This is a genomic window from Luteibacter sp. 1214 (genome assembly GCF_031455395.1).
GTDB lineage: Bacteria > Pseudomonadota > Gammaproteobacteria > Xanthomonadales > Rhodanobacteraceae > Luteibacter > Luteibacter mycovicinus.
Map to the genome: position 1 here is coordinate 56297 of NZ_JAVDSQ010000010.1, position 57671 is coordinate 113967.

A 57671-nucleotide genomic window follows, 5' to 3' on the forward strand; every position below is an offset into this window, starting at 1 on the left:
TGGCGCGGGGTGGCAACGACTTTTGGGCGACGCGGCTGGCAGGCGCCGCGCTGATGCTCTGCAGCCTCGCCACGCTGGTCTATACGGCGCGAGGTGCCTCACGCCATCTGCCGCTCTCCGTGGCGTCGGTCGCCAATGCCTTGCCCCTCGGCCGCACCGTATCGGCGTTGTTCGCCGGCGGCCTGTGGTTCTGGCTCTGCGTCGCGCTGCAGAGCGAGGTCCCGATCAATCCGCTCAATCCGTGGCGACTCGCGCTTCTCGCGGTGGCGCTCGCGCTGGGCGTCGTCGAGGGCATGCGCTGGCGTGCCTTGCGCCAGCTTGCCGAAGAGAGCGGTGCCACCGGGTACTTCACGACGGGGCGGACGGCGGTCTCGTTGCTGGCCTGGCGCTTCACCGTCGCGGTGCTCTCGGTCGGTTTGCCCTGCGTTTTGCTGGTTTCGCACCCCGCGGGACCGCTGCTGCCGGTGGCCGCCGGTCTGGCCGCGTTAAGCTGCATTATCGGTCAATGTCTCGAGCAGCGGCTTTATGGCCGGGCTTACGCACAGTGGGTTCACGGCTGACGCCACCTTCCATTCCATCTACGGGTAGACGATGAAAAAACTCCTTCTCGCCACGCTCGTCCTTGCCGCGCTGCCGTTCACCGCGTCGGCCCAGGACGCGACCGCCAATCCGGCTGCCACTCCCGACCAGAACGCCGACGCCGCGAAAAACGGCGGGTGGACCGGCAACGGCGAATTCGGCTTCGCATCCTCGCGGGGCAACTCCCGCTCGGAAAATGCCAACGCCAAGATCGGATTCAATCAGGAAAACGAGCTGTGGAAGAACAACTTCTACCTCAACGGCCTGCGCTCCAAGGGCGAAGTGGATGACGGGGACGGCAACAGTCAGTTCAGCACCACGGCGAACCGTTACGACACCGGTGCGTCGGTGGGCTACAAATTCGATCCGCGCAGCTACGTGGTCACGGCGGCGCGTTACGAGCACGACGACTTCGGCGCCAATCTCTGGCAGGGCATCGTGTCGGTCGGCTACGGTTATATCGCTCTGAAGAACGAGAAAGCCGAGCTGTCCTTCGAAATCGGTCCCGGTTTCAAGCGCTATCAGCCGGCGAAGTCGACCCGCGACCTGGTCAACGCCGACGGCACACCGGTACTGAATGCCGATGGCACCACGGCGACCGAGGAATACAAGCCCGACGCCGAAAGCGAAGTGGTCGGCCGTGGCCTGATCAACGCGAAATACCGCCTGACCGACAACACGGCACTGGAAGACACGCTGCTGGTGGAAGCGGGCTCGAAGAACCAGTACTACCAGAACGACATCGGTCTCTCGGTCAGCATGACGAAGAAGCTGGCGCTGAAGATCGGCTACCAGATCCGCTACAACAGCGACACGCAGCCGGGTACCGTCAGCACGGATAAGCTGACGACGACTAACCTGGTTTACAACTTCTAAGCGAAGCGCGCCTCGTTGCAGCAGCGCCCTTTTTTGTAAGAGCGCGTTTGTAGGAGCGCGCCCTGCGCGCGAAAAGCCAACGGAGCGGTGAAGCGGTAGCCTTGCCGCATATTCGCTTCGTTGGCTTTTCGCGCGCAAGGCGCGCTCCTACGACAGCAGCGGCCAGCGTCAGCGGCAGCAAGCGTGAGCCGTTGCCAGCGTCGGCCGCAGCTAGCGCTGCGGTTTCAGAAACTCTTCGGCACCCAGGCCGATCAGCATCGCCGCCACTTCGTGGCCCAGTGTCACCGGATCGCCCGAGGCGTTGTCGGCCTGCGCATGCAGCAACTCGCCAGTAAGCGCATTGCCGACCATGCCGTGAAGCGTGAGTCCGTGCTCCGCGACCACGCACCACGCGCCGATCGCCACGGCGCAGCTGCCACCCAGCCGCTCGTTCATGGCGCGCTCCGCGTTGACGGCCAGCAGCGTCTCTTCGTCCGTCAGTGCGGCGAGCAGTTCGTTGACGCGCACGTCGCTGGCGAGGGATTCGACCGCGATGGCGCCCTGTCCCGGTGCCGGCAGCCAGTCCGGGCTCGCCAGACGCGTCGTGATGCGGTGGCCGAGGCCGAGCCGCTCGACGCCTGCGCAGGCCAGGATGATGGCGTCGTAATGCCCCTCGTCCAGCTTGGCCAGTCGGGTGTTCACGTTACCGCGCAGGTCCAGCAGCTGCAGGTCGCCGCGGACGGCGCGCAGCTGTGCCTGACGCCGCAATGACGAAGTACCGACCCGGGCGCCGTTCGGCAGGTCGACCAGCGTGGCGTAGTCATTGCTGATGAAGGCGTCGGCGGCATCGGCACGCGGCAGGATCGCCGACAGCGCGAAGCCGGGTTCGAGCTCGGCGGGCACGTCCTTCAGCGAATGCACGGCGATGTCGGCGCGACCGTCCTGCATCGCGACTTCGAGCTCCTTGAGGAACAGGCCCTTGCCGCCGATGGTCGCCAGTGAGCGGTCGAGGATCTCGTCACCCCGCGTGGAAAGCGGAACCAGTTCCACCACCAGGCCGGGATGCGCCTGGCGCAGAAGGCTGGCCACGTGTTCGGCCTGCCAGAGGGCCAACGCGCTCTTGCGCGTGGCGATGCGAAGCGGTGCGGTCATGGGATCCTGGCGCTGGCTCGGTCGAAAGCGTGATTGTCCCGCAATCCAACCCGGCGTGCAGCGCGGCGACGTGTCACGCGGCCTCAGCCGGCCTCCGCGCGAAGCAGCTGGCGCACCGCGGGCAGGTTGCGCCGGCTGACTTCGGGTGTGACCTCGGTACCGGCCAGGCGCGCCATCACGCGACCGTCGGTCAACGTTTTCAGACCTACCAGGCGTGTACGCGGCACCAGGCAGTTGCGGTGCAGGCGGATCAGGCGCTCGCCATGCGCGATCTCGAGCTGGCGCAGCGACTCATCGATCAGCCACATCCCGCCACTATGATGCACGGCGACATACTTCTCGTCGGCGAGGAGATAGAGCACGTCGTCGAGCGCCACACGAACTTCGTCGTTGCCACTGCGCGCACGGAGCCACGCGTTACGCGACGGCTGAGGGGCGCGTACCGTGCGCGTCGCGGCACGATCCAGCGCCTCGGCCAGACGCTCCGCGCGTATGGGTTTGAGCACGTAGTCGGTGGCACCGAGGTCGAAAGCGCTCAGCGCGTGTTGCTCGTAGGCCGTGCAGAAGATGACCTGCGGACGCTCGATGAGCGTGGCAAGTTGCACGGCGACGGCGGTGCCCGACAAGCCCGGCATTTCCACGTCGAGCAGCACGAGGTCCGGTCGCAACGACGCGCAGGCGGCGATCACCGCATCGCCGTCGGCGGCCTCGCCGACGATTTCCACGTCGCTGCGCGGCGCCAGCAACGCCTTCAGGCGTGCCCGTGCCAGCGGCTCGTCATCGGCGATCAGGACGCGCATGCGCGGACTCCGGCAGAAAAACGGTGACGATGAAATGGCCCTCGCGCTGTTCCGCACGCACGCTGGCGCGCTGGCCGAAATGATAGGCGACGCGTTCGCGCACGTTGCGCAGTCCATGTCCGGTGCCGGGCGTCGGCAGAGCATCGGAGAGCGAGTTCTCGATCACGATCTCCACGCCACCGGGGACACGTCGTCCGGCAAGGCGAATGCTTCCACCGGTGCGGCTGGGCTGCACGCCGTGACGAACCGCGTTCTCGACCAGCGGCTGCAGCAGCAGGTGCGGCAACGGCAGATCGGCGGGTACGTCGATGTCGCGCTCGACGCGCAGCCGGTCGCCCAGGCGCAGGGACTCGATCTCGAGATAACGGTCGACCAGGGTCCACTCGTCACCCAGCGTGCCTACCGCATGATGATCGCTGCCCAGCGCCGCGCGGAACAACTCGCCCAGGTTCTCGACGGTGCGTTCGGCCGCGTCGGGATCGACGCGGATCAGCGCGGCCACCGCATTCATGCTGTTGAAGAGGAAATGCGGGCGGATGCGTGCCTGCAGCGCGGCGACCTGTGCCTGTGCGGCAGCGGCGACCCGTGCCTGCCATTGTGCGACGACGTAGAAGTAGCGGAGCAAGCCGGCACCGAGCAGCCCCGTGGCGATGCTGGCGTCGCGCACGAAGCCGGTGCGCGACGCCGGCGTCATGCCTGTCCTGATGCTGTGGTCGACCCAGCCAAGCAAAGCGGCGCTCGCCGCCACCAGCAGGACGAGTACGAGCCACACCGCGGCATACGGTGCCATGCCGGGGAGACGCTGCATCCATGGCCGCAGTTTGCACAGCGCGACCGTCAGCAGGACCGACAGCCAGCTGGTAAAAAGCACCGCCGTGCCGTAGTCGCGCCAGTCGGCGTGGCTGCCGGGTGCCAGGCACATGAGGGTGACCGTGAGCGAGCCGACCACCAGCAACGCGAACAGCAGCGGCAGGCTGCAGAAGTCGGGCAGAGGCGCCGACGGAGGGCGCAAGCCCTGGGTCGAGTCGGTAGGGGCGGCGGACATGCGGCGAGTATGCCGGATGCCCGCACGCGCCGACGCGCGCGGGATCACGCGTTCGCGAAGAGCCCGGAGAACCAGGCGCGGATGTCGACGATCTCCGGCAGGCTCACCTGATGAGCCATCGGATAGCTGTGCCAGTCCACGCGATGGCCGAGCATCTCGAGCACCTGCCGCGAGTGCTCGCCGAGCGCCATCGGCACGACCGGGTCGGCGCTGCCGTGGCCCCAGAAGATCGGCGTGGCGTGGTTGGCGCCGCTGCGCTCGGCTTCGATGGTGTCGTGCAGGGGCAGGTAGGCCGAAAGAATCAGCAGGCCGGCGAGACCTTCGCGATGACGCAGGCCTGCCGACAACGCCATCGCGCCGCCCTGCGAAAAGCCGGCCAGCACGATCCGCGATGCGGGCACGCCACGCTCGACCTCACGGGCGATCAGCGCCTCGACTTCGTCGATGGAAGCGCGGATGCCTTCGGCGTCCTGCTTGTCCGCGATGGACAAGCCTTTGATGTCGTACCAGGCGCGCATGGGCACGCCGTTGTTTACCGTCACCGGCCTGACCGGCGCATGCGGAAACACGAAGCGGATCGCCGGCCACGACGGATCGGCCAGCTCAGGCACGATCGGCGCGAAGTCATTGCCGTCCGCGCCGAGCCCATGCAGCCAGATCACCGACCAGACGGGCGATGGACGGGTTTCCTGTTCGACGGTAGGCAGCATGAGGTGTTCCGGTATTCGAGGACTCCGAATCCTACCAGCCCCGATATTCCCCCGGAGATCGATCGGCGCCGACGCTAGATACGCGCGGACGCCTGGATCTGACGAGATATGTGTATCTTGCACTTTCTTTGGTGCACGCTTAGCCTCGCCTCCAATATGTGCATATTACACACGATTCGGAGGTTCCCCATGCGTGATTCCGTTGACGTCCTGATCTGCGGTGCCGGAGCGGCCGGCCTGACCCTGGCTATCGATCTGGCCCGCCGTGGCATCGCTTTTCGCCTGATCGAAAAGCTCCCCTCGCCCTTCCAGGGCTCCCGTGGCAAGGGTATTCAGCCGCGCAGCCTGGAGGTCTTCGAAGACTTAGGCCTTCTGGACCGGGCCATGGCGACGGGCGGTGCCTATCCTCCCGTGCGCAAATATGCCGCCGACGGCTCCTTCGTCGACCAGGAAATGGTCGGGGCCGATCACCCCCCGACGCCAGCGGAGCCATACCGGCTGCCGCTGATGGTTCCGCAGTTCCTCACCGAGACGCTGATGCGCGAGCGTCTTCTCGAGCTCGGGGCGGTGGTCGAATTCGGTGTGGAGCTGACCGGCTTCGCTACGACTGACACGGGCGTTGAAGCCACCGTGCGGAACGAACGAGGCGACGAGGTCATCCGCGCCCGCTATCTGATCGGATGCGACGGCGGACGAAGCTTGGTCCGCGGTGCGTTGGGCATCGACTTTCCCGGTAAGACACTGGGCGTGAGAGCGATCGTGGCCGACGTGATTCTGGAAGGTCTGTCGCGCGACGTCTGGCATCGGTTCGACGGCGGTGATGGTAAGCACCTCAGCATCTGTCCGCTTGCGGGCAGCGAACTGTTCCAGATTCAGGGCCCCATTCCGCTCGAAGGCGACATCGATCTTTCCGCCGAAGGGCTGACTCGCCGTGTCGTCGAGGCGACGGGTCGTGAGGACATCGTGCTGCGTTCGGTGTCCTGGGCCTCGGCATACACCATGAACGCGCGGCTGGCGGATCGCTATCGCGACGGCCGCGTCTTTCTCGCAGGCGATGCGGCGCATATCCATCCGCCGACCGGCGGCCAGGGCCTCAATACCAGTCTCCAGGATGCCTACAACCTCGGCTGGAAACTGGCGGCCGTGCTTCGCGGCGCACCCGGGTCGCTGCTCGATACGTACGAGGCCGAACGCCGTCCGATCGCGGCCGGGATGCTGGGCCTTTCCACGCGTCTGCTCGAGGGATTCAAAAAAGGCGATAACCGCCGGGGCCGCGAGGTACAGCAGCTGGATCTGAATTACGCCGAATCGCCGCTGTCCTTCGTGTCAGACGCCGCCAGTCATCTTGCACCGGGGAGTCGCGCACCGGACGCCAACGTGCGCGGCGCGGGTGGCGGCGCCACGCGGCTCTTTCATCTCTTCAGGGGAACGCACTGGACGTTGCTGGTGAGCGGGTCGGCGCCGTTCACTCCACGCGCCGGTATGCACATCCACCGGATCGGACCGGGACTGGAGTTCGACGACCATCTCGGTCAGTTCACCGCCTTCTACGGTGTGCCGGATCGTGCGGCCATGCTGATCCGGCCGGATGGTTATGTGGCCGGCGTCTTCGCTGCCGCGCAGGCCGAGGCATTGCAGGCGTATCTCGACCGGGTGTTGCCCGCCGGTACGTAGCGCCTGCGCCGGCTGGCTCCCATCAGAGCGGCGCGTCCCCGAGTAACCGCCGTCAACGAAACAGATGCGGCACGAAGCAGCTGGTGTTGCGCGTGATCCGGTCGTCATCCTCGCGGATGCCGATGCCGGCCGGCTCATCGCCGATCACCCAGGAACCGACCAACGCGTGCCGACCCTGGAATACCGGCAGCGGTGCGAGCGCCTGATACACGGTAAGCGGCGTCTGCGCACCACGCTCATGGGCATCGAGCACCGCGATGCCCTCGCCTTCGCGACCCCAGTAAGGCTTGGCCACCGCCGCGCCGACGATGTCTTCGCGCCGCCTGCTCGCTGCGAGAAGATTCGGGTGCCCCGGAAAGAACTCCCACAGCAACGGGAGAATCGCCTTGTTCGACAGCAGCATTTTCCACGGCGGCTCGAGCCAGCGCGTGCCGCTTGCCGGAATGTGTTGCGCGAACGCTTCGCTCATCAGCCATTCCCACGGATACAGCTTGAACAACCGGTCGATGGGACGGTCGGCCAGGTCGATGAATGCCTTGCCCGACCAGCCGATGTCCTCGATGTCCAGCGCCTGCACGTCGTGCCCGGCCTGCCGGCAGGTGTCCACGAGATAGTCCGTCGTGGTCGCGTCTTCAGGGTTGTCGTAACACGCCGCGAAGTGCACACGCGGTCCACCCCCGACGGTGCGCCAGCGGTCGATCAGCTTCTCGTGGATCGAATTGAACTGATCCGCGTCGGAGGCGACTTCTTCCAGCCAGTACCACTGCACGACCGAGGCTTCGAACAGCGACGTCGGTGTATCCGCGTTGTACTCGAGCAGCTTCGGCGCCGAACGGCCGTCGTACGACAGGTCCATGCGCCCGTAGAGCGCAGGGTCGCGATCGAACCAGCTGCGCTCGATCAGGCGCGCGGCGCGGTCATCGAGCCCGAGCTCGGTGTAGCGGCCGTCGCGTACGATCCGGTCGACGGCTTCGAGACACAGGGCATGCAATTCGGCCGTGGCGGCCTCGAGCACGTCGACCTGCGCTTCGTCGAGCACGTAGCAGGCATCCTCGCGCCAGTACGTTTTGCCGTCGATGGTGTGAAAACCAAAGCCGATGGCTTCGACGTGCGTCTGCCAGTCCTTGCGAGGGACGATGGTCTCGCGACGCATCAGCCGCCCCGCGCCGAGACGCGTCCGCTCGAGCCGAACCCTCCGCGGCTGCCGAAATCGAAGCCGGTCGGGCCGTGGCCGGCGAAGCCGCCGCCACCCGCGACGGTGCGCCCCGGACCCGGGTCACCCTTGAACGCCTTGCCGCGCCAGTCGCTGCGATACCAGGGGCCGTAGTAGTGATAGCCGGCCGAATGGCCACCGCCGCTTCCCGACACGGGCTGGTCCTGAGTGCACTGCCCGGTGGCGTAGTCGTGCTCGCAGTCCTCGAGCGAGGCGTAGCTGTTGCGTTGGACATCCTTGCCGCCGAAGGCGGCATAGCCGGCCACCGTCGCACCCAGGACGCCGAGCGCGATCGCAACCGACCGGCGCCGGGTCAACGGCTCCTCCGTGAGGCGTGTCGGAGCGTTATAACCGCGCGGCAGATCGATGGACCAGGAGGCCGGTTTGACGGGATGATCGGACTCAGGACGTTCGGACATGATGAGCGGTCCTCAGTACGTCATCGCCGCGGCGTTGAGCGTGCCGACACAGGCCGCCACGATCGCCACGAACAGTGCCACGGAGCGGACGTCCGCTTCGATCCGGCCACGCAGGTCGCGCACGACGAGGCGCAGGACGAGGTGGGTCAACAACTGGACGACCCAGGCGACCAGACCCCAGAGGGCGAGATCGACGAGGCTCACGCTGTGCGCGATCGCACTCGCCAGTGGCTGTACGAAGCCGATGGCCGCACCGCCGAGGCTGATCGCCGCCGAGAGATTGCCCTCGCGGATCAGCGCCATCTCACGCTGCGGGGTGATCCAGATGTAGGTCACCACGAAGGCGACGAAATAAAACACGCCCAGGGCCAGGTAGGCCACGAAAGCGGGCAGGGTGAACAGGTCCGACACGATCACGCAGGCATCCTTGTTTGAGGCGGCCTCCCCTGGCCGCCTCGCAAGGATAGGCTGGCTACCCGGTGGGAGCCAGCCCCGTTGGCGAACGCTTACTCGCCGAGCCCCAGTTCCGTCGCAAAGAACGTCAGCTGCAGCGCCGCATTACCCACCCGCTGGCTGAAAGGCGCACCGATGCCGTGCCCCGCGTTCATCCGCGTGAGCAACAGCACCGGCTGACCGGAAGTCGAGGCATCCTGCAACGCGGCGGCGAACTTACGCGACTGCCACGGCGCGACGCGTGGATCGTTGGCGCCCGTGGTGAGCAGCACCGCCGGATACTTCGTCCCCGCCCTGACGTTGTGCAGCGGCGAATACGCCAGCATCGCCTTCGCGATCACCGGATCCGTCGTGCTGCCGTACTCGCTCACGTTGTATGGGCCATTCGCAAAAGCCGTCTCGTGACGCGGCACGTCATAAATACCGACGGCACCGACCACGGCGCGATACTGCTCCGGATGCTGCGTCAGCGCGGCACCCATCAACAGGCCGCCGTTGCTGCCGCCGAGGATGCCCAGGTGGCCGCGGTCGGTCCATTTCGTGTCGATCAGCGCCTGCGATGCGGCGTAGAAGTCGTCGAACACGTTTTGCTTGCGCTGCTTCTGGCCCTGCTCGTGCCACGCTTCACCGAACTCGTTGCCGCCGCGAATGTTGGCGTAGGCGAGCACGCCGCCACGCTCAAGCCAGGCCAGGTTGGCGCCGACAAACCCCGGCGTGACCGGAAGGCCGAAACCGCCATAGCTGTAGAGGATGGTCGGCCGCTTGCCGTTCGGGGTGATCCCATCCATCGAAATCACGGTGACGGGAATCTTCGTGCCGTCCTTCGATACGCCGTCGATGCGCGACACCTTCACCTTCGAGTAGTCCGCGGCGGGCTTTACCTCGAACACGGTTTTCAACGTGCCGCTGGCGCCGTCGTACTCCGCCCAGCGGGTCGGGGTGGTCCAGCCGCCGTAGCTCAGCAAGGCTTTGTTCTGTCCGGCTTCGGAAGCGACGCCGCCGATCGTGATGCCGGTCGCCGGCAACGGCACGCGGCGGATCAGGGTGGCCTTCGCGTCGTACTGATCGGCCCACCAGTCGGGGCCGGCGCTGCGCACGACGAGAAACCCGTCGCCCATGGCGGAGACACGCTGAATCGCACCGTCACCCTGGGCGAGCACATCGCTGCGCTTGCCATCGGCGCCGACGGCGACGAGTCTGCCACGCGGCGCATCGTCGAAAGCGACGACGATCAGGCGGTCGCCGACCCACGCGGCGGAGCGCACGTCCGCCTCGCGGCCCAGCACGCGCTTGAACTCACCCTTGCCCTGCCGCAGATACACCTCCGCCGGGCCGCCGTCGCCTTCATTGGCGAGCAGCGCGGTCGACGTACCTCCCTTGCCCTCGAGCAGGATGTACTCGGCGACATGCGAGTAGCCCTTGCCGAAAACCGTGCGGTCCTTCGTAGCGGCCTCGCCGATCGTGTGATGCGCGAGCACCGCGTCGAACTCGCGCAGCGCCTGGCCCGCGGCGGGCGTCTCGAAACGCGCGTAGGTCACGCCCTTCTCATCGGCATCCCAGGCGAGCGCCTGCGGTGTGGTGCCGCCGCCGGCCAGGGGCAGCAGGTCGGGCAACGCCTTGCCGGTCGTGGTGTCGAGGATGTGGATGGTGGTCAGTTCGCTGCCGCCTTCCGCCGTGCCATAGGCCAGGTACCTGCCGCTGGGCGACGGCCAGTATTCGGTGATCGCGGTGCTGCCGTCACCCTGGTTCGGATCGACCAGCGTGCGCGTCGGACCATCGGGCCACGCCTTCGCCACCAGCAGCGGTTGTGCCTGCGGCGGCGTGTTCTCGAAGTAGAACAGGGTGCCGCCGGCGAGCGTCGGCGAACTGCGCGTGGTCGACGTGATCGCCAGTTCGCGCACGCGAGCGCTCAGCGCCTTGCCCAACGGCATCGCGCCGATGGTGGCTTCGGTGTAGGCGTTCTGGGCATCGATCCACTGTTTGACGTCGGCGGCTTCGGGGTTCTCGAGCCAGCGGTAGGGGTCGTTGACCGGCTGGCCGGCCAGGGTTTCGGAGACCATGCGCTTCGGCGTCGAGGGGGCCTGGCTCGTGGCGGCATGGGCACCGCAGGCGACGAACAGGCTCACGGCGAGCAGGCGGGGGACAAAGGCGCGCATGGGATCGACTCCAGGGTGGGAAGGCGTCGAGCGTAGCAAACCGGGCGGGAGGACTCGCCGTGCCGAAAGGGGTGGCTGGCGGGTTATGCTCGTCCGCTTTGCCATTCCCGGGATCCGCCCGATGCGTGTACTTGCCGCCGCCCTGCTCACCGCCTTTGCCGCCGCGCCGTCGCTGGCCGCGCCGCCGCCTCCGCTGGACATGGAGACGATCATGGCGAATCCGGACTGGATCGGGCCGGCGGTGGAAGACGCGTACTGGGGTGTCGATGGCCGCGAGGTGTATTACTCGCTGAAACACGACGGCACGCCGGTGCGCGACCTCTACCGCGTCGGCGCCAACGGCGGAGTGCCGGAGCGCCTCGATCCGAGGGCAGCGGCGAATGCCGACGGCACGAAGCTGGTGTTCGACCGCGACCATCGCCATGCCGCTTTCATCCGCCACGGTGACGTCTTTCTCCGCGACCTTGGCACGGGCGCCACGGTGCAGGTCACGCGTACCGAGGCGACCGAAAGTCAGCCGCGCTTTTCCCTCGATGGCCGCCTGCTGACTTTCCGCGCGGGCAACGACTGGTTCGCCTATGCCGTTGCCGGTGGCCCCGCTGGCAAAGCGGCGGTGCTCGAGGAAAAGGACGACCCCAGGGCAAAGACCTCCGATGACCTCGAAGACGATCAGCAGAAGCTGTTCTCCACCCTGCGCGGTCTGCGCGCCGACGAGGCGGCAATGAAGGCCGAGAAGGACGCCCTCGCCGCCGCCGACCCCGGCCGTGCGCCCGCGCCCTTCTGGCTGGGCAAGAACGTCAGCGTCGCCGATACCTCGCTCTCGCCCGACGGCCACTGGCTCCTCGTCGTCACCCAGGCCAAGGATGCGGACGCCGGCAAGATCGCCGACCTCACCCACTACGTGACCGACTCGGGCTACGCCGAGCCTGAAGCGACGCGCGCGTACGTCGGCCGCAGCGACCCCGCGCCGCAGTCGTTGCGTCTGCTCGACCTGAGCACGCACACCAGCTACGACCTCGACACGAAGACGTTGCCCGGCATCGGCGACGACCCGTTGGCCGACCTGCGCGCGAAGACCGTGGCCGCGCTGCGCAAGGACGGCAAGAACGACCGCGCCGACGCGCTGGCCGCTCCGAAGACGCGCCCGGTCATCGTCAATGGCGAATACAGCCCGGGCATCGTCTGGAGCGACGATGGCCATAACGTCGCCGTGCAGCTCCGCGCGATCGACAACAAGGACCGCTGGATCGCCACGGTCGACTTCGGCAGGCACACGCTGGTCAGCCAGCACCGCCTGACCGACAAGGCCTGGATCAACTGGGACGGTAACGACTTCGGCTGGTTGAACGATGGCCGTACGCTCTGGTACCTGAGCGAAGAATCCGGCTTTGCGCAGCTCTATACCCGTCCGCTGGGCGGCAAGGCCACGGCGCTGACCTCCGGCCGCTTCGAGGTCGACCACCCGGTGCTCAGCCCTGATGGCGGTACGTTCTACGTGCGCAGCAACAAGGTCGCGCCGTATAGCTACGACATCTACCGTGTGCCGTCGACGGGTGGCGAACTGCGCCGTGTCACGCAGTACGGCAGCCTCGACGATTTCTCGCTGTCGCCGGACGGTCGTTCGCTGGCGGTACTGCACTCGTCGCCGTACGTGCCTTCGCAGTTGTCGACCGTTGGCGTCGACGGCGGCGCACCGCGCGAACTCACCGACACGCGAAAGCCGGGCTACAGGGCGCACGAGTGGATCGCGCCGAAAATCGTCGAAGTGCCGTCGAGCCACGGCGCGGGCACCATCTACGCCAAGTTCTATGGGCCGGCCGACGCTGCGGCAGCCGCATCGCGCCCTGCCGTGATCTTCGTGCACGGGGCGGGCTACCTGCAGAACGTGCACCTGTCGTATCCCGCGTACTTCCGCGAGCAGATGTTCCACAACCTGCTCGTGCAGCGCGGCTACGTCGTGCTCGACATGGATTACCGCGCGTCGAAGGGCTACGGTCGCGACTGGCGCACCGCGATCTACCGCCAGATGGGTCACCCCGAACTGGACGACCTGCTCGACGGCAAGGCATGGCTGGTGAAGAACCAGGGTGTGGACAGCAAGCGCGTGGGCATCTACGGCGGTAGCTACGGCGGCTTCATGACGCTGATCGCCCTGCTGCGCTCGCCGGGCGAGTTCGCTGCCGGTGCCGCGCTGCGTCCGGTCTCCGACTGGACCAGCTATAACCACGAGTACACATCCAACATCCTCAACGATCCGCAGATCGATCCCGAGGCGTATGCGACCAGCTCGCCGATCAACTATGCCGACAAGCTGGCCGACCCGCTGCTGATCGAGCACGGCCTGATTGACGACAACGTGCTGGCGAGCGATTCGATCCGTCTGTACCAGCGCTTCATCGAACTGCACAAGAAAAATTTCTGGATGTCGCTGTATCCGATGGAGCGGCATGGGTTCGTCCATGCTGACTCCTGGTACGACGAGTATCGGCGGATCGATGAGCTGTTTCGGGAGCGGCTGGAGCGACGTCTCTGAAGTCTGACCGGGTTCATCCTCTCCGACGGTAGCTCGGCCCCTGCCTCCCGGCCTATATCCTGAACTCGCCACTAATCCACCCATCCTCCGCGTCGGGAGGCACTCACGAGTTTACCTTCACGGAATTCGAAGATGTCGCGTGACGGGGACGCACGCGGATGGGCTTCTTTCAATGCGACAAAGACCTGGAGGAAAAGCGAATGCATCGTCTCATTCCGGACGACAGTCCTTGCGCTATAGCTGACAATTCTCACTACCGTTGTTTGGCGAAAATAGTATCGGACATGGGTCATGTTGTCCGGAGTGAAAGACTCGATACTCCTGGCCATCGCTGTCTCGTCTGACGCGTCACGCCAGATCCCGTAGAACTCATCGATGATTTTTTTTGCATCGATCTCCTCGGCCGTTTCCCGGACGGGTATGTCGCCTGTGACTCGGTAAATTTCGGCGTCATCGCGCTCGGGCCACGAAAGAGCGGCCGAGGCAGGCTGCTTATCCTCTGGCAGCTGCGGCGTGTCAGGCGTAACGGGTTCCGGTGGCGTGCCAGGCTCAGCGGGCTTCGGTGGCGTGTCAGGCTCAACGGGCTTCGGTGGCGTGTCAGGCTCAGCGGGTTTCTGTGGTGCGTCAGGTGTGTCCGGGCTGCCGGATTCGACAGGCGGCCGTCGTGACGGGTCTACCAGGGTATGCTCGATGACCTCGTAACCGCTGCCTGTCCAAGTCAGCCTGAGCTTCTCCTTGATGCCGCCAAGATCACACGGATGCTCATAGCTCACGCTGGGCGACTCTCCCGGATCGGTGACAACGCAATCCGCGGATTGCAACGCGGTATTCCATAGCCGTTGCTGATCTTTCTCTTTGGTTACGTCGGTGCCCTTGCCATCCTTCAAGGCGTAGAAGGTCTGGAGTAACGTGAGCTTCTCGTCTCGTGAGACCCCGGACGACGCCTTCAACGCCCGCCACGCGATAGCGAGGTTCGCGATGAAACGACGGATACCTGCTTCGCTCCGGGCGTCCGAACCCGGTTCGGCAGGCGCATGGCTTGAAACTACCCTGGTCGTCGGCGGTGCCTTGGTATTTTCCTGCATCAGTTCTTTCACCTGAAAGGTGAAAGCCCCACCGCCCCAGACGGCAGAGTAGTCCAGCCGCAGAACGATATCCTCGATGTCCTCGGCATAAGCCGCCCTCATCGCCTCATCGCCGGGAAGCGTCAGCGTCCATTCGGAAACCGCGCCCGTACCTTCGAAGGGCGTATAGCGGCCATCCATGAATTCATTACGCAGTACGACGGTCGTCATCGGATCGTCGTGCACGCGCGGCTTTGTGGATGAAATCAGGATGTACTGGTTGGCTCGCAGGTTGCGCCGAATCGAGGAAGGGGTCTCGGAACCCGGCGCCCGAAGCCATCTCGCGCCTTCTATGTCGGGGGTGACATGCAGGTTGTTGGCGCGCTGGGTGAGAACCGCGCGGAGGACGCTCGTTTCGGTGAGCGTCTTTGCGTCCGGCTTCAGTTTGAACTCCACCGACACGTGCCGGATCTGCCGCAGGTAGTGGCCGGGGTAATCTTCGTCGAACATCTTCTGGGTTAAACGGATCCACAGGCGGTTCTTCTTCAGTCCTTCGGCGAGCTGTCTGTTGTCGAGCGTCCGCACCGAAATATCCCTGCCCTCGGCATCCTTGCCCGGTGTCGTCCTGGTCCCACCGCCAGCAAGCGTGGCGATGGAGATGTCTTTGTGAATCAGCGGGCGTCGCTCGTGTACACGCAGGTACGAGCTCTGCATCGCCTGCAGATCGTTCTGTAGCGCCTCGCCGGCGAACATGCCCCGCCAGGCACCCTGCCACGCATCCAGCCGTACATGGCGCGTGCCGAAATCCCCGGTCTCGAACATGTAGCTGGCTTCCGCCGAAAGGCACAGGCTCAATACGGACTGGTAGGCGGACGCGTAGAGTTCGCCGAGGCGTCCGAGCATCCAGGTATAGGTGTCCGCGATGGCAAACCCGCTGGTCAGTGTCGCGAACTCGGTGCGCAGGCGACCTTGCTGTGCGACGGCCTGGTCGAGCTCCTTTTTGGCGGTGGCGAGGCGTGACGCCTGCTCCGCCTCCTGAGCGGACAAGATCTCGAGGTCACCTCGCGCCAGTTCGATCTCATGCCTGAATTCGTCATCCCGGCGATTGTAGGCAGCCTCTGTGCGCAGATCCTCGGCAAGCAAGCGGGTCGCTTCGGCAAAGGTCTCCAGCTTTTCTTCGATGGCGTCGGGGGCAGCGTCCCACTTATTACCGCCCGTCGACATTCCAAACACATTCATCAGGGATCTAAGGGGAACCTTTGCCAGAACGGGAGCACTTGTCGCGTAAAGCGTTGCAACAGCGCCGTATCCGGTCGTCGAAGCAAGAATTTCGAGTGGATTGCGACCCACTTGCTCGGTGTAGTGCCTGACTCGCTTTTCCACATTCCGTCGGCTGGCCTTCAAGGTCATACCTTCGCGCTCGACCGTCAGGATAGCCTGCCTGCGCAACGACACATCGAAATCCGCGACCGCCATCAGCGTCGTCTGCTTTTCAACCTCGTACGCGTTATCCGCTTCATGTTCCGCGATGTGGAAAAGGTAGCGCCCCAGATCGGTCAGCCGCTCCACCGCGGCTTGTGCGAAAGCCAGCCCATCGCGGAACCGGTGATGAGGAATCTGGTTCATTCGCAGGAGGTCCTGCATGGCGCCGGTGCCACCCCGGCCACCGCTAAACGTCAGCGATTCATCCACACCGCGGCCGATGTACGGTAGCAACGTCCCATCGATCGCCCGGCCGTGGCGAAGGTTGGACAGGCGACTGAGTATGAGATCCCGTGTCTCCCGAAGACGCAGGTTGACCGGCGCGACAAAGGCGTCACCCAGCGAGCGTAACGTGACTGGCCTCCAGGGCGCGGCGTCACCTGGCTCTTCCAGCGGACCGATAAGCCGCAAGGCACGCTGGTAGCACAACCATGCTTCCTGCAGGCTCTCCGGCGTCAGCTTGCGAAACAGCTCATCGCCCTGCATCAGCCACAGGCCGACCGCGAAGGCATGTAGCGCCTTCTGGAAATGCACGTGGTCCGCGTAACCTGCCAGCTCCGGTGCCTCGCCCGTATCGGAGGCTACCGACATCGGATACACGAGTGGCATGCTGTTCCAGAACGGGCGAGGGGGTGTCGCGCTCGTCGTCTGTCCGCGGTAGGGGTCGAACAGATATTGACTGCACCAGCGCCACGCCGCTGCGTACTCGCGCTTCTCGCGCAGGTTCCACGCGATCAGCCAGGGGACATGGAAGAACAACTCCCAGAAATAAAGTCCGTTGGCTCCACGAAAATCGACGAAACCGCCGCTTTCACCCTTGCGAAGGGCAGGCTCCGGCAGTGTCTGCGTGTCGAACGAGAGAACCGCGTCCATCGAGCGAGCGGCCCGACCTACGAGCGGTTTTCCGAACAAGGTGTTCAGGCGCACTGGCGGCCGACGGGACTCATCCAGGTCCAGATATTGCGCATTCGAAGTGTTGTGCCAGATGTAGACGGTCGGCACGCGATCGTCCGGCGACGATGCTTCCTCGGCCCGGTCGACCAGGGTAAACGTGCGTTTCAGCGTGAGCCACGTGCTCGCTTTGCCATCCGGATCGTTGGCAGGATCGTCTGGAACCTCCAGCGACAGGGTGATCGGATAGGTTCTGGTGTCGGGATCGACGGGGAAATATGCCTCGATCTTCTTTCGGCCCATCTTCTCCATGTACAGCTTTTTCTTGAAGGGCTCGTTGCGCCTCGTGCCTTCACTACCGAAGGCGGCGATCAGACGAGCGTAAAGGTTACCGTAGGACTCGGCATGATTCATGGCGAAGCTGACGATCTCTTCGACCGCTCGCGCGCCCAGTTCAGCCCCTCCGGCGTCCGATACGGTTCGAAAGAGGGATGCGGAGAAGGCGACGCGCAATGCCTCTTTTTGTTCGCGGTTCAGCGACTGAACCGCCCGGAGGAATGGTACTGAACCTTTCAGCGCGACGGCGGCGTTCGTCTCCTGCTCGGCTCCAGGGCGACCCATCGCCTTATCGTAGGAGCGGTTGTCGACACGCCACGTAAAAGGATCGAGTTTCGGCAGCCATGTTCTGGCCGCCTGTATATCTGCTTCTGCACAAATGTGGAGTGCATCCAGATGCACATTCTTCAGGTCACTCAATAGACTCAAGTCGTCGGATATGGGGGTCGCCACCGCGCCGGACTGAAGCTTTGCGGTGATCGGCAGAGGGACGTATGTGATCGTTTCTCCCTGCTCGGGGCGGGGTTTCGAAACGAAGACGGAACCGACGGATTGGTTGGATAGCTGTCTGATGCCTTTAACGGTATATCGGACCCACTCGCGGCCGACGTTCAAGTAGACAACCGTGCCGATCCAATCCGATGTGTCAAGCTTAACCCTGGTTTTTTCATAATCTACATCGAGTCGAACGGGCTCAAAATCGATCAACTCGTCATAGTCTCCGGCACCGAGTTTATTCGTTATCCAAGCCGATCTGTTTATGAGAAAGGCAACATATACCGCTATCGCGTCAACTTCGTCTCTTACATGATCGTCAACGGGTGAATATTGAAAAAAAGGTCTGAGATCGCCAGCGAGAACATGAACTTCTCCCGAATGAATTACCTTAAACTTGTGCTTCCTTGTGGGCGTCGCGTGCTCCGTGAGGATTCGGTAGCTGACAGGAATCCTACTATCGGGTCTAGCGTCTGCGGTAAAACGGACAGCGAAACTACGAGATGAACGAGCCCCGCTCGCGGTGAAATCGCCGTCAGGAAAGATCGCGCCCTTAACCCATTGGTGATTAGGAAATCTTCCAGTCGCCGACTCAATGTCGACGATCATGCTCTCGTCGACGAGGATTTCCGCGACATCCTCACGACCGTGAATATCCCTGTCGTCGACAATGACGCGTTCGCGGTTGCGCCACACGCTGTCGACGGTCCCCGTGACTTTCATGCGCTCGCCATCTTCGGAAAGCACAGCGGTCAGCCTCGATGGTTGCAGGTCAAGCATGACCACCTTCTTTGCAACCGCTTCCCTCACGTACGCGTCCGAGGTTACCGAATCTTTCCCGGAAGTGAGGCGATAGCGTGTTCCAAGATAGGGATGTTGTACGACGCGAGGGTCGCTGAAAAGCTTTTGCCAGTTTAAAACGAGCTTCCGCTCGAGCTTGTCCGAGGCGTCCGCGTCGAGCAGTCGCTTGTCGACGAGCAGAAGATCACGCACGGCGATGAAATACGGGCTGTATGCTGCTGTTGTGGGTATCGTCGATTGCTTGCGGCGCTCAAGTTCGGCTTTGCTCGACTCATCAAGGGACGCTGCGCCTTCGTCGACGGCGCGGACGAGGAACACATCGGAAGCCGCCATCTTGCTGTCGAGCAGCAGTGCCACCAGCAAAGGCTCATGCCTACGCCGCTTACCCTTGCGGTTCTCCATGACGGCCAACGTCGGTTGGTACTCACGGGTGACGAGGTTGAGGCGTTCCTTGCACATGCCGTGAATCTGGTCGTCGCTCGCGGGCTTTCGTCGATTGCCGTCGGCGGTCCGCCCATTCAGTTCGAGAAGCTTGTTTGCCGAGCTCCAGTGTCCGTCCGATTCCTGATAGCAGAAGCAAACTCTCATGACGTAGTAGGCGCTCGCGCGGTCCTGATCGTCGAAGACGATGGGTGAAACGTCCCGCTCCGCCCAGACGACGTAAGGGCGCCCGTCGATGGTCAGCGGACGAATGACCGGCACTTCATCCCGGGGGTCGTTGGCTCTCGCATGCGCAGCCTTCAATGAGAATTCCGCCTGGTGGAAATCCGCGGCTGCCTTATTCGCCTGTTCGATGGCAACAGAGGATGCCGCTTCGTCGGCGGTAGCCTGGTCAATCTCCGCCTGGGTGGGCTGAGGCCTGGCTGCGACGGCTTGCGATGCGACCGCCTTCGCCGTTGCAGTGTCTTTGGCTTTCTGGCTTTCGCCTTTGCGTTCGCGCTTCGCATTCAGGTCGGCAGTCGCTTTATCGAGTGTCGCCTTGTCTGGCCTGGGTGGCAGCTTGCACGTGACCAACTCGCCTACCAGTGGAAGATCGATCGCTCGCCAGTCACTCCATGCAAGCATGGAGAACTGATCACCCGGTGCCTTGACCGACATATCCGCGGTGCGCCAGAAGTATTCCGGCGGTTCGGCGTTGCTCTGCCCGATGATGTGCAGCTTGTTGCTGGCGGGATCGATGCCTTCGTGATAACCGGATATGGCCTGAATGTTGCTGACGCGCTCGAACGTCGTCAGATACGAAAGCAGGTTCGTTTCGATATCGGCAGGACGTGCCTGCCCCTGGGCAAGCTGCGTTTCGAGGTCGCTGAAAGCACGCGTCTTGTGTTGCCGGCGGCCCGGCTCGATGTAGTTCTCGGGGTAGAGCGCTCGCTCTTCACGAGAGCGCCAGTCCTCGTAACGCGCCTGGTACGTCGTCCAGGCTTCCCGAACCGCCTTCATGTCTTTGGCGGTATCGAGGCGCCTCTCCAGCCCGCTCAGCAATCGATGGATATATAGCTGAAGGCTGCTTACCGCCGCATCCACACGTGTCGTCTGGGGTTCGACACCCACGGAGATATCCGTCAACAGCCAGTCGGCCAGTGCATCCCGGTCGGCAAATGGCTGATTATCGGCGTCCTTCGCATGAACCTGGAGCCAGGCAAGCATGGCATCGCGGCGGGATGCGTCGTGCCGACCGATCATCGTCGTCCGGTCGGCTTCACCGAAGTCGGCCATGAGTTGATTGGCGACCGCCGAAAGCCACGCGGCGTTGCTGCCCGCATGCGAGGCCGACAGGGCGACGATTGCACCCGGCGCGATACCCGATCGATCGGCAAGCGCCAGAACGCGGAGAAGCCACGCCAGGTCGTGCACGTCGGCTGGGGCGGCGTTGCCCAGCTTCAATAATTCCTTGGGTACACCGAGGGTGGCCTCCAGTGCGACCGGGTCACCGCGCAGCCATGCGGTCAGCCGCGAGGCCGTCTCGGATGGTGCGTTGCCTGCCCGGCGTGCCGCTTCGCTGATGACGAGGTTCCACTTCGTCAGCCGGTAGACCGTGCGAAGGTCGATGACGCCCGGGGATCCATCTTCCGTACGCTCATCGAGCCCGAACTTCCGTGGAAGCGCGGCGACGGCATCTACATCGTCCGCGGTGAGGCCGAGCAGGGCGACCAGTTCGCCGGGTTGTCGAAACGCGCCCGCCAGGAGGCCGATCTGTGTGCGTCCAGCGTGTTCCAGGTATAGCGCGAGAAGGTCTTCCTGGCTCACGGAGATCCAGCGCCCGACGCACTCCCGAAGCTTCGCATCCTTGATGCCGGGCACGATGGCCGCGAGCACATCGCTTGCGCGATCCATCTGGTTACGTCGCGCTGCCCAGAGGATGTCGCTCGTTTTCCGGACGGCTTCGTCGAACCGCGACTCGGCGTCTGCCTCTTCAAGCAAGTGTTCCGGAAACAGGCTATCCAGCGTGGCCGCGTATGTTCCCGTCGCCACATCCTCCCGGGTGAGCCGGAAGGGCGCCTCGGCCAGCAGGTCGTGGACCGCCGCGCGCATGCTCTCCATGTCGGTCATCAGAAAGGCGGCTTTTTGAAGCCTGCCGTCCGGTCGAATCAGCGACGCAAGCAGCACGAAGGGGTCGGTGTCCTCGTCGTCCGCGTCAACGGCAAAAGCAAGGCGGTCGAAGATGGGCGCCAGGTCGGTCTTGTGGATCAGGCCCGTGGTTCCGCCGGCCCGATGGTATGTGACGACCTGGTCCGCGGCATCGATGGTCGCGGTCCGGGCGGCGCCCGGTGCGAGCACGGCGAAGAGGCGTGCGGGAGGCAGTTCGTGCTCGCGCAACCAGTCCCGCATGTTCATCAGCGTGACGATCGCATCGACGATGTCAGGAGCGTCGGTCCCTTTTTCGGTGTTCAGCCGCGGCTGGGCCAGCTGCGCAAAGAGTGTGCCTTGCGTGCTCCGGAAGAGTTCCAGCAGGGCGGACGCTTCAGTCTCATCGGCTATGCCCAGCCACCGCGGCAGTAACGCGAGACGATGGCAGGCGGAGATGAAATCCAGCGTGCGGGTGGGTGCGCGCTCGCCTCGCGCATCCCGGATCCAGCCAAGGTAGCGAAGCAAGGTCTCTTCACGAAGACCCAGTCCCAGGCATAGCGCGCGCACGGTCGCATCGGCGACCAGTGGCGCGGCAGCAGAACTTTCGGCGGACGGCGCCTCGATCGCGAAGGGCGCACCATCCATGACCGGCGGCGCATGGGCACGTCCGGGCGCGAATAACCGATCGAAATACGATGTGTCGCGCCCGGTGGCATAAGGAGAGATCTCATGTACGACCGCCGCGTAGGCGTCGAGATCCACGGATCGGCTATCGCGCAAGTGCGCGTAGAGACCCAGCACGCGAAGGACGTTGAGGTCGATGCGTCGCCCCTTCTCGACCCGCTGGGCACCGAAGGCCGCCTGGAGTAAGCGGTCGATGTGCGCAAAGGACAGGTCCATGCCTGCCTGGATGCGCAGGATTCGCCAGACCCGGTCGAGATGGGCGGCGGTCAGCCCTTCGATCGTCACCGCCGACCCGCTGTCGCTGCCGGCGCGGACGAGACGCAGCGGCGCTGTGGCGCCGTCGTTGAGGTAGCTTGCACCGAACGCGCTGCTATCCGGCGATGCGCCTGGCTTTCCCGCGTCGCTCACCCGCACGGAGGACACCTGGGCGGTGTCGCCTGCCCCGGCTACACCATTGACCGCAAGGAGCTGCCGAAGCCGCTTGCGGTTCAGGCCGGTCGCCTTCAGGAATGAGGCGCTCGCCGTGAGACTGTCGACGGACACGTCGGCCGGAAGTCCGAGACGCGTCCGCAGTGAGGCGGAAGAGGGCGCGGTGTCCCCGGGAGCGGCATCAAGCGATGTGGACTCCGGAACCACCAGGTTACGTATCTGGGCGGGCGACAGGTGGGTGCACAGCGGCAGCACCTCGCGCATACCGACGGCGGCGGGCGCACCGCAGGCAAAGCCGGGATAGTCGCGATCGACCTGCCTCAAGGTGTCCCAGCGCAGGAGATCCTTGTACCAATGGACCTGCATGATCCTGTCCCAGGCACCGTCGAACGGCAGCGTCGGTGGCCAGCTGGCCTCCGCCAGGATGTCCGCGCACGCTGCGCGGTTCGTTCGATCGGCCTTGGCGGTACCCACGATCAAGGCTTCAAGGATGTCGTTGACCAGCGTGAGCCGGGGGACGCGGCGCTTCAACGCGGGCTCGTCCAGAAGCAACGCAGGGATGTCCGGACGACGCCTTTCGAGCGGGCTTTTCGGTGCGTCGTCGAACCGTTTCTCCAGGGAACTCGCGACGTCGAACAACATTTTCAGATAGGCCAGAGGCCCCAGCTTGCTCTGTAGCGCGTCCGGAAGGCACTGGTCGACGGAAAGGTCTCCGAACAGAGACGGGTAGTCCGCGGCAAACGTATTGGGCCGGGGCGTCGCGGTGGAAGTCGGGGCAGACATCGGCAAGTCCTTTTGCGGTGGGCGTCGTTACGCCCAATCCACCCTACGCTGGCCTTCGGTACCGGGGCACCGGCCATCCGTTGTAGGCGCCGTCTGCACGAATACGGCCGAACCGGGCGAAAGCCGCGACTTACCCTAGGTATCTTCGGCGGCGGCAGGATCGGCTCGCGAGACCTCTCTCGATGAAATCCGCAAAAGCTCCTCGAAATGAACATGCGGATTGACCAGCGTCACGCCGTCGACCTTGAAGCCCTCGAGGCACTCGTGGCGCATGGTGGCCTCGAAGGCGGCCAGGGCGGTCTTGACCACTTCGTCGTCGATCATGTGGTCCGAGAGGTACCACTTCCGCCCTCGAAACGCGCGACGCTCGCCCGTGGTCACGCAAGGCGTGTCGTATTCCACCTGAAGAAAGATACGGCCGTCTTTGGGCGCCTTGACGTCACGCTCGATGCGAAGCCGGAACACGGTGTCAAAGGCTGACATCGAGATTCGTCCGCACAGCGCTCTCACCGTGTCGATATATGCCGGGTCCATGAGCATCCTGCTCCTCTATTTGCAAGGGTCCGTTCAGCGCTCGGAGCGCCCACGGATTCTTGAGCTCGTCTCTGGCAACTGTCAACTCGCGTGTTTCTTTACGCAAACGTTACGCCCGGGGGAATGGCCGATACACCGTAAATATCGCGCAAAGCGAACAATGCGCACCGTCCTCTTCGACGGAACACACCCGTGGAACTCCTGTACGTCCTTCTCGTCATCGTGCTCACGGCCATGACGATCGGCTTCCTCATGATCTGCGACCGGCTCGGCCGGCGCTGAGGAAACCCCTATGTCTCTCGTCTACATCGTAGCCACCGCCATCGCGGTGGCACTGACCGGTTACCTCTGCGTGGCCCTCCTCAAGCCGGAGTGGTTCGAATGAGCGCCAACGACATCTTTCAGATCGGCCTCTTCCTGGCGATCCTGCTGGTGCTGGTGAAGCCGGTCGGCCAGTATATGGCGCTGGTCTTCGCCGACGAACCGAACAAGGTCACCCGTTTCGGTGGTCGCATCGAGCGCGTGCTCTATCGCGTCTCGGGCATCCGCGCCGGCGAGGACATGAGCTGGACGCGCTACGCCATCGCCATGCTCGCCTTCAACGTGGCCGGCCTTGCCGTGGTCTACCTGTTGCAGCGTGCGCAGGCATGGTTGCCGCTGAATCCACAGCATTTCGGCGCGGTCTCGCCCGATTCGGCGATGAATACCGCGATCAGCTTTGCCACGAACACCAACTGGCAGGGTTACGCGGGTGAGTCGACGATGAGCTACCTCACCCAGGCCCTCGGCCTGGCCGTGCAGAACTTCCTCTCCGCCGCCACCGGTATCGCCGTGCTGATCGCGGTGATCCGCGGCTTCAGTCGCCGGGGCGCGTCCGCCGTCGGAAACTTCTGGGTCGATATGACCCGCGCCACGCTCTACGTGCTGGTGCCGTTTTCGCTGGTCATCGCGTTGCTCCTCGTATCGCAGGGTGTCGTCCAGAACCTGGCGCCCTACCTCGACGTCGCCACGGTGCAGCAGGGCACACAGACGCTGCCGATGGGCCCGGCCGCTTCGCAGATCGCGATCAAGATGCTCGGCACGAATGGCGGCGGGTTCTTCAACGCCAACTCCGCGCACCCGTTCGAGAACCCGACACCATTCTCCAACTTCGTCGAGATGCTTTCGATCTTCCTGATTCCGGCGGCACTTTGTTACACCTTCGGCAGCATGGTCGGCGATCGCCGCCAGGGCTGGGCGATCCTCGCCACCATGCTGCTCATTTTCGTGCCGCTGACCGTCGGCCTGGTCGCCGCGGAGCAGGCGGGCAACCCCGCGCTGCACGGTCTGGCCATCGACGCCCAGGCCTCCGGCCTGCAGGCGGGCGGCAACATGGAAGGCAAGGAAACCCGCTTCGGCATCGCCGCCTCGGGTCTGTTCGCCGCCATCACCACGGCCGCATCCTGCGGCGCGGTGAATACCATGCACGACTCGCTGACACCGCTGGGCGGTCTCGTACCGATGTGGCTCATGCAGCTGGGCGAGGTGATCTTCGGCGGTGTCGGCTCGGGCCTCTACGGCATGCTTGCCTTCGCCGTGGTCGCGGTCTTCATCGCCGGCCTGATGGTCGGACGCACACCGGAATACCTCGGCAAGAAGATCGAGGCGCACGAGATGAAGATGGCCAGCCTGGCGGTGCTTCTGCCGTGTGCGCTGGTCGTCATCGGCACCGCCATCGCGGTGATGTCGAAGGCCGGCGTCGCGGGGGTGTCCAATCCCGGCGCTCATGGCTTCAGCGAGATGCTCTACGCGGTCAGCTCGGCGGCGAACAACAATGGCAGCGCGTTCGGTGGCCTGTCGGCAAACACGCCGTTCTGGAACGTTCTGCTCGGTATCTGCATGTTCCTGTCCCGCTTCCCGCTGGCGATCGCGATGCTGGCCATGGCCGGTTCGCTCGCGGCGAAGAAGCATGTTCCCGAGAGCGCCGGGACACTGCCCACGCACACGCCGCTGTTCATCACGCTGCTTGCCTGCATCGTCATCGTCGTGGGCGCGCTGACCTTCCTCCCGGCACTGGCCCTTGGGCCTATCGCCGAACAACTGATGTCCGCCACGGGCCACTGATCCATGACTACCCAAGCCCATAACGCCCCGCGCGGTTTCGACCGCGCGCTGGTGACACGCGCCCTCGGTGACGCGTTCCGCAAGCTCTCACCGCGCCTGCAGTTCCGTAACCCGGTGATGTTCGTCGTCTTCGTCTGCAGCGTCCTGACCAGCCTTCTCTGGATCCAGGCGCTGACAGGACACGGTGAAGCGCCGACGACCTTCATCTTCTGGGTCGCGCTCTGGCTGTGGTTCACGCTGCTGTTCGCGAACTTCGCCGAAGCCCTGGCCGAAGGCCGCGGCAAGGCACAGGCCGATGCGCTGCGAGGTTCGCGCCGCGATGTCGCGGCAAAGAAGCTGGCCTCGGCGGACCGTGATGCCGCTATCGTCTTCACCCCGTCGAGTGAACTGCGCACCGGCCACTTCGTGCTGGTCGATGCGGGCGACATCGTCCCGGGCGATGGCGAAGTCGTGGTCGGCGCCGCCAGCGTCGATGAGAGCGCCATCACCGGCGAATCGGCACCGGTCATCCGGGAATCCGGTGGTGACCGCAGCGCGGTGACCGGAGGCACCCGCGTGCTGTCCGACTGGCTGGTGGTACGCATCACCAGCAACCCCGGTGAAAGCTTTCTGGACCGCATGATCTCGATGGTGGAAGGCGCTTCGCGTCGCAAGACGCCGAACGAGATCGCGCTGACGATTCTGCTGGCAAAGTTCACCCTGATCTTCCTGCTCGCCTGCGCCACGCTGCTGCCGTACTCGATCTACAGCGTGCAGGCCGCGGGTGTCGGCCATCCGATCACCCTCACGGTCCTCATCGCGCTGCTCGTCTGCCTGATTCCGACCACGATCGGCGCCCTGCTGTCGGCGATCGGTATCGCCGGTATGGACCGCATGATCCGCGCCAACGTCATCGCCACGTCGGGTCGCGCCGTCGAGGCGGCCGGTGACGTCGACGTCCTGCTCCTCGACAAGACCGGCACCATCACGCTGGGCAACCGCCAGGCCGTCGCCTTCCACCCGGCACCGGGTATCGAGGAGCGCGAACTGGCTGAAGCCGCCGAGCTCGCCTCGCGGGCGGACGAGACCCCGGAAGGCCGCAGCATCGTGACGCTCGCGGCACGTTTCGTCGCCATGGCCGGGCGTCCGGCCACCGATCGCGGCGCCGTCTTCGTGCCCTTCACCGCGCAGACCCGCATGAGCGGCGTCGACGTCGGTACGCGGCATATCCGCAAGGGTGCGATGGACGCCGTGGAACGCTACCTCGACACCCAGGACAGCCACATGCCACCGCTGGTGCGTCGTATGGCCGAGGATGTCGCACGTCGCGGCGCCACACCGCTGATCGTCGTGGACGGCTCGCTCACGCTCGGCGTCGTCGAACTGAAGGATATCGTCAAGGACGGTATCAAGGAGCGCTTCGCCGAGATGCGCAAGATGGGCATCCGTACGGTGATGGTCACCGGCGACAACCCCCTGACCGCCGCGGCGATCGCCGCCGAAGCGGGCGTGGACGATTTCCTGGCCGAGGCGACGCCGGAAGCGAAGCTCAAGCTGATCCGTGACATGCAGGCCGAGAACCGCCTGGTGGCGATGTGTGGCGACGGCACCAACGATGCGCCCGCCCTTGCACAGGCCGATGTCGCCGTGGCGATGAACAGTGGCACCCAGGCGGCGAAGGAAGCCGGCAACATGGTGGATCTGGATTCGAATCCGACCAAGCTGATCGAAGTGGTCGGTATCGGCAAGCAGATGCTCATCACGCGCGGCGCGCTCACCACGTTCTCGATCTCCAACGATATCGCCAAGTATTTCGCGATCATCCCCGCGGCATTCGCCACCACGTATCCCGCACTCGATGCGCTCAACGTGATGCACCTGGCCACGCCGCAAAGCGCGATCCTGTCGGCGGTGATCTTCAACGCGCTGATCATCATCTTTCTGATTCCGCTCGCGTTGAAAGGCGTCGCGTATCGCGCCCTGGGTGCCGCCGCCCTGCTGCGCCGGAACCTGCTGGTCTACGGTCTGGGCGGCATCGTCGTGCCGTTCATCGGCATCAAGCTGATCGACATGTTGCTGGTCCTGGTCGGACTGGCCTGACAAAGAGGCGTCATCCCATGCATTCCGTGAAGCTCACCGTGCTCATCGAAGACAGCGCCGACCTCGACATGGAAGTTCGCGTCGTCGCCCCCGACGTCCCCGCAACGGTCGCCAGCGTGCCGGCCAAGGTCACCGGACCGCGTGTCGTCGTGACGACCGCGACGCGGGACGAGGACGACTACGCGCTCGGCGGCTACGCCGGTATCTGATTCAAAGCACCACTCTCCTACTCACCGAAAAGGGGTCCCGAAAGGGATCGGTAAACAACGCCATGCGCACCACTCGTTATGCTCTTCTCGCCGCCTGTCTCGCCATCGCCCCCGTCACCCGCGCGATGGCTTCCGGCAGCGACGACTGCTCTCAGGGCTTTGCTTCGCGCTTCGCCGCCGCCTATCGCGAAGACGCCCAGCCCGCCGACCCCGATGCACCGGCGGCGCCACGCCGTGCCATGGCCTCGCCGCTCCCGTCACCGCCGTTCCCCTCGGCGGAATGGCAGCTCGGTGGTGTCGCCTATCCGATCGGCGTGCCCGATCTCAATTCGAGGTACCCGCTGGAGAAGGCGCTCGCGTGCAACCGCTTCGGCAAATGGATGACCGATAACCGCATCGAGATCTACGGCTGGCTGAACGGGTCGGTCAATGCGAGCAGCTCGTCCCACACCAACTACCCGCTGTCTTACGCGACGCGCCCCAACCGCGCCGAGTTCAACCAGGCTTTGCTGCGCATCGAGCGTATCCCCGACACGGTACAGACCGACCACATCGACTGGGGCTTCCACCTCGACAACCTCTACGGCTACGACTACCACTACACCACCATGAAGGGCGTCTTCAGCAATCAGCTGCTGAACAATCCCCGTGCCGATCAGCCGCAGACGGGCAAGACCTATGGCTACGATCCCATGCTGTTTTATGCGGATCTCTACCTGCCGCATATCGCCGAGGGCATGGTCGTGCGTGTGGGACGCTATCTGTCGCTGCCGGACATCGAGGCGCAGTTTTCGCCCAACAACTACCTCGTCACGCATTCGGTGCTTTACACGGCGGATCCGTATACGCAGATGGGCGTGATGACGACCACACGGCTCAACGCGCAGTGGACCGTGCAGCTGGGTATCAACGGTGGCAACGACACCGCCGTGTGGAACCACTCGTCGCGTCCGACCTTGCAGGCCTGCGTGCGCTGGGTGTCGAAAGACAACGACGACATGTTGTACCCCTGCGTCAACAGCTTCAATACCGACGACTACAACTACAACAACGTGCAGATGTACGTCACGACCTGGGGCCACCGCTTCAGCGACGACGTCCACATCCTCACCGAGGCGTACTACATGTACGGCCGCAACATCGCGGGCTATGGCCCCGGTGGCGAGCCCGGCGTGGTCGGTTCGTCGCCGGTGGCCGGCAAGGCGGGCGAGTACGGCATCGTCAACTACATCAACGTGGCGATCAGTCCGCTCAACATGATCTCGTTCCGCAACGAGTGGTACAACGACCAGAAAGGTCAGCGTACCGGCTACGCCACGCGCTACACGACCCATACGCTCGGCATGACCCACTGGGTCAGCCCGGACGTCGAGATCCGCCCCGAAATCCGTTACGAGAAATCCTATGACGTCGACGCTTACGACGGTGGCCGCAAGGGCTACCAGCTCAGCGCGATCGTCGATGCGATCTGGCACTACTGAGGATCATGGCCATGACTACCCTGTTGCGTAACGCCTTCGTGCTGCTGCTGATGATGACCGCGGTCACCGGCGTGGCCTATCCCGTCGTGGTTGGCGGACTGTCCATGCTGCTGTTTCCGAAGCAGGCGGCCGGCAGCCTGATCGAGCGCGACGGTAAGCCGGTCGGTTCGGCACTGATCGGGCAGTCGTTCACCGCACCGCGTTATGTCTGGGGGCGCCCGTCGGCGACCACGCCCGGGCCGAACAATGCGGCGGCATCCACGGGCTCCAATCTCGGTCCGACCAATCCGGCCCTGACGGACGCGGCGAAGCAGCGTATCGCCGCGCTGCGCGCCGCGGACCCGGAGAACCGGGCGCCCGTGCCGGTGGATCTGGTGACGGCCTCGGCCAGCGGCCTCGATCCGGAGATCAGTCCGGCGGCGGCGGAGTTTCAGGCGGGGCGCGTGGCCCGGGCGAGGGGTATCCCCGCGGAGAAGGTGCGGGAGCTGATCGCGGCGAACACCGAGGGGCGTCAGTTCGGTGTGCTGGGGGAGCCCCGGGTCAACGTGTTGCGGCTGAACCTCGCGCTTGATCAGGCGCAGAGGTAACAACGCATCGCCGGCAGGGCCGGCTCCCACCGGAGCCGGTGGCACTTCGGCTACCCTTTCCTCAACTCCTGCGGCCCCACGCCATGAACGATGTCCGAGACGCCCGCGCCGACGCGCTGCTCAACGCGGTGAAGGAGGAGGACGGCCAGCGCCTCAAGATCTTCCTCGGCGCCGCCCCCGGCGTTGGCAAGACCTACGCGATGCTGTCCGCCGCGCGCGATCTGAAACGGCAGGGTATCGATGTCGTAGTGGGCCTGGTCGAGACCCACGGTCGGAGCGAGACCGCGGCCCTGCTCGAAGGGATCGAGATACTCCCGACCCGTCCGGTCCGCTATGCCGGCCGCGATTTCAGGGAATTCGATCTCGAGGCGGCGCTTGCGCGCAAGCCGGCGGTCATCCTCGTCGACGAACTCGCGCACACCAATCTCCCTGGCGGTCGGCACACGCGCCGCTGGCAGGACATCGCCGAACTGCTCGATGCCGGCATCGAGGTCTACACGGCGCTCAACGTGCAGCACGTCGAGAGCCTCAACGACCAGGTGAGGAGGATCACCAACGTCGCCGTGCGCGAAACGGTCCCGGATGTCTTCCTCGACCGCGCACGCGATATCGTCCTGGTCGACCTGCCGCCGCGTGAGCTGATCGGTCGGCTCAAGCAAGGCAAGGTCTACGTGCCGGAAACGGCGGCCGTGGCGCTGGACGCGTTCTTCTCACCGACCAATCTCGCCGCGCTTCGCGAGCTTGCCGTGGAAACCGTGGCCGCCCACGTCGACAGCGACCTGCGCGAGCACATGCTCGCCCGCGGCGATGCGATGCCCGTACGGCGACGGGTCATGGCCGCGATCGACGGTCACGACCAGAGCGAATACCTCGTGCGTATCACCCGGCGTATCGCGGAGCGTCGCGGTGCCCCGTGGAGCGTGCTGTTCGTCGATCGCGGCGGTCCCGACAGCGCCCGTCGCGAACGTGTGGACGCCGCGATGCGCCTGGCTCGCCGTCTTGGCGGTGAGGCGGTGATCCTGCGCGGCCATGCGGTCGCGGAGGAACTGATCGCCTGGGCCGATCGCGAAGGCGCCGGCCAGATCATCGTCGGCCGTACGCGAGAGCGGCCCATCGCCCGCAGGCTCGGCTACTCGCTGACCCAGCAACTGCTGAGGCGCGCCGCTCACCTCGAACTGACCATCGTCGCCACGCCGACGCAGCGGGCCCAGTCGCGCCTGCGGCTTCGTATCGAAGACGGCGGCTCGCGGCGTGACTACGGATTCGCCACACTCGCCACCGCGATCGCGATGGCGTTGTCCTTCGTCGCCGACCGGTTCCTGTCGGTGGCCAACCTCTCGCTGATTTTTCTGACGGCGGTGCTGGTGGTCGCGGTACGCACCCGCATGGCGGTGGCGGTGTATGCGGCGCTGCTGAGTTTCCTGGGCTACAACTTCTTCTTTGCGCCGCCGCGTTACACGCTGGCGATTGCCAACGCGGATGACGTGCTTGCGGTGACACTGTTTCTCGTGGCCGCGCTGGTCTGCAGCCGCCTGGCCACCCGCCTCGCCGGACAGGTCACGTCGTTGCGTGCGGCCCAGGTTCGCGCCCGCGCGCTCGTCGCGCTCGGACAACAGCTGGCGACGAGCGCGGATGCCGAGAGCGTGAGGGCGGCCGGCGCGCAGGCGCTGGCGAGGGCGCTGGACATCGACGTCGCCATACTCGCGCGGGAAGCCGGTGGCGAACTCGGCGTCGCCAGCACCGCACCCTCGGCCTTTCCGCTCTCCGCCCAGGATCTCGCCGCCGCCGACTGGTCCGATGGACACGCGGAGCCAGCCGGTCGGTACACCGACACCCTCAACGGCGCTTCCTGCTGGATGCTGCCGCTGGGCAGCGAGCATCAGCGCGGCGGCGTGGCCGCCCTGCGCTTTCCGCCGGGCATGCGTGAACCCGATGCGGACCGCCGCGGCCTGGCGCTGGCGATGGTGCAGGACATCGGGCAGGCGCTCGACCGCGCGCGCCTCGCCTCGGAACTGGAAAGCGCGCGCGTGCAGGGGGAGACCGAGCGCCTGCGTAACGCACTGCTCTCCTCGGTCTCGCACGACCTGCGGTCTCCGCTCGCCTCCATGATCGGTTCCGCCGGTACGCTGATCAGCTACGACAAGCAGCTGCCCGACAGCGAGCGCCAGGAGCTGCTGCAGGCGATCCTCGGTGAAGGTCAGCGCCTGGACCGCTACATCCAGAACCTGCTCGACATGACGCGGCTGGGCCACGGCACGCTGAAACTCAATCGCGACTGGGTCGACGCGGGCGAGATCGTCGCGGCCGCCGTATCACGCATGCGCAAGCTCTTTCCGGAGGTGCGCGTCGACATGCACCTGCCACATGACACCGTCCTCCTGCACGTCCACCCCGCGCTCGTCGAGCAGGCGCTGTTCAACATCCTCGAAAACGGTGCCCGGTTCACGCCGCCCGGCGAGCCCATGCGCGTGACGGTGCGTACCGAAGCGGGCCGGCTGCTGGTGGACGTGGCCGACCGCGGGCCCGGCATTCCCGAGGACGAGCGGGCGCGGATCTTCGACATGTTCTACTCGGTGTCGCGTGGCGACCGGGGCGGACACGGCACCGGACTGGGCCTGGCGATCTGCCGGGGGATGATCGGCGCGCACGGCGGCAGCGTGGAGGCCTTGCCCCACGTCGGCGGAGGCACGACCATTCGCGTCTCGCTGCCCTTGCCGCCGCCTCCTGACGAAGCCCCATGAATGCCTCGGCCCCCCGTGTCCTGGTGATCGACGACGAAGCTCAGATCCGCCGCTTCCTGGACATCGGTCTGCGCGCCGAGGGCTATCACGTGCTGCTGGCCTCGACCGGTCAGGAAGGCCTCGGCCTCGCGGCGACGCAGTCGCCCGATGTGGTCATCCTCGACATCGGGCTGCCCGACCTCGAAGGTCATGACGTGCTTCGCGAGATCCGTCAGTGGAGTCAGGTACCCGTGCTGATGCTCTCGGTGCGCGATACCGAAGCGGAAAAGGTCCGCGCGCTCGACGGTGGCGCCAACGACTACGTGACCAAGCCGTTCGGCATTCAGGAGTTGATGGCGCGTCTACGCGTGCTGCTTCGGCAAGCCGCCCGTGGCGGCGACGCGGAGGCCGCGGTGCGTTACGACGATGGCCGTCTCGCGATCGACCTTGCCCGCCGGGAAGTGCTGCTGGACGGTGCGCCGGTGGCGCTCACGCGCAAGGAGTTCGCGGTGCTGTCGCTGCTGGTCCGCCATCCGGGTCGCGTGGTCAGCCAGCAGCAGATCCTGCGTGAGGTCTGGGGACCGACGCATACGCAGGACACGCACTACCTGCGCATCGTGATGGGCAAGCTGCGTCAGAAACTGGGCGACGATCCGACCACGCCACGCTGGCTGAGGACGGAACCCGGCGTGGGATACCGGTTTCCGGCAGGCTGACCGGCGCCTCCGTGTGATCCGCGTCGCACCGGCTGGAACGCGCGCGATTTTTCAGAATTTTCGGATTCTTTTACCCCGCTCGTTTGCGCAGCCTCGGCGTCCCCCACGCCTGAGGCATCCACGTGCAGTCTTCGTATCCCCGTTTCTGTAACCGGCGCGTTTCCCACGTCCTCACCCTGGTGGGCGCCCTGCTCGTCTTCGTTCCCGTCTTCGCCGCCGCCGTGGAATGCGGCGAAGAACGTTTCGTTTCCGGCGACCAAACCTTGCCCAGCCACGACGAAGCCATGGCGAAGTGCCGGGAGCAGGCAGCGGCGATGACAGATCCGGTGACGGGCACCTACACCGCGACGCACGCGTGTCATGACGAAGGCGACCCGGGGCAGCGCGGGCCCTGGCGTTACGGCCGGGTCGCCGTCGATGTCGTGACCCGGGACGGCGGCGACAGCTATACGTTCGAAGGGCTGTGGATGTGTAAGCCGGTCGAGGAAGAGGCGTTCTGGGCAAACGGCGTCAGGTGAGAGCCGCCTGCCTCGCCAGATAACGCCCCGGCGAATCGCCGAACGCCTTGCGGAACATTGCGACGAACGCGCTGGGCGTCGCGTAGCCCAGCGCGTCGGATACCACTGAGACCGGCTCGCCGGTCGCCAGGCGCTCGAGCGCCCGAGTCAGCCTTGCCTGCTGCCGCCACTGCGCGACGCTGCACTGGGTCTCCTGCCGGAACAGCCGCGTCAGGGTACGCGTCGACATGCCTGCCCAGTTCGCCCAGTCCTCGATGCCGCGCGTGTCCTCCGGGTGCTCGTACATCGCGACGGCCACGCGACGGAGGCGCCGGTCCGTGGGCATCGGCAGATGGAGGGGCTCGACGGGAGCGCCGTGCAACTCATCGAGCAGCACCGCCAGCAAGCGGTCGCGAGCCGGGTCGGGCTCGGCGACGTCCACCGGCCAGCTCGCGGCGCGCCGGATGATCGACCGGATCAGGTCGTTGACCCCGACCACGCAGGGACGATCGGGCAGACCTCCCGCCGCGCAGGGCGCGATGAAGACACCCCAGGCGTGCATCGGTCCGGTCATGCTGATGGTATGCAGCGTGCCCGGGGGCATCCAGCCGGCGCGATGAGGAGGCAGCAGGTAGGAGCCGTGCTCCGTCTGGTTGGTGACAAAGCCTTCTTCCACATAGAAAAACTGACCTCGCACGTGGCTGTGCCAGTCGCTTTCCATTTTTGGGATCTGGCCGCGAACCTCGTAGGCCACCAGCGGCGGACCCTCGGCGCTTTCGAGCAGGACGTGGACTGCATCATGACCCATCTTGGCCGTTCCTCGACATAACTTGGCCAACTAACGATATCAGGCCTATACCCGTCATGGCTAATATCTGCTTCCCCAAGTATCTGTCCCGTTTCGACGAAGGAGACCCGCATGATCCGTCTCGTCACGAACGATTTCCACGACGCCACTGAAGGCCGCGAAGCCGGCGATGCCCTAGTGACCTTCGTCGCCTGCGCGCACGCGATGCTCGATCCGGGCACCCCCGAAGAACAGCGCCGGCGGCTGGAGCCGAGGCTCCTGGCACAGCTTCCGACCCTCCGCGCGCTCGGCGTCTTTGACCTTTTCGCGGTCCGCGACCCTGCGCTCGCGGCCCTCCTGGCCGACGAAGGATGAACTGATTCACACACGGCAATATATGCTGAAAGCATATTTGCCTTGACAACTATAATTCGGGCAATAGAATGCTCGTCCATGAACAATCCTTGCCCCGTCTACGACAACCCCGACAGCCTGGGCGCTCTCGTCGGCATGGTGCGTAGTGAGATCGTCCGGGCTATCGAGTCCGATCTTGCCGCGCAGGGCGCGGATCTGAAATTCACCCAGTTTCATGTGCTCAAGCGCCTGGCGACCTGCGGCGCGATGACCGCCACCGAACTGGCCCGCTCGGTCGACCTCGACGGCGGCGCCATGACCCGGCAGCTGGACCAGCTGGAAGCGAAGGGTTACCTCCGCCGCCAGCCGCATGAGCAGGACCGCCGCGCGCTGCGCATCGACCTTACCGAGGCCGGCGTGGCGCTGTGGAAGCACCTGCACGAAAGCAACCTCGCGACCCTCGAGCGCGCCCAGAAGGGGCTGACCGAAGACGAGCGCGAGAAGCTGCACGACTACCTGGGGCGCGTGCTCAACGCGCTTCGCGAAAAAGACTGAACTAAACGTCCGAGGCAATACGCAATGCGTCTGCACACTCTCGTGGCGGCCGTCGGGGCCGCGTTGATCCTTTCCGGCTGTGTCACCAGCCGTGGCCTGGATCCGCAAGGCACCCTGACCGACCCGTCCTCCCTTCACGCCGAGCGCAGCCTGGCGAAGGTCCCCGTGTCTCCGGCGGGGTGGCCGGCCGCCGACTGGTGGACCGGACTGGGTGACAGCCAGCTCTCCTCGCTGATCGAAGAGGCGTTGAAAGACAACCCCGACCTCGCCACCGCCGACGCCCGCGTGCGTCAGGCTCAGGCGCAGTCCGGTTCGGTTGACGCAGCGCGCGATCCCACGTTCAACGTAGGTGGCGGTGTCGCCGGTGCGCATCTGCCGGGCTCGTTGCTGCCGGACCCCCCGGGCAACCATTTCTCGTGGACCAAGTACGGCTACGGCAGTTTCAACTGGGACCTCGATCTGTGGGGCGGCAAGCGTGCCGCGTTCGAAGCGGCCGTGGGTTCGCAGCGTGCGGCTGAGGTCGATGCGCGCGCCGCACGCATCGAAATCTCGACCAACGTTGCCCGTGCCTACACGCAGCTTGGCTACGCGTTCACGCAGCTCGACGTCGCCAATGCCGAACTCGACCGGACGCATGCGTCGCAGAAGCTCACCGTGCAGCGCGTGGCCGCCGGCGTCGACAACCAGATGCAGGTGAAGCAGGCCGACAGCGAAGTGGCCTCGGCCGAACGTGAGATCGCGGTGGCGCAGCGTGCGATCGACAGCTCGCGCACGTCGCTCAGCGTGCTGCTCGGGAAGGGCCCGGATCGCGGCCTCGACATCGCCCGCCCCGCCGCGCTCACGCCGGCCGCCGTCGCCATCCCGGCCAACCTGCCGGCCGATCTGCTCGGTCACCGTGCCGACCTCGTCGCCGCGCGCTGGCGCGTCGAGGCGGCCTCGAAGGACATCGTCTCGGCGAAGAAGGCATTTCTGCCCAACGTGACGCTCGGCGTACTCGCCGCGCAGCTCGCCGGTGGCACGGAAAACCTGTTCGCCTCGCAGGCGCGCTTCTGGCAGGTGCTGCCGGCGTTCTCGCTGCCCATCTTCGACGGCGGTCGCCTTCGCGCGAATCTCGCCGGCAAGGATGCGGATTACGATCTGGCGGTCGCGCAGTACAACAAGACGCTGGTCGGCGCGCTCAACGAAGTGCAGGACGACCTGTCCGGGCTCGACTCGATCGGCACGCAGATTCAGGCGCAGCAGCGCGCGCAGGATGCGGCCCAGCAGGCCTACGACCTGTCGCAGCAGCGCTACAAGGCCGGTGTCGGCAGCTACCTGGAATCGCTCGTGGTGCGCCAGCAGCTGCTCGAAGCCGAGCAGCGCATGGCATCGCTGAAGGCCCAGCAGGTCGACACGTCCGTCCAACTCATTCAGGCGCTTGGTGGCGGCTTCCGCCCCGCGGCCGATGACCCGTCGGTCGTCACCGCAGCGCCGGCAACCCACTAAGCATTCATCTCGAGGCCTCTTCCGATGTCACAAGAAACCACCGCCCCCGCCGGCGCCGTCGTCGCACCGCCGCCGAAGAGCCGCCGCGGCTTCTTCCTCAAGCTGCTGGTACTCGTCATCGTCCTCGCCATCATCGGCTGGGTGATCTGGTACTTCGTCGACGGCCGCTGGTATGAAGATACCGACGACGCCTACGTCAACGGCAACGTCGTGCAGATCACCCCGCAGATCGCCGGTACCGTCACCTCGATCGGCGCCGACGACGGCGACCTCGTCCACCAGGGCGACGTGCTGGTCAAGCTCGATCCCAGCGACGCCGAAGTGAACCTGGAAAGCGCGCGCGCCAACCTCGCCAACACCGTGCGTCGCGTGCGTGGCCTCTACAATAACGTGACTTCGGCGCAGGCCGACGTCGCGGTGCGCCAGACCGCCGTCGACCGCGCCCGCCAGGATTACAACCGCCGTCGCGATCTGGCGAAGTCGGGTGCCATCTCCGCGGAAGAACTGTCGCACGCCGCCGATACGCTGACCTCCGCCGAGAGCAGCCTCGCGTCCGCCAGGCAGTCGTACAGCAGCAACAAGGTGCTGGTCGACGACACCGTGGTGTCCTCGCATCCGGACGTGCGTGCCGCTGCCGCCAAGCTTCGCTCCGCCTACCTCGACTTCGTCCGCTCGACGCTGGTCGCGCCGGTCGACGGCTATGTCGCCAAGCGCAGCGTACAGGTCGGTCAGCGGGTCCAGCCGGGCGCCGCCCTGATGGCCGTCGTGCCGCTGCATGAAGTCTGGATCGATGCCAACTTCAAGGAAACGCAGCTGACCAAAATGCGTATCGGCCAGCCGGTCGACGTCACCGCCGACGTCTACGGTGGCGACACGGTGTACAAGGCGAAGATCCGCAGCCTGGGTGTTGGCAGCGGCAGCGCGTTCTCCATCCTGCCGGCGCAGAACGCCACGGGCAACTGGATCAAGATCGTGCAGCGCGTGCCGGTCCGCGTCGTCTTCACCGAGCCGAAGCAGCTGGAAGACAAGCCGCTGCGCCTGGGCCTGTCGACCAAGGTGACCGTGTCGCTGCATGACCAGAGCGGTGCGTTGCTGGCGAAGCAGTCGCCCACGAAGCCCGAGTTCTCGACGCCGATCTACGACAAGCAGCTTGCCGATGCCGACAAGGACATCGCCCGCGTGATCCATGAAAACGCGTCCGCCGGTGAAGGTGCCGAGCAGCAGCAGGCTCCCAGGTAAGGTTTATTCATGAGCACCGAATTTCGACCGCCCAATCTGGCGCTGTCCACGGTCGGGTTATCGCTCGCTACCTTCATGCAGGTGCTCGACACGACGATCGCGAACGTGTCGTTGCCGACCATCGCGGGTAACCTGGGTGTCAGCTCCAACCAGAGCACCTGGGTGATCACCTCGTTCGCGGTGAGCAACGCGATCGCCCTGCCGTTGACCGGCTTCCTCACCCGTCGTTTCGGTGAGACCAAGCTGTTCGTATGGGCGACGCTGTTGTTCTCGCTCGCGTCGTTCCTGTGCGGCATCGCCCAGAGCATGACCATGCTGATCGTGTTCCGCGCCATTCAGGGCGCGGTCGCGGGACCGATGTACCCGATCACGCAGTCGCTCCTGATCTCGATCTACCCACCGGCCAAACGAGGCATGGCGCTGGCGTTGCTGGCGATGGTCACCGTCGTCGCGCCCATCGCGGGTCCGATCCTCGGCGGCTGGATCACCGACAACTACACCTGGCCGTGGATCTTCTTCATCAACGTGCCGATCGGCATCTTCGCTAGCTTCGTCGTGGCGAACCAGATGAAGGGCCGGCCGGAAGTCACCGAGAAGCCCAAGATCGATTACGTGGGCCTCATCACGCTGATCATCGGCGTGGGCGCGCTGCAGGTCGTGCTCGACAAGGGCAACGACGAGGACTGGTTCTCGTCCACCTTCATCGTGGTCACCGCGATCATCGCTGCCATCGGTCTGGCCGTGTTCCTGATCTGGGAGCTCACCGACAAGGATCCGATCGTCAATCTGAAGCTCTTCAGGCATCGCAATTTCGCGATGGGCACCTTGTGTCTGGTGCTGGCGTACGCGGCGTTCTTCGCCATCGGTCTGCTGGTGCCGCAGTGGTTGCAGCGAAACGTCGGGTACACGTCGACATGGGCGGGTCTCGCGGCGGCGCCGCTCGGCATCATCCCGGTGATCCTGACGCCGTTCGTCGGACGCTATGCGCACAAGTTCGACCTGCGCGTGCTGGCCTCGGGTGCGTTCATCGTCATGGGTGCGACGTGCTTCATGCGCTCGGACTTCTATCTCGACATCAACTTCTACAGTGTCGCGATGGTCCAGCTGATTCAGGGCCTGGGCGTGGCGTTGTTCTTCATGCCGGTGCTGAGCATCTTGCTGTCGGACCTGCAGCCTCGTGAGATCGCGGCGGGCTCCGGTCTGGCGACCTTCCTGCGCACGCTGGGCGGCAGCTTCGCGGCGTCGCTGACCACGTTCCTGTGGGATCACCGTGCCATCGTCCACCACGAGCGGCTGGCGGAGAACTTCACACCGTTCAATCCGACGACGCAGGATGCGCTCACCCAGATCGGCCGTGGCGACCCGCAGTACGCGGTGTCGTCGGTCAACGCGATGATCACCAATCAGGCCTATCAGATCTCGTTCAACGAGGTGTTCTACCTGCTCGGTTTCGTGTTCGTCGCACTGATCTTCGTCGTATGGCTGGCGAAGCCGCCGTTCGCGGCCAAGGCAGGGCCGGCCGCTTCGGGACACTGATCCGGCCATCGGGAAATAAAAAAGAGCCGGCGCTTCGCAGCGCCGGCTCTTTTTTGATACCAACGCACTCAGATATCGAAACCGATACCCACCAGCGCCATCGTCTCGCCACGGTTCGGCTCCTGGAAGCTGCCGTTAGAGATGTGACGGACCTGGAAGCTGACGTTCTTGTACTGCCAGCCGAGCGTGCTGACGAACTCGTAGCCGCTCGACAGCGCCTGCGTGCGACCGCCGGCGGTGCCCGCGACCTGGAAGCTGAAGAAGAAGGGGCGGTACCAGTCGCCTTCGCTGCCGTAATGGAAGCGGGCACCGGCGGCGCCGACCCAGACGTTGCTGGTCACGCCGGGATGGGAGTTCTCATAGCGGCCGATGTCGCGGCCCTTGATGTAGCCGATGGAGACGTCCGGGGACCAGGTGAACCGGCTCTGGCCCATCTGACGGGCGTCGAACACGGACTCCACGAAGAAAGCGTTGGTGCCGTAGTCGTCCATGTAGCTGCGGCCCCCCTGCACTTCCAGGTGGGTTTCGGCGGCTGCGGGGAGGGCCGCGGCGGCGAGGGAGAACGCGGCGAGGGCGCCGAGAGCGAAGCGGGAAGAGCGCATGGCGGGGGGTGGTCCTTGTGCTGGGACGTATTTTTATGAACCGGATGGTTCGGTAAATAGTGTTGAGTCGGCGTGAAAAAAGGGGCGCTCCTGCAATTATTCGCGCCGTATCTTTCCCGGGCTTGTCGGACCGTGCCGCCAGTTTCTTTCACCGTGGCGTTCAAGGCACACCCCGAGTTGCCGTTACAGAGCGACGGGGCCTGGCCGGGGGCGGCGCCCGCACGACATCAGGGGGCTAGGCACGGTGGGAGGCGCGACGGTAAAGGGAGCGACGAGGGTGCGCGCTCGCCGGATTCGTCTGGCGATCTGGGCCGTATCCGCCGTCCTGTCCCTGGGCATCGCCGCGCTGGTCGCCCTTCTGCAATCGCAGGCCTACTCCCGCATGCTGGCCACGCACAAGCGGCAGCTCGCGGCATCCGCGGGAGCCGTGGTGCGCCTGCTCGACCAACAGGTCAATTGGAGCCTTGGTCCGCTGCTCGCCCTTCGCAACGCCGTCGACGGTCCCGACCCGGGCCCGCTGCACATGCGCCTGGGGGAGGTGCAGGTGCGCCACCCGGAATTGCCATCCTTTGTTGCCCTGGATGGCGCAGGTAACGTCGTCGCCTTTACCTCGGCGCCCTGGGCGGCCTGGCGCGACGTGCTCGATGCGCCGCGGCAGCGGGCACTCGGTGCGAGCGTACGGGTGGCCGTCGTCGCCGGCGAGCCCGGTCGGCCTTCCAGCGTCCGTGTCACCGTGGACGCACGCGTCGCGCAGCCGGCCGCGTTCGGTACCGTCATCGACGCGGAGCGCCTGCGTGACGCCATGCGCCGGACCATGCTTGGGAGCAGCGCCGAGATCGCGGTGTTCTCGGTGTCGGGACAGCGGTTCACCAGCAACGTCGACCGGGACGTGCCTGGATGGACGCAAGGCGCGGTGACGCTGGGCGCCGCGGGCTCCGCGGACGATGACCGGCGGCTGGGCGCGTGGGCCGTATCGACCACCTATCCCTTCGTCGCCCGTTCCTCCCTGGACCGCGCACTCCTGCGCGCGGACTGGTGGCGCCAGTCACGGGAGACCTTGCTGGCCGCGCTGGCTCTCATCGTCCTGATCCAGGTCTTCGCGGCCGCCTTCGATCGCGCCTACCGCCGCCAGTCGCGGCTCGTCGATGCGTTGTCGCGCTCGGCCCGTCACCTGGGGGACGTGCAGCGAACGGGGCGCATCGGGCTGTGGGAGAGCGACCTCGATACGGGATCCGTCGTCTGGTCGGGCCAGGTCCACGAGATCACGGGTTCTCCTCACGAGCGCATTTCCTTCGATGGCGCCTACCGGGAACTCGTCCACCCCGACGACCGCCCCGGCATCGATGCGTGGGTTCAGCGTTTCAGATCGGAAGAGGGTCCGTTTGAATTGGAGCACCGTCTTTGCCGCGAGGACGGGAGGGAGGTGCGTGTCCATTTGCGCGCCGAACGAATCACCAACGAAGAAGGCCACGCGATCGTGGCCGGTACGATCACTGAAATTACCGCGCTGCACGAGACCCGTCAGCGCCTGGAAAGCACGGACCGCGATCTGGCCGCCAGCGCGACGGCCTACCGTCAGCTGCTGGCGCGCGTACCGTTGCCGCTCGCCATCGTCCGCGACGGGCGCATCGACTACGCCAACCCGCTGGCGGAAGAGCGGATGGGCAGCGCGGGACACAGCCTGGTTGGCCGTCTGGCGGCCAGCTTCATGGATGAGGAGGCGCTCGAAGCGCTGGGTGCGCGGCCGCCCGAAGGCGCCAACATCATGGCCTGGCTCAACCCGGATCACGGCATGCCCTTCGAGGCGGAACTGGCGCTGTCCAATTACCGCGACACGAAAGGCACCGGCGCCCTGGTGATCATGCGCGACGTGACCGAGCAGCGTCTTTACGAAGAGCGCCTCAATCATCAGGCCATGCACGACGAACTGACGGGGCTGCCCAACCGGCGCGCCCTGCGCGAGCGGCTCGACGAGCTGGTGGCTGACTGCGTCCGCGACGGCTCGGGCCTGATGGTCCTGTTCATCGACCTCGACCATTTCAAGGTGATCAACGATGCGCTCGGTCATGCGCTTGGCGATCAGGTGCTGCGCGACGTGACCTTGCGGCTTGGCGACGCGCTGGACGGTGTGGGACAGGTCGGCCGGTTCGGTGGCGACGAGTTCGTGGCGATGCTCCCCTTCACCTGCCCGCCCGCCGAAGTACTTGCCGTATTGCCGGTGATCCAGCAAGCGATCGAAGAGCCGCTCACCGTCGGCGGTTCGATGCAGCGTCTGAAGTGCAGCATCGGTGTCGCCTTCGCCACGCGCGATGGCAGCGACGCGGACACGCTCATCCGTAACGCGGATACGGCCATGTACGACGCGAAGCGGTCGGGCCGTCACACCTGGAAACGCTATTCGGCGGATATGCATGCCACGGCGATGGCGCGTCTGACCGTTCTTACCCGCTTGTCCGGTGCGAACCTGGGCCATGAGCTGGCGCTGGCATGGCAGACCCAGCACGCCGGTGACGACGGGCGCGTGATCGGTGTCGAGGCGCTGCTGCGCTGGCCATCGGCGCCGGCGGACCTCGCCGGTAACGACAAGCTCGTGCCGCTCCTGGAAGAGACCGGCGCCATCGTGCAGATCGGTCAATGGGTGCTGCGTGAGGCATGCCGTCAACAGCGTCGGGTCACCGAACGGCTGGGTCCGGATTGCCGGATCGCGGTGAATATCTCGGCGCAACAGCTGGTGCACAGCGATCTGGTGGCCGAGGTCAAACTCGCGCTTGCGGAGACCGGGGCGAGTGCGTCGTCGCTCGAGCTCGAACTGACCGAAAGCGCCTTCATGCAGGAACCCGAGCGGGCCATTCGCACGTTGCACGAGTTGCGCGCGATGGGCGTGAGCATCTCGCTGGACGACTTCGGCACCGGGTATTCCAATCTCACTTACCTGTCGCGGTTGCCCCTGGACAAGATCAAGGTGGACCGTCACTTCACGGTAAGTCTGCTCGACGACGCGGGCAATGCGTCCATCTGTCGTTCGATCGTCTTTCTGGCGCGCAGCCTGAATCTCGAAGTCGTCGCCGAGGGTGTCGAGACCGAGAGCCAGCGTCGCTGGCTGCTCGCGGAGGGCTGCGTGTCCATGCAGGGATACCTGTTCTCCCGGCCGGTGCCGATCGAGGCGCTGGAGATGGCCGTTTCCGACACCGTGCACATGCCGTTGTAAGCTGCGCACCGCCGCGGGATCGCCTGCAGACTGGCGGCCAGCCTGCAGGCGACGTCCACCGGTCAGATCTGCGTCTGCCCGCCATCCACGAACAACTCGACACCGGTGATGTAGCTCGCATCTTCCGAGGCGAGGAACGAGACCGCCGCGGCGACCTCATCCGGCGTGCCCGTGCGACCCAGTGGCGTGATGCTTGCGGTATATGCCGTGAAGTCGGCGATCTGCTGGTCGTTCATGCCAAGCTCCGTCTTGTAGCCCGGCGTCACGACGGTGCCCGGCGCCACCACATTGATGCGGATGTCGCGACCCTTCAGATCGCTCGCCCAGGTCCGTGCCAGTGAGCGCACGGCCGCCTTGGTCGCGGCATAAACGCCGAACGCGGCCGGGCCCTTGATCGACACCGCCGAACCGTTGAGCACGATCGCACTACCCGGGCCCATGAGCGACAGCGCCTTCTGCACCGTGAACAGCGTGCCCTTGACGTTGATCCCGAAGTACTTGTCGAACTGCGCTTCGGTCACCTGGTCCAGCGAAGTGAACTCGCCGCCGCCCGCATTGGCGAACAGGATGTCGAGGCGACCGCTCTTCTCGCGGATCGTGGCGAAGATACGATCGAGGTCGGCGGCCTTCGCGATGTCGCCCTGGATGGCGATGACACCCAGCTTCGCGGCGGCCTCGTCCAGCTCGGCCTGGCGGCGGCCGGTGATGTACACGGTGGCGCCCTCGCGGACGAAGCGCTCCGCGGTGGCAAGCCCGAGGCCCGAGCTGCCGCCGGTGACCAGGACGATCTTGCCGGCGTGACGGGTGGTGTGGATGTTGCTGGTGGCGAGGGTTTTCATGACTGCGCTCCGATGGCCGCGGTGCGGCCGTTGGAGAGCATTCTGGCTATTTGCGCTGCGTGGATAAATAATCGAATCGCGATTTGATTATTCCCGCACGGAAACAAAGATGGATCACTTCCTCGCTATCAGAGTGTTCGGGCGTCTCGTCGAGACCGGCGGCTTCGGCCGGGCGGCGGACGCCTTGCGCATGCCCAAGTCCACCGTGACCAAGCTGATCCAGGGCCTCGAGGCGGAACTGGGCGTCCGCCTTCTCGAGCGCACGACCCGGCGGGTGACGGTCACCACCGAAGGCGCCGCCTACTACGAACACACGCAGCAGTTGCTGGGCGAGCTCGACGCTTTTGAGACCACGCTTGCCGGTGGTCAGGCCAGTCCCGTCGGCAACCTGCGCATCGACACGGGCGGCTCCGTCGCCGCCCGCCTGATCCTTCCGGACCTGCCCGATTTCCGTGCCCGCTATCCCGGCATTCGTGTGCAGGTCGGTGTGACCGATCGCACGGTGGACCTCATCGGCGAAGGCATCGACTGCGCGATCCGCAGCACCGCCGACGATCCGAACCTCGTGACCAAGAAGATCGCGGATGCCTCGATCACCCTCTGCGCAACGCCCGGCTACTTCGCGCGCCGCGGCACGCCCGATACACCTGAGGCGATCGAGCGCGATGGTCACGAGGTCATCGGCTATGCCGCGGTCCGCACGGGGCGTCCTGTCCCGCTGCGCTTCCGGCGCGACAACCGGGACGTCGAGGTGCATGTGCCGGCAGCTATCGAGGTCAACGAGAGCAATGCCCATACGGCTGCGGCGCTCGCCGGTCTGGGTATAGCGCAGGCGCTGGCCTTCACCGTGGCGCCGCACATCGCCCGCGGCGCGCTCGTGTCGGTGCTGGACGACTGGCGACCCACGGCTCTGCCGATCTATCTCGTTTACCCACCCGCCCGCCGACACAACGCGCGTCTTCGGGCATTCGTCGACTGGCTGTCGGAAGCCCTGCCCAGGCGGATCGCCGCGGCAGAATCGGGATCGGTTTTACCCGGACACTATTGACGACACGTTTGATCCGGGTAAAAATTGATCATCGCTCTTGTCCCGGCCACCTCCATGTCGACTTACACCGCTTTCATCGCTACCGAGCGCATTGCCCACGGATCGCTGGCGGCGGTCGCGGAACGCTGCAAGGTCCGCCTCGACGCCGACCCGCACGTCACGCCTACCGTCTACGACGATGCGACCGGCCGTGTCGTCGACATCGACTACCGGGGCACCGTCCACGATGTGCTTGCGCGCCTCCCCGTCGCCGAGCCGCCAGCCCGCCGTGGGCCGGGGCGTCCAAAACTTGGCGTGGTCGCCCGGGAGGTCACGCTGCTTCCGCGTCACTGGGAGTGGCTTGCGGCGCAGCCGGGCGGCGCCTCCGTGGCGCTGCGTCGTCTGGTGGAAGCGGCAAGCCGCGAGGGCGCACCGGCCGACCGCGTCCGTGCGGCGCGCGAGGCGGTCGATCGCGTCATGCTGACGCTGGCCGGCGATCTTCCCGGCTACGAGGAAGCCTCCCGCGCCTTCCACCGTCAGGACGCCGCTCGCTTCACCGCGCTGACCGACGCATGGCCGGCCGATGTACGCCACTACGTGCGCCTGCTGGTGTCGCGCGCCGGCGACGAGACATGACGCCGCCGCGTGGCGCGCTGACGGAAGGGCCGATCGCCAGGACCCTGCTGCTCTTTTCCCTGCCTATCCTGGGCGCCAACGTCTTGCAGTCGCTGAACGCATCGGTGAATGCGATCTGGGTGGGGCACTTTCTCGGCGAGTCAGCGTTCGCGGCCACCTCCAATGCCAACGTGATCCTGTTCTTCCTGCTCGGAGTCGTCTTCGGCGTCGGCATGGCGACGACCATCATGGTGGGCCAGACGCTCGGCGCGCACGACGTGCCCGAGGCGCGGCGTGTGGTGGGCACCGGTCTCGGTTTCTTCGTCGTGCTGTCGGTGCTCGTCGCGCTGGGCGGTTTCATCGCGACACCGCTCATGCTGCGCGCCATGGGCACGCCGCACGATGCGCTGCCGTTCGCGACCGACTACCTGCGCATCATCTTCGTCGCTCTGCCGGCGATGTATCTGTACACGTTTCTGATGATGACGCTACGCGGTGCGGGCGACTCACGCACGCCCTTCGCCTTCATGCTGGTTTCGGTCGTGCTCGACGTCGCGCTGAATCCGCTCTTCATCTTCGGCCTGGGACCGGTCCCCGCGATGGGTATCGCGGGCTCCGCCGTGGCCACCCTGATCGCGCAGGTCGTTTCGTTGCTGGCGCTGATCGCGTGGCTTTATCACCGCAAGCACTTTCTCTGCATTCACCGGCACGAACTGCGCCTGCTGATTCCGGAACCCGTCCTGCTCAGGCAGCTGGTGATGAAGGGCCTGCCGATGGGTGCGCAGATGATCGTCATCTCGTCCTCGGCGATCATCATGATGTCGCTGGTCAACCGCCACGGCTCGCAGACCACGGCGGCTTATGGCGCGGCGGCCCAGTTGTGGACGTACATCCAGATGCCCGCGCTGGCGATCGGTTCGGCGGTGTCGTCGATGGTCGCGCAGAACGTGGGTGCGAAGCGCTGGGATCGCGTCGCGGGCATCGGCCGCGCAGGCGTGCTGACCAACTTCACGCTGACCGGCACGCTCGTGCTCGTCATCTACCTGTTCAACCGCGCCGCGCTGGCGCTGTTCCTCGGGGAGGACAGTTCGGCCATCGGCATCGCCCAGCATCTCAACCACATCGTGGTGTGGTCGTTCCTGCTGTTCGGCGTCACCTTCGTCATGTTCGGCGTGGTGCGGGCCACGGGCGCGGTCATGCTGCCACTGATCGTGCTGGTGATATCGATGTGGCTGGTGCGCTATCCGTTTGCCGCCCTGCTGGAACCGAGGTGGGGCGCGGACGCCATCTGGTGGAGCTTTCCGGTCGGGTCGCTGGTGTCGATCGCGATTACGACGGTGTATTACCGGCGCGGAAGCTGGAAGAAGGCGCATATGCTTCCGGCGACGCCAGCTTCGGTAGGAGCCAGCCCTGCTGGCGATGGGAGCTTGCCGTAACTCCTGTCGCCAGCAGGGCTGGCTCCTGCAAAAAGCCGGTATTCATGGAAGGCTATCGGGTCTTGCGCGCCTTGCGGATCTTGATCCAGCGCTTGTACCGACGCTTCAGCATGCGCCGGTGTAGGCGCTTCACCTTGCGCTCCTTGCGGTCGTGATTCCACAGGTAGATCGCGGGCGTACTCAGGAGCGTAAGCAGCTGCGAGACCAGCAAGCCGCCGACGATCGCGATACCGAGCGGCCGCCGCATTTCCGAGCCGACACCGAACCCGATCGCCAGCGGCAGCGCGGCACCCATCGCGACGAGGGTGGTCATGGTGATCGGACGGAAGCGGACCAGGGCCGCCTGACGAATCGCGTCGACCGGCGACATGCCGTGTTCACGCTGGGCCACGAGTGCGAAGTCGACCATCAGGATGGCGTTCTTCTTGACGATACCGATCAACAGCAAGACCGAGATGATCGCCATCAGGGTCAGCTGTGTCTGCGTGACCAGCATCGCCAGGAACGCACCGGCACCCGCCGCCGGCAACGTCGAGATGATCGTCAACGGATGGCCGAGACTCTCGTAGAGAATTCCGAGCACGATGTAGACGGCGAGGATCGCGCCGACCAGCAGCACCATGCCGTTGGACTGCGCGTCCCGCATGCGCTGATTGGTGCCGGTGACGTCCATGCGCACGCCTTCCGGCAAATTGATCCGGCGTACGGCCTCCTCGGCCAGACTGTTGCCCTTATCGGGCGTGATCTTCGGCGCGAGGTTGTAGGTGATGTCGGCCGATTCGAGCTGGTTCTGGTGGGTGACCGCACTTGGCGTCGCCACGGGCTCGATGTGCGCCACCGCCGAGAGCGGAATCATCGTGCCGAGTGAGTTCTTCACGTACGTGTTGAGCAGTGCGCCGGGACTGAGTTCCTGCGCGGCCGCCGAGGTAAGCACCACCCAGTACTGGTTGATGTCCGAATAGATGATCGACACCTGGCGCTGGCCGAACGAGTTGTACAGGGCCGAATCGACATCGCCCATGCCGACGTTCAGGCGGCCCGCCGCATCGCGGTCCACCTTCAGCATCTGTTGCTTGCCGACGATGTCGAAGTCGCTGCCGACGTCGCGGAACTCCTTCATGCTGCGCATCTGACGCACAAGCTTCAGCGTCCAGGGCTGCAACGGTTCGCCGCCGGTACTGATCAGCTGGAACGAGTACTGCCCGCGGTTGCTGTTGCCCCCGCTCCCGCCGAGGAACTGCACGGGATTCATGAAGACCTGGACATCGGAGAGCTTGTCGTACTCCTTGCCCTTGCGATCCATGAATTCCTTCATGGATTCATGGCGCAGATCCGGGCCGCTCCCCTTCTTCTTCAGATCGATGAACATGGTGCCGCTGTTGCCGACGGCCGCGCCATCGTTGCCGCTGCCGAGCAGTGTGGTGACGTCGGCGACGGCCGGATCGTTCTGCATCATTTCGCCGACGCGTTTGAGGCGTCGCGACATCTCGTCCGGCGAAATGTTGGCGTCCGCGGTGACATCGGCCTGCAGCATGCCCGTGTCCTCGTCGGGCATGAAATTGCCACCGGCGGTCTTCACCACGGCGAAGCCCAGCGCGAAGGTGGCGAAAAGCAGGATGAGTGGCTGCCAGCGCATGACGCGCCGATGGCGCATCGCCCAGTCCAGTCCGCGCTCATACAGGCGCAGAAATCCGCGATCGAAGCGTTCCAGCGCGCGCTCGACGCGGCCTGGCTGGCGGTCGGGCTCGTCGTGCTTGAGATAGCGGGCGCAGAGTGCCGGCGTGAGCGTCAGCGACACGATGGCCGAAATCAGCACGGCCGCCGCCAGGGTCACCGAGAACTCGCGCAGCAACTTGGTGATCATGTTGTTGCCGAACAGCAGCGGCGCGAACACCGCCACCAGCGACAGCGTGATCGACATCACGGTGAAGCCGATCTCGCGCACGCCCTCGAGCGACGCCGGCATCGGTTTACTGCCGTTCTCCATGTGCCGGACGATGTTCTCGATGACCACGATGGCGTCATCGACGACGAAACCGATGCACAGCACCAGCGCCATCAGCGACATCGTGTTGAGCGTATAGCCGAGCGTCCACATCACCACGAAGGCGCCGGCCAGGGACAACGGCACGCTCAGCGTCGCGATCAGCGTCGGACCGAGACGGCGCAGGAACACCATCATGACCAGGAAGACCATGACGATACTGATCAGCAGCGCGACCTTGACCTCGTGCAGCGCGGACTGCGTGGTCTGGGTCAGGTCGAAGATGGGGGTGACCTTCGCATCCGCCGGCAGCAGCGAACGGAAGCGCGGCAGCGCGGCACGGATCGCGTCGGCGGTGGCGATGGAGTTCGCCTCCGGACGCTTGCTCATCTGCATGGTGACCGAGCGCTCGCCCTGGAACCATGCGGCCTGGTACTGGTCCTGCTGGCCGTTGTAGACGCGGGCGATGTCCGAGAGGCGCACCGGCACGTTGTTGCGCATCGCGATGAGGATGTCGCCGAAATCCTTCGCGTCGCGAATGCTGTCGTTCGCGACGACCGTCATCTGTGCCTTGCCGTCGGACAGCAGGCCCTGCGGCGAGGTCACGTTGGCGGCGTGCAGCGCATTGGACACATCGTTGGCGGTGAGTCCCTTGGACGACAACGCGCGGGTATCCAGCTCCACGCGTACGGCGTGCGGGGTCCCGCCGAAGACCTGTACGCGCGACACGCCATCGATCTGCGCCACGGCGGGCCGGATCAGGGTGTCGACGACGTCGTAGAGCTTGTCCGGCGGCAGCGACTTCGAGGTGAACGACACCAGCAGAACGGGAATCTGGCCGGTGTCGAACTTGAAGTACTGCGGCGGGCTGGGCATTCCGGCCGGCAGGTCGGCGGCGGACGCGTTGATCGCAGCCTGCACGTCACGGGCGGCGGCATCGGTGGAGCGGTCCATGCTGAAACGGAGGCGGACGAAGCCGCTGCCTTCCGAGCTGTTGGAATACATCTGGTCCACGCCCGGGATCTGACCGAGGTGGCGCTCCAGGGGGGCGATGATGGTCGAGGCCATCGTCTGCGCGTTCGCACCGGGCATCTGCGTCTGGATGAAGACGGCGGGCACTTCGATGGACGGCAGGGCCGCCACGCCGAGCAGCATGTAGGCGATGGAGCCGCACAGCACGAGCCCCGCCGCAAGCAGCGAGGTTCCGATCGGCCGGCGAATGAAAGGTGCAAAAACGTTCACGACACTTCCTGTGATCGCGGGAAGCATACCCGCGCCCGGGGACTTTATGACGTCCGCGCCGGTCCGTGGCGTGTGCCTTTAGTGGGGGCCCTGCCGGAAGGCAGGGGTGCGGCGTTTGCCCGAACCCGGCGCCAGGGGTAGGAGCGCGCCTGCGCGCGATGCCGTGAAACATCGCGCGCAGGGCGCGCTCCTACACGGTGCTCCCTCAGCGTACGGGCGAGAACCGCACGGTCACATAGTAGGTCCGCCCCAGCTGGTTGTAATACGCCGCCGTCTCGTACCGCTTGTCCGCCACGTTCGCGACCCGGCCCTGCACGCTCCAGGCATCGTCCATGTGCCAGGTGGCACGCAGATCCGCGGTCGTGTAGCCGCCCAGACGCGTCGTGTTGGCCGCATCGTCGTAGCTGTAACCCGAGGCGTAGACCGAGCCACCCAGCGTCAACGCGCCCAGGTCCTTGTCCAGATCCACGCGACCGGTGCGACGCGGACGGCGGGCCAGCAGGTTGTCCTTCTCGAACCCGCTGTCCCGGTCCAGCGGCTGCTGCAGCGTCAGGTAGCCGCGCACGTGCCAGCCATCGACGTCCGCGCCCACCTGGCCTTCAAGGCCGCGCAGGCGGGCCTTGCTGACGTTGACCGGCAGGAAGTTCGCGTCGTAGCCGATCAGGTCGTCGACCTGGCTCTGGTAGGCGTTGACGGCCCAGTTCCAGATGCCCGGACGACCCGACAGGCCGATCTCGGCGGTGCGCGACTTCTCCGGCTTGAGGTTCACCGTGGGCACGCCGTACGGGTAGTACTCGTCGTTGAAGGTCGGCGCGTGGAAGGCGGTGCCATAAGAGGCCGTGACCTTCATGCCGTTGTCGAAACGGAAGCCATAGGCAGCCGAGCCGGTCGTGTGGTTGCCGAACTGGGTGTTGTGGTCGTGGCGGGCCGACAGCTGGATCTCATGCGGGCCGAACACGCCCTGGTAGAGCGCGAACACGCCCGTGTTGTTGCGGGTGTCCTTGAGATAATCCGTGTCGCTGCTCAGCTTTTCCTGCTGGTAGTCGACGCCGGCGCTCAGCGTCTGGCCCGGGGCCAGCGTGAAGTCGTTCTGCCAGGAACCCTGATTGCGCTTAGAGTACAGATATCCCACGCGCAGCTTGTCGGCACCGGTGACGTAGTTGAAGTCCGCGTCGTAATAGCCCTTGTTGGCGCCATTGAGGTAGTTGTCGGCGCGGTCCTGGTTCTGCCCCAGACTGACCGACATGCGCCACGCGGACAGCACGTCGAAAGCCAGCTTCGCGCCGGCGACCTGCTGCGAGCGTCGGGTCAGGTTCTGGTAGTCGCCGTCGTATTCGATATCGCCTTTGCTGCGCAGCCAGCTGCCGGTGAGCTCGGTGCCGTCGTCCCAGCGGTAACCGCCCGACAGCGCGCCGTTGTAAGTGCGATAGGCGTCATGGTCCGGCTCGTCGGTGAAGCAGCCCTTGAACGCCGTGCCCGCGCCGATGCGGCAGGCGTTGATGCCCGAGGTGTACTGGCCGCCGAGGCTGGCGTTGTACCAGCCGTGGGTCGTGCCGCCCGACACGCCGACCTGACCGGCGGTGTAGCCGTGGCTGCCGCCGGTGACCGAGAGGCTCGGGGTCGGCGCTTCGCCGGCCTGGCCGTGGCGGGTGAAGATCTGGATGACGCCGCCGATCGCGTCGGAGCCGTAAAGGCTCGAGCGCGGACCGCGGACGACCTCGATGTGGTCGATCTGCTCGACCGGCAGCTGCTCGTAAGCCGGCAGACCCGCGCCCACGGTACCCACGCGGACACCGTCCACGAGGACCAGCGTGTGCGAGGAGTTGCTGCCACGCATGAACAGCGAGGTCTGCTGGCCGATACCGCCGGTGTTGGCCATGACCACACCGGGCAGCCCGGCGAGCAGGTCCTGGACGTTACGCGGCTGCAGACGCTCGATGTCTTCGTGGGTGATCACGGTCACCGGGGCGAGTACCTCGTCCAGCGGCGTGGCCGTGCGGGTCGCGGTGACGATCACGGGATCGAGGGCGTCCGGGGCGTCGGCCGCGTGGGCAGCGGCGATCGACGACAGCAGGGCTGCCGCGAGCAGGGTCTTCTTCATGGAACGGTCTTCCTCCGCCGCATAGCGCGGCAATGCGTAGCTCAAAGGGCGCGCGAGGAGGACATACGGCGAACGGCACACGGGCGGAACCCGGATGACTGTCCGGATTCGCCCTCCGCGAATCGCCCGAAACGGGACGACGCCCCGGGATGGCTCACGGGGCGCGTCGTCGGGCCGGTCTCCGGACTCACGCCGTCCCCGAGGGGTGTCGGACCGGCGCCTTCCCGCTGTCGCAGTGGCTGAAGCCGTGTCCGAGGGGCCGTGACGACCCCGGGCGCTTACCGTTGCGGGGGCAGTGCCGGCCTTGCCGCAGAGGCGGCGCACCGGCTTCCCGTTTCATCCCCGTGGCGCGACGCCCCGGGGACACCCGAACCCCGCGACTTTAACCGGAGGGTGGGGCGCTGTCACGACCGCCCGATCAGCCCGCGGCGTAAACACGCTCGCCGCCGATCCAGGTTTCGATCACCGTATGGGTCTCGTCCATCACGACGAAGTCGGCGCGGTAACCGGCGGCGATATGACCGTGGGTGGCGCCGAGGCCGAGGAACGCGGCCGGATACGTCGACGCCATGCGCGCGGCCTCATCGTAGGCTACGCCGACCATGTCGACCGTGTTGCGCACCGCCGTGGCCATGTCCAGCGCGGAGCCGGCCAGCGTGCCGTCCGCCGTCTGGCAGACGCCGTCGCGCACGGTGATGGTTTCGCCCTTGAGCACGAAGTTCGGATTGTCCGAGCCCACGGGCGGCATCGCGTCGGTGACCAGCATCATCTTCCGTGGCGCCTTCGCCGCGATGGCGACACGCAGCGAGGTCGGGTGCACGTGGTGGCCGTCGACGATCAGACCGCACCAGCTGGCCTGGTCTTCGAGCGCGGCACCGACGACGCCGGGCTCGCGGCTGGTGAAGGGTGTCATCGCGTTGAACAGATGTGTGAAGCCGCGCACGCCCGTCGCCAGTGCATGGCGCGTGGTCTCGTAGTCGGCAGCCGTGTGGCCCGCGGCTACGATGACGCCGTTGGCGACCAGCTGCTGGAGTACTTCCGCGGAAGCGCGCTCGGGGGCCAGCGTCAGCAGGGTCACGCCGCCGTGGCGCCGCGCGACCATCGCGACATCGTCGGCATCGGCGATGCGAAACTTGGCCGGGTCGTGCACGCCCTTGCGTTCAGGGGCGATGAAGGGACCTTCCAGATGGATGCCGAGCACGCCCGGCACGCCCTGGGCGACGGCGTCGTTCACGGCATCGATGGCCTTCGCCATGACCTCCGCGTCGTCACTGATCAGCGTGGGCAGGAAACCCGTGGTGCCGAATCTCGCGTGTGCCTCGCCGATCGTGCGGATCGCGTCGACCGTGGGTGCATCGTTGAACAACACGCCGCCCCCGCCGTTGACCTGGCAGTCGATGAAGCCGGGCAGCAAGGTGCGACCACCAAGGTCATGGCGCTCCGCCGCGCGCACGCGCGGATCGGACGGCAGCGCCAGTCCGGTTATCTTTCCATCGTCGACCAGCACGGCAAAGCCGCTCTGGAATCCGTTGTCGGTAAGCACGCGGCCGTTGACGAGGGCGAGAGTCATGGCGATTCCTTGAGGGTGACGGTCAGACGGTCTCGGTGACTTTATTCAGGTGCGGCGGCACGTCGGGATTGAAGCCGCGCTTCAGCGCGAGCGCCGCCGTGGCGCGGTAGAAGCTCTGCACCGTGATCAGCGGCGCGGCGATCGGTGCGGTGGCGACCAGCGGCAGCACACCCTCACCCGTCGCACCCGGCGCGGCGATCCAGACATTGGCGCCACGCTTGCGGAACTCGGCGGCGACATCGAGCACGCCCGGGAGCGTGTCGTCGTTCTGCGCGAAGAACAGCACCGGGAAGTCCGGGCCGACCAGCGCCATCGGGCCGTGTTTCACTTCGGCCGCGCTGAAGGCTTCGGCATGCAGGCCGCAGGTTTCCTTGAACTTGAGCGCCGCTTCCAGCGCACCGGCGAAGCCGAAGCCACGACCGACCACGAACAGGTTGTGCGCGTCGACGAGGCCTTCCGTCAGCGACGACCAGTCGGCATCCCAGCCCTGGCGCAGCTGCGCGGGCAACGCGGCCAGGGCGTCGGCGATCTCGGCCTTGCCACTCCACCGGGCGGCGATATGCAGAATCGCGAACAGCGCGCCGAGGTAGCTCTTGGTCGCGGCGACGCTGGTTTCCGGGCCCGCGTGCAGCGGGACGACCACGTCCGCGACGTCCGCCAGCGGCGAGTCGGTCACGTTGACCAGCGCCACGACGTACGCACCGGCCTTCTTCGCGGCCTCGGCGTTGCGGACCAGATCCGGACTCTTGCCCGACTGGGATACGGCGACGTAAAGCGCGCCATCGAGGCGCTGCGCGGCGTGGTAAATCGAGGTGACCGACGGCGAGGCCGAGGCGGTGACGACGCCCAGCTGCGTTTCGAACACGTACTTCGCGTACATCGCCGCGTGATCCGAACTGCCACGGGCGCAGGTGATCACCATGCGCGGCGGGTTCGCGCGCAGGCGCTCGGCAAGGGCGCCGATCACGGCTTCGTTAAGGGCAAGCTGCCGCTCGACGACCTCGGCGGTCTCGTGCGCTTCGCGGTACATCAGGGTGTCTTGCGGCTGGATCGTCATGAAGAAGGGTCCGTCAGTCGCTCTGCAGTTCGGCGACGAAGTCGTAGATGTCCCCGCGATACCAGGAACATGTGAACTCGACGATGCGGCCGTCGTCGAGGAAGCTGCGCCGCTCGATATTCAGCCCGGCACTGCCGGCGCCGAGCCGGAGCAGCCGGGTCTGGGCAGGGCCCAGCACCACCGCGCGCAGGCGTTGCAACGCACGTCGCGGGCGGTTGCCCAGCGTGTCGAGCGCTTCGTACAGGGAGTCCTCGACCAGGCTGGGGTCGGGCAGCAGGTTGAGTGGCACCGCGCTGCGCTCGATCGCCAGCGGCTCGTCGCCCGCGTAGCGCAGGCGGTGCAGGCGGACCACCTGGGTGCCGGGCGAGAGATTCATCGCCATGGCTTCTTCCGGGGTGACCTCGCCGATGGCCCGCTCGAAGAACTCCGAGCGCGGATTGAGCCCGCGCGCGCGAAGATCCTCGGTGAAGCTGGTCATACGCGACAGCGGCTTGACGATGCGCTCGGACACGAAGGTGCCCGCGCCATGACGCTGGGTGAGCAGACCATCCTCGACCAGGCCGCCGATGGCCTTGCGCACGGTAACCCGGGACAGCGTGAGGGCCCTGGCCAGGTCCCGCTCACTGGGCAGTGCATGGCCGACCTGCACCTCGCCGTTTTCGATCACGTTGCGGATGGCGCGACGCAGGCGCATGTACGCCAGCGGCTGCCGCGCGGCCGGGTCGTACTGCAGGCGTTGGTATTCGGCGACGAGGGCGCTTTCCATGGTCGAGAAGATACCAATCAACGACCACTGCGGCAAGACTGTCCAAGCTCTCGAATACCAGTGAGCGATTCAAACGAGCGTTTGCACGATGCAAAGTCAGCCCGTAAACGTTTTTGCGGCGTCATCGCCTGATATCGCGACGGAAAACGCCGCCTTGAGTGGTACGGGGCTGGTATGACCTGGTATGTCACTGGTACGATCCGTCGGCATACCCATCGATCCCAGCAGGCCACTGTCGTGAGCGCTCATCTCCTCCCGATCGAACCTTTCGATCTGGTCATTTTCGGCGGCACCGGCGACCTCGCCGTCCGCAAGCTTCTTCCCGCGCTGTTCCATCGCTTCGTGGACGGCCAGATCCAGCCCAGCAGCCGCCTCATCGGCGTGGCCCGCGAGGCCCTCGACGATGCGGGCTACCGCGACCTGGTCCGCTCCTCGGTCGAGAAAGGCGTGTCCCACGTGGCTCCGGCCCAGCTGGACGCGTTCATCCAGATGGTTTCCTACCGCTCGCTCGACGCGCGCAAGGAAGAAGGCTGGGATGAATTCGCCGCGCTGATGCAGCAGCAGGCGCAGCACATCCGCGTGTTCTACCTGTCGACCGCGCCGGACATCTTCACCGACATCTGCCAGCGCCTCGGGTCGCTCGGTCTCAACGGCGAGCGCTCGCGCGTGGTGCTGGAGAAGCCGATCGGTCGCGATCTGGAAAGCGCCAACGCGATCAACGACGCGGTGGCCCGGGTCTTCAACGAGTCGCAGACCTACCGGATCGATCATTACCTCGGCAAGGAAACGGTGCAGAACCTGCTGGCGCTGCGCTTCGGCAACGCCCTGTTCGAGCCGCTGTGGAATGCCCAGCACATCGACCACGTGCAGATCACCGTCGCCGAGACGGTCGGCGTCGGTCATCGCGCGGGCTACTACGATCGTGCCGGCGCGCTGCGCGACATGGTCCAGAACCATATCCTGCAGCTGGTCTGCATGCTCGCCATGGAGCCGCCCTCGTCGCTGGCGCCCGATGCCGTGCGTGACGAAAAACTCAAAGTGCTGCGTTCGCTGCGCCCGATCAACGCCAGCAACGCCGGCAACCTCACCGTGCGCGGGCAGTACCGCGCTGGTGCGGCCGAAGGTCAGGGCGTCCCGGGCTATCTCGACGAACTCGGCAGCGACCAGTCCAGGACCGAAACCTTCGTCGCCCTCAAGGCGGAGATCGGTAACTGGCGCTG

41 protein-coding genes and 1 riboswitch (2 of these 42 running past the window's edge) are annotated in these 57671 nt (G+C 65.5%); of the genes, 23 read left to right on the forward strand and 18 right to left on the reverse strand.

Going from position 1 to position 57671, the window contains the following annotated elements; translation table 11 throughout:
• Positions 1–560, forward strand: partial view of a hypothetical protein gene (locus tag J2X57_RS18080; protein ID WP_051943109.1) — the 3' portion only. It extends 370 nt beyond the left edge of the window; the window shows 560 of its 930 coding nt (coding positions 371–930); its start codon lies beyond the left edge, outside the window; it ends in the stop codon at positions 558–560.
• Positions 561–591: 31 nt separating this feature from the next.
• Positions 592–1455 carry a DUF481 domain-containing protein gene (locus J2X57_RS18085; protein ID WP_036108890.1) on the forward strand — a complete coding sequence of 288 codons (864 nt, stop codon included), beginning with the start codon at positions 592–594 and terminating at the stop codon, positions 1453–1455.
• Between the two features lie 210 nt (positions 1456–1665).
• Here the strand turns inward: J2X57_RS18085 and hemC are convergent, their stop codons facing one another.
• The 4 genes from hemC to J2X57_RS18105 form a co-directional block, all read right to left on the reverse strand.
• On the reverse strand, positions 1666–2586 hold the full coding sequence (hemC, locus tag J2X57_RS18090; RefSeq protein ID WP_036108887.1) for a hydroxymethylbilane synthase: 921 nt from the start codon (positions 2584–2586) through the stop codon (positions 1666–1668).
• Positions 2587–2669: 83 nt separating this feature from the next.
• Complete coding sequence (locus tag J2X57_RS18095; protein ID WP_309869174.1) at positions 2670–3386, reverse strand: LytTR family DNA-binding domain-containing protein; 717 nt, start codon at positions 3384–3386, stop codon at positions 2670–2672.
• Positions 3364–4431 carry a histidine kinase gene (locus tag J2X57_RS18100; protein WP_036108885.1) on the reverse strand — a complete coding sequence of 356 codons (1068 nt, stop codon included), beginning with the start codon at positions 4429–4431 and terminating at the stop codon, positions 3364–3366. Before J2X57_RS18100 ends, J2X57_RS18095 begins: the two co-directional genes overlap by 23 nt.
• Positions 4432–4475: 44 nt before the next feature.
• Positions 4476–5141, reverse strand: a complete 666-nt coding sequence (locus J2X57_RS18105; protein WP_309869176.1) for a dienelactone hydrolase family protein — start codon at positions 5139–5141, stop codon at positions 4476–4478.
• 189 nt (positions 5142–5330) lie between these two features.
• On the opposite strand from J2X57_RS18105, the gene J2X57_RS18110 reads away from it, so the two are divergent.
• Complete coding sequence (locus J2X57_RS18110; protein ID WP_309869177.1) at positions 5331–6815, forward strand: FAD-dependent oxidoreductase; 1485 nt, start codon at positions 5331–5333, stop codon at positions 6813–6815.
• A 52-nt stretch (positions 6816–6867) separates the two neighbouring features.
• Here J2X57_RS18110 and J2X57_RS18115 read toward each other — a convergent pair whose 3' ends face one another.
• The 4 genes from J2X57_RS18115 to J2X57_RS18130 form a co-directional block, all read right to left on the reverse strand.
• The gene (locus J2X57_RS18115) at positions 6868–7968 is read right to left on the reverse strand and encodes a glutathionylspermidine synthase family protein (RefSeq protein ID WP_309869180.1); all 1101 of its coding nucleotides are present in this window, start codon (positions 7966–7968) and stop codon (positions 6868–6870) included.
• Entirely contained in the window at positions 7968–8447 is a 480-nt protein-coding gene (locus J2X57_RS18120; RefSeq protein WP_309869182.1) for a hypothetical protein, read from the reverse strand. Before J2X57_RS18120 ends, J2X57_RS18115 begins: the two co-directional genes overlap by 1 nt.
• A 12-nt stretch (positions 8448–8459) precedes the next feature.
• Positions 8460–8864 (reverse strand): DUF350 domain-containing protein, encoded by a 405-nt coding sequence (locus tag J2X57_RS18125; protein WP_036108873.1) that lies wholly within the window; start codon positions 8862–8864, stop codon positions 8460–8462.
• An 89-nt stretch (positions 8865–8953) separates the two neighbouring features.
• Complete coding sequence (locus tag J2X57_RS18130; RefSeq protein WP_309869184.1) at positions 8954–11056, reverse strand: prolyl oligopeptidase family serine peptidase; 2103 nt, start codon at positions 11054–11056, stop codon at positions 8954–8956.
• A gap of 121 nt (positions 11057–11177) precedes the next feature.
• Between J2X57_RS18130 and J2X57_RS18135 the strand changes: the two genes are divergently transcribed.
• The gene (locus tag J2X57_RS18135; protein WP_309869186.1) at positions 11178–13589 is read left to right on the forward strand and encodes a prolyl oligopeptidase family serine peptidase; all 2412 of its coding nucleotides are present in this window, start codon (positions 11178–11180) and stop codon (positions 13587–13589) included.
• A gap of 71 nt (positions 13590–13660) precedes the next feature.
• Here J2X57_RS18135 and J2X57_RS18140 read toward each other — a convergent pair whose 3' ends face one another.
• Entirely contained in the window at positions 13661–23122 is a 9462-nt protein-coding gene (locus J2X57_RS18140) for a neuraminidase-like domain-containing protein (protein ID WP_309869188.1), read from the reverse strand.
• A gap of 135 nt (positions 23123–23257) precedes the next feature.
• Positions 23258–23605 (reverse strand): hypothetical protein, encoded by a 348-nt coding sequence (locus tag J2X57_RS18145; RefSeq protein ID WP_156128596.1) that lies wholly within the window; start codon positions 23603–23605, stop codon positions 23258–23260.
• Between the two features lie 343 nt (positions 23606–23948).
• On the opposite strand from J2X57_RS18145, the gene kdpF reads away from it, so the two are divergent.
• The 9 genes from kdpF (at position 23949) to J2X57_RS18190 (ending at position 34069) form a co-directional block, all read left to right on the forward strand.
• Complete coding sequence (kdpF, locus tag J2X57_RS18150) at positions 23949–24041, forward strand: K(+)-transporting ATPase subunit F (RefSeq protein WP_081908594.1); 93 nt, start codon at positions 23949–23951, stop codon at positions 24039–24041.
• On the forward strand, positions 24038–25759 hold the full coding sequence (gene kdpA, locus J2X57_RS18155) for a potassium-transporting ATPase subunit KdpA (RefSeq protein WP_043696946.1): 1722 nt from the start codon (positions 24038–24040) through the stop codon (positions 25757–25759). Before kdpF ends, kdpA begins: the two co-directional genes overlap by 4 nt.
• 3 nt (positions 25760–25762) lie before the next feature.
• On the forward strand, positions 25763–27838 hold the full coding sequence (gene kdpB / locus J2X57_RS18160) for a potassium-transporting ATPase subunit KdpB (RefSeq protein ID WP_309869191.1): 2076 nt from the start codon (positions 25763–25765) through the stop codon (positions 27836–27838).
• 17 nt (positions 27839–27855) lie between these two features.
• Positions 27856–28047: a hypothetical protein gene (locus tag J2X57_RS18165; RefSeq protein ID WP_309869193.1), complete on the forward strand. Its 192-nt coding sequence runs from the start codon at positions 27856–27858 to the stop codon at positions 28045–28047.
• 62 nt (positions 28048–28109) lie between these two features.
• Positions 28110–29528, forward strand: a complete 1419-nt coding sequence (locus J2X57_RS18170) for an outer membrane beta-barrel protein (protein WP_309869195.1) — start codon at positions 28110–28112, stop codon at positions 29526–29528.
• Positions 29529–29539: 11 nt separating this feature from the next.
• Positions 29540–30115, forward strand: coding sequence for a potassium-transporting ATPase subunit KdpC (gene kdpC, locus J2X57_RS18175; protein ID WP_043696949.1), 576 nt, complete (start codon positions 29540–29542; stop codon positions 30113–30115).
• An 83-nt stretch (positions 30116–30198) separates the two neighbouring features.
• A complete protein-coding gene (locus J2X57_RS18180; protein ID WP_043696951.1) occupies positions 30199–32856 on the forward strand; it encodes a sensor histidine kinase KdpD in 2658 nt (885 codons plus the stop codon).
• Complete coding sequence (locus J2X57_RS18185) at positions 32853–33551, forward strand: response regulator transcription factor (protein WP_036116834.1); 699 nt, start codon at positions 32853–32855, stop codon at positions 33549–33551. Before J2X57_RS18180 ends, J2X57_RS18185 begins: the two co-directional genes overlap by 4 nt.
• Positions 33552–33673: 122 nt before the next feature.
• Positions 33674–34069: a hypothetical protein gene (locus tag J2X57_RS18190; RefSeq protein WP_309869200.1), complete on the forward strand. Its 396-nt coding sequence runs from the start codon at positions 33674–33676 to the stop codon at positions 34067–34069.
• On the opposite strand, the gene J2X57_RS18195 is transcribed toward J2X57_RS18190, so the two are convergent.
• Positions 34062–34856, reverse strand: a complete 795-nt coding sequence (locus J2X57_RS18195) for a helix-turn-helix transcriptional regulator (protein ID WP_043696956.1) — start codon at positions 34854–34856, stop codon at positions 34062–34064. The two genes, J2X57_RS18190 and J2X57_RS18195, sit on opposite strands and share 8 nt — an antisense overlap.
• Before the next feature lie 111 nt (positions 34857–34967).
• Between J2X57_RS18195 and J2X57_RS18200 the strand changes: the two genes are divergently transcribed.
• The 5 genes from J2X57_RS18200 to J2X57_RS18220 all read left to right on the forward strand — a co-directional run bounded on the left by J2X57_RS18200 (position 34968) and on the right by J2X57_RS18220 (position 40004).
• A complete protein-coding gene (locus J2X57_RS18200; protein WP_043696958.1) occupies positions 34968–35210 on the forward strand; it encodes a hypothetical protein in 243 nt (80 codons plus the stop codon).
• A 78-nt stretch (positions 35211–35288) separates the two neighbouring features.
• Positions 35289–35744 (forward strand): MarR family transcriptional regulator, encoded by a 456-nt coding sequence (locus J2X57_RS18205; protein WP_043696961.1) that lies wholly within the window; start codon positions 35289–35291, stop codon positions 35742–35744.
• Between the two features lie 24 nt (positions 35745–35768).
• The gene (locus J2X57_RS18210; protein WP_043696964.1) at positions 35769–37229 is read left to right on the forward strand and encodes an efflux transporter outer membrane subunit; all 1461 of its coding nucleotides are present in this window, start codon (positions 35769–35771) and stop codon (positions 37227–37229) included.
• Positions 37230–37253: 24 nt separating this feature from the next.
• Positions 37254–38468: an HlyD family efflux transporter periplasmic adaptor subunit gene (locus J2X57_RS18215; protein WP_043696967.1), complete on the forward strand. Its 1215-nt coding sequence runs from the start codon at positions 37254–37256 to the stop codon at positions 38466–38468.
• 9 nt (positions 38469–38477) lie between these two features.
• Positions 38478–40004: a DHA2 family efflux MFS transporter permease subunit gene (locus J2X57_RS18220; RefSeq protein ID WP_036116823.1), complete on the forward strand. Its 1527-nt coding sequence runs from the start codon at positions 38478–38480 to the stop codon at positions 40002–40004.
• A gap of 68 nt (positions 40005–40072) precedes the next feature.
• Here J2X57_RS18220 and J2X57_RS18225 read toward each other — a convergent pair whose 3' ends face one another.
• Complete coding sequence (locus tag J2X57_RS18225) at positions 40073–40606, reverse strand: acyloxyacyl hydrolase (RefSeq protein ID WP_043696970.1); 534 nt, start codon at positions 40604–40606, stop codon at positions 40073–40075.
• 277 nt (positions 40607–40883) lie between these two features.
• On the opposite strand from J2X57_RS18225, the gene J2X57_RS18230 reads away from it, so the two are divergent.
• A complete protein-coding gene (locus J2X57_RS18230) occupies positions 40884–43814 on the forward strand; it encodes an EAL domain-containing protein (protein WP_309869206.1) in 2931 nt (976 codons plus the stop codon).
• Positions 43815–43876: 62 nt separating this feature from the next.
• On the opposite strand, the gene J2X57_RS18235 is transcribed toward J2X57_RS18230, so the two are convergent.
• Positions 43877–44653 (reverse strand): SDR family oxidoreductase, encoded by a 777-nt coding sequence (locus tag J2X57_RS18235; protein ID WP_052191466.1) that lies wholly within the window; start codon positions 44651–44653, stop codon positions 43877–43879.
• A 109-nt stretch (positions 44654–44762) separates the two neighbouring features.
• Between J2X57_RS18235 and J2X57_RS18240 the strand changes: the two genes are divergently transcribed.
• From J2X57_RS18240 to J2X57_RS18250, 3 genes are read left to right on the forward strand one after another with little or no spacing between them, the layout of a single operon-like run.
• Entirely contained in the window at positions 44763–45701 is a 939-nt protein-coding gene (locus tag J2X57_RS18240) for a LysR family transcriptional regulator (protein ID WP_052191467.1), read from the forward strand.
• A gap of 54 nt (positions 45702–45755) precedes the next feature.
• Positions 45756–46316 (forward strand): DUF2239 family protein, encoded by a 561-nt coding sequence (locus tag J2X57_RS18245; protein WP_036118728.1) that lies wholly within the window; start codon positions 45756–45758, stop codon positions 46314–46316.
• Entirely contained in the window at positions 46313–47731 is a 1419-nt protein-coding gene (locus tag J2X57_RS18250) for an MATE family efflux transporter (protein WP_309869208.1), read from the forward strand. The genes J2X57_RS18245 and J2X57_RS18250 overlap by 4 nt, the downstream gene beginning before the upstream one ends.
• Positions 47732–47783: 52 nt before the next feature.
• Here J2X57_RS18250 and J2X57_RS18255 read toward each other — a convergent pair whose 3' ends face one another.
• From J2X57_RS18255 to J2X57_RS18275, 5 genes are all read right to left on the reverse strand, one after another.
• Positions 47784–50957: an efflux RND transporter permease subunit gene (locus J2X57_RS18255; protein WP_036116819.1), complete on the reverse strand. Its 3174-nt coding sequence runs from the start codon at positions 50955–50957 to the stop codon at positions 47784–47786.
• A 205-nt stretch (positions 50958–51162) separates the two neighbouring features.
• Positions 51163–53058 (reverse strand): TonB-dependent receptor, encoded by a 1896-nt coding sequence (locus J2X57_RS18260; protein WP_309869211.1) that lies wholly within the window; start codon positions 53056–53058, stop codon positions 51163–51165.
• A gap of 154 nt (positions 53059–53212) precedes the next feature.
• Positions 53213–53444, reverse strand: a riboswitch (cobalamin riboswitch).
• 32 nt (positions 53445–53476) lie between these two features.
• Complete coding sequence (gene nagA, locus J2X57_RS18265; protein ID WP_043696979.1) at positions 53477–54628, reverse strand: N-acetylglucosamine-6-phosphate deacetylase; 1152 nt, start codon at positions 54626–54628, stop codon at positions 53477–53479.
• A gap of 22 nt (positions 54629–54650) precedes the next feature.
• Positions 54651–55685, reverse strand: a complete 1035-nt coding sequence (locus J2X57_RS18270) for an SIS domain-containing protein (protein WP_036116816.1) — start codon at positions 55683–55685, stop codon at positions 54651–54653.
• A 13-nt stretch (positions 55686–55698) separates the two neighbouring features.
• Positions 55699–56451, reverse strand: a complete 753-nt coding sequence (locus J2X57_RS18275) for a GntR family transcriptional regulator (RefSeq protein WP_036118723.1) — start codon at positions 56449–56451, stop codon at positions 55699–55701.
• 237 nt (positions 56452–56688) lie between these two features.
• Between J2X57_RS18275 and zwf the strand changes: the two genes are divergently transcribed.
• Positions 56689–57671 carry the 5' portion of a glucose-6-phosphate dehydrogenase gene (gene zwf / locus J2X57_RS18280; RefSeq protein ID WP_043696984.1) on the forward strand. The gene runs 490 nt beyond the window's last position, so only the first 983 of its 1473 coding nucleotides appear in the window; the start codon lies at positions 56689–56691; the stop codon falls past the right edge of the window.

Coding starts and splice junctions, on each gene's coding strand:
- J2X57_RS18085 (WP_036108890.1), top strand. CDS start 592: ATGAAAAAACTCCTTCTCGCCACGCTCGTCCTTGCCGCGCTGCCGTTC.
- hemC (WP_036108887.1), bottom strand. CDS start 2,586: ATGACCGCACCGCTTCGCATCGCCACGCGCAAGAGCGCGTTGGCCCTC.
- J2X57_RS18095 (WP_309869174.1), bottom strand. CDS start 3,386: ATGCGCGTCCTGATCGCCGATGACGAGCCGCTGGCACGGGCACGCCTG.
- J2X57_RS18100 (WP_036108885.1), bottom strand. CDS start 4,431: ATGTCCGCCGCCCCTACCGACTCGACCCAGGGCTTGCGCCCTCCGTCG.
- J2X57_RS18105 (WP_309869176.1), bottom strand. CDS start 5,141: ATGCTGCCTACCGTCGAACAGGAAACCCGTCCATCGCCCGTCTGGTCG.
- J2X57_RS18110 (WP_309869177.1), top strand. CDS start 5,331: ATGCGTGATTCCGTTGACGTCCTGATCTGCGGTGCCGGAGCGGCCGGC.
- J2X57_RS18115 (WP_309869180.1), bottom strand. CDS start 7,968: ATGCGTCGCGAGACCATCGTCCCTCGCAAGGACTGGCAGACGCACGTC.
- J2X57_RS18120 (WP_309869182.1), bottom strand. CDS start 8,447: ATGTCCGAACGTCCTGAGTCCGATCATCCCGTCAAACCGGCCTCCTGG.
- J2X57_RS18130 (WP_309869184.1), bottom strand. CDS start 11,056: ATGCGCGCCTTTGTCCCCCGCCTGCTCGCCGTGAGCCTGTTCGTCGCC.
- J2X57_RS18135 (WP_309869186.1), top strand. CDS start 11,178: ATGCGTGTACTTGCCGCCGCCCTGCTCACCGCCTTTGCCGCCGCGCCG.
- J2X57_RS18140 (WP_309869188.1), bottom strand. CDS start 23,122: ATGTCTGCCCCGACTTCCACCGCGACGCCCCGGCCCAATACGTTTGCC.
- J2X57_RS18145 (WP_156128596.1), bottom strand. CDS start 23,605: ATGTCAGCCTTTGACACCGTGTTCCGGCTTCGCATCGAGCGTGACGTC.
- kdpF (WP_081908594.1), top strand. CDS start 23,949: ATGTCTCTCGTCTACATCGTAGCCACCGCCATCGCGGTGGCACTGACC.
- kdpA (WP_043696946.1), top strand. CDS start 24,038: ATGAGCGCCAACGACATCTTTCAGATCGGCCTCTTCCTGGCGATCCTG.
- kdpB (WP_309869191.1), top strand. CDS start 25,763: ATGACTACCCAAGCCCATAACGCCCCGCGCGGTTTCGACCGCGCGCTG.
- J2X57_RS18165 (WP_309869193.1), top strand. CDS start 27,856: ATGCATTCCGTGAAGCTCACCGTGCTCATCGAAGACAGCGCCGACCTC.
- J2X57_RS18170 (WP_309869195.1), top strand. CDS start 28,110: ATGCGCACCACTCGTTATGCTCTTCTCGCCGCCTGTCTCGCCATCGCC.
- kdpC (WP_043696949.1), top strand. CDS start 29,540: ATGACTACCCTGTTGCGTAACGCCTTCGTGCTGCTGCTGATGATGACC.
- J2X57_RS18180 (WP_043696951.1), top strand. CDS start 30,199: ATGAACGATGTCCGAGACGCCCGCGCCGACGCGCTGCTCAACGCGGTG.
- J2X57_RS18185 (WP_036116834.1), top strand. CDS start 32,853: ATGAATGCCTCGGCCCCCCGTGTCCTGGTGATCGACGACGAAGCTCAG.
- J2X57_RS18195 (WP_043696956.1), bottom strand. CDS start 34,856: ATGGGTCATGATGCAGTCCACGTCCTGCTCGAAAGCGCCGAGGGTCCG.
- J2X57_RS18200 (WP_043696958.1), top strand. CDS start 34,968: ATGATCCGTCTCGTCACGAACGATTTCCACGACGCCACTGAAGGCCGC.
- J2X57_RS18205 (WP_043696961.1), top strand. CDS start 35,289: ATGAACAATCCTTGCCCCGTCTACGACAACCCCGACAGCCTGGGCGCT.
- J2X57_RS18210 (WP_043696964.1), top strand. CDS start 35,769: ATGCGTCTGCACACTCTCGTGGCGGCCGTCGGGGCCGCGTTGATCCTT.
- J2X57_RS18215 (WP_043696967.1), top strand. CDS start 37,254: ATGTCACAAGAAACCACCGCCCCCGCCGGCGCCGTCGTCGCACCGCCG.
- J2X57_RS18220 (WP_036116823.1), top strand. CDS start 38,478: ATGAGCACCGAATTTCGACCGCCCAATCTGGCGCTGTCCACGGTCGGG.
- J2X57_RS18225 (WP_043696970.1), bottom strand. CDS start 40,606: ATGCGCTCTTCCCGCTTCGCTCTCGGCGCCCTCGCCGCGTTCTCCCTC.
- J2X57_RS18235 (WP_052191466.1), bottom strand. CDS start 44,653: ATGAAAACCCTCGCCACCAGCAACATCCACACCACCCGTCACGCCGGC.
- J2X57_RS18240 (WP_052191467.1), top strand. CDS start 44,763: ATGGATCACTTCCTCGCTATCAGAGTGTTCGGGCGTCTCGTCGAGACC.
- J2X57_RS18245 (WP_036118728.1), top strand. CDS start 45,756: ATGTCGACTTACACCGCTTTCATCGCTACCGAGCGCATTGCCCACGGA.
- J2X57_RS18250 (WP_309869208.1), top strand. CDS start 46,313: ATGACGCCGCCGCGTGGCGCGCTGACGGAAGGGCCGATCGCCAGGACC.
- J2X57_RS18260 (WP_309869211.1), bottom strand. CDS start 53,058: ATGAAGAAGACCCTGCTCGCGGCAGCCCTGCTGTCGTCGATCGCCGCT.
- nagA (WP_043696979.1), bottom strand. CDS start 54,628: ATGACTCTCGCCCTCGTCAACGGCCGCGTGCTTACCGACAACGGATTC.
- J2X57_RS18270 (WP_036116816.1), bottom strand. CDS start 55,685: ATGACGATCCAGCCGCAAGACACCCTGATGTACCGCGAAGCGCACGAG.
- J2X57_RS18275 (WP_036118723.1), bottom strand. CDS start 56,451: ATGGAAAGCGCCCTCGTCGCCGAATACCAACGCCTGCAGTACGACCCG.